We start from the raw sequence: 55592 nt of genomic DNA, 5'->3' as shown, positions 1-55592 counted from the left end.
CCCTCGCGGCGGCCGCCGCCGGCACCCTGCTCACCGCCTCGCCCGCACAGGCCGGGGACTACCTGAGCTCCTGCATCAGCACGGTCGGCTCGCGGACCTCGCCGAACGGCTGGAGCATCCCGGCGCGGAACTTCGCGTACGGGTCGTCGGGTGTCTGCGTCAAGGAGATCCAGTTCGACGTCTCCTCGATCATCGGCATCGACCCCGCTGACGCGAACAACTTCGTCGACGGCCAGTGGGGCCCGGTCACCGACAAGTACGTGCGCCGATTCCAGAGCGCGGCCGGCCTGGACGTCGACGGCGTCGTCGGCCCGCTGACCTGGCAGGCCCTGGTCGCCGGCACGACGGACTGACGGCCCTTCCCCGTCCGTCCCGAGCCCGCCCCTCCCAGTTCTTTCCCGCCTTTCAACCGGATACAGGTGACCCTCCGCATGAGAATTCCCGCCACCGCAGCCAAGATCCTCACCGTGGGTGCCGCTTCCGCGGCCCTGGTCGTCGGCCTCACGGGCAGCGCCAGCGCCGACACCTACGCCTACGACCACGAGGACCCGATCTCCTCCGGCTGTGCCGACACCGCCACCACCGCCCGATCGACCGCGATCTACGTCAACAGCACGCAGGTCGGCACCATCGAACTGCGCTACAGCACCGCCTGCCGGACGGTCTGGGCCCGCGTGCGGTCCACGGGGCCGTACGGCGACGCGACGGTGACGCGCACGAAGGACTGGGAGTGGGACAGGTGCACCTCCCTCTCGTACAACTCCTCCATGGGGCAGTACACCTGCTACACGCCCATGCTGAACGACGCGGACATGCAGTCGTACGCGGCGGGATCGGCTTCGATGTCCAACGGCTACCGCTCGAACGACTACAGCACCAGCGCGTACTGATCCGCCGAGCGATGCGGCGAACGCCATGGTCCACACCCACGGGGGCACGCCCGGGATCGCGGCCTCCGTCGCGCTGGATGCGCCGAGGCTGTAGGGGGACCGGGGCGGGTCCGTCACGGAATTTTCCTCCTGCCCCGGAGACTGATGCCAGCCGTCCAACATCCAACGCGCGGGCCGAAGCCGGGTCTTGGGCCCGGGGCGTGCCCTTCCGGGGCTGGCTGCGTTGGAGACGACGGCACGTGCTCCCTCCGGCCCCGGCGCCGGAACTCGTGTGGTGACGGCCCTGCCCCTGCCCGGCGTCAGGGCCGTCGCCATGTGCCGGAGCACCGCCGGTCAACCCTTGGGCGTGAACCGTTCGAGAAGGCGCTCCCGCTGCTGGATGCCCAGACCCTGGATGCGGCGGCTGTCGGAGATCCCTATCTCGGCGATGAGCTTCTGCGCCCGCACCTTGCCGATGTCGGGGAGCGATTCGAGCAGGGCGCGGACGGGCATCTTGCGGATGGCCTCGGAGTCGCTGGCCAGCACCTCGTGCAGCGACTTCCTGCCGTGCTTGAGGGCGTCCTTCACCTCGGCCCGCTCCTTGCGCGCGGCAGTGGCCTTGGCGAGCGCGGCCCGGCGCTGATCGGGACTGAGCGGAGGCAGAGGAGCCATGAGGGGGTCCTAACGGTTGTACGACGCCAACGATCCCATCATGTCCCCGGCCAGGGGCTTTGACCAGCACTTATGAGGGCTCAAGAGGTTCTCCTCGCTCCTTGGCCCAGGTCTTCAGGACGGTTTCCCGCCCGTCGCGGCTTCGCCGGACCGTAGGCACGCCTCGCCGCTGGCTCGGGCTCTGGTCCCGTCTGCACCGCGACTTCGACAGCACCGACCCCACCGCGAAGTGAACCGCCCGCACCAGCTGGGCACTGCTGACCGGGGCAACCTGCCTGGTGCTGGGCCGTGCAGCCACCTGGGCATCCCGGACTGCGGGCGCATCCCCGACGCTGACAGCGTGGCTTGCCGTGTGGCTCCTGGTCGCCGTGTTCACCGTCGCGCTGATCGCGGTCGGTGCCGGACCGGGCCGCACCCATCGGCCAGCACTGACCGCACTCATCATCGTGACCGGCGTCGTCCTGCTGGCGGCGCTGTCCTGGCCGTCCTGACACCGGCCCAGTACAACGCCGGCAGGCTCCGCACCTCAGGAAGCTCGGCCGGCACTCCTCAGTGCAGGATGTCGTTGGGGCCGGTGGTGGAGGTCGGCTCGCACACGGTGGAGATGCCGTTTCCAAATGGGCGCCTTTGACCCAGGAACCCAGCAGATCACGGTGCAAGGCCACGATGTCCTGGCGCAGCGCCAAACCCAGCGCGGCCTTCGTGAACGTGCGGGCGGTTGTGGCGAACAACGCGACATCAGCGCCGTGTTCGGGGCGGGCCGTGCCGACGAACTTCTGCATGTCCTGCGAGGACACACTCCGGTGCGGCGCATACCCGCGTTCCGGCTCGGCAGCTGGACCACCGGCAGCCTGCCCTGGCTGGCCTGAAGGCCCCCGTTGCCGGCAATATGTCGGCGCAGGACTCCGCTTTGGCCTCGGCTTCCCGGGGCCCTCCGTCCCGCACGGGCGCCAGAGCGCATCCTCGGCCTGAACTGCGGCTGGGCGTCGACGCCCAGGGGTCCTGATCTGGCTCCCGGGCGGCGCGCGGGGTGAAGTGCTACAGCGCGAAAGGCCGATAGGCGAGGGCCTGATCGACCACCTCCGCCGCGGTCGGCTCCGGCCCTCTCGGCCAGAAGATCAAGCCATTGACATATCCGGTCGGGCAGCCGAAAGCTCTGTCGAGCTTCTCCAGCAGAACTCGGTCATCCGCCTCGTCGGAGCAACCACCGTTCATGATCTCCTGCACCAGCGCGATGGCCGCATCCCGATCCATCACCAGCGCTCTGGACGGGCCACACGCACGAAGTCCCGGTACTCCTCCTGAGCCATACCCCGGTTGACCCAGCGATCTCGAACAGCTCCCCTTCGAGCCGCCGCGATGGCGATAGCGTCCGCGGACGTGTGGAGAACTACCCTGAACCCAGGGTGAGCCGGCACGACCTCAACCCAGCGGACACCGCGGGCCTCGGTATCACCCGCGGGGCCGAGGAACTGTTCGACGGCGGCCTGGCCGCGACCCAAGGCCCCGAGGGCGAAGGAGTCCTCCAGGAAGCGCACCTGGACAATCTAGTGGCTCGTCTCGGATGGTTAACCCGCTAATCGGTCGCGCCGGGGCAGCTTGCGCTGGTTACGCTGCCCGGCATGAATGCCGTGATCGAAGTTCTGGCGCCTTCTGACGTAGACCGCTTGGAACGCGTCTGGAAGCAGTTGCTGGTCCATCACAGCCGGACGGCGGGACACCTGACGAGTCTTGGCGCGGTTCGCCCACCCGAGGACTCATGGCGGTTGCGGCGTGAGCAGTATCTCGAATGGCTGCAAGAACCGCTCACTGCGGTGCTGGTCGCCCGGGACGGGGATCGCCTGCTTGGCTACGCGGTCGTGCGCGTCGTCGACGCTCCGGGATCGTGGAAGTGGGGGGACCAGGTCGGTGTGCTGGAAACCCTCGTGGTCGATGATGAGGCTCGCGGCGCCGGTGTTGGGCAGGCCCTCCTCGGTACCGTGCGCGAGCGTCTCGTGGAGTTGGGTATCCAGGTCATGAAGATCTCCGTCATCGCGGGCAACGAGGGCGCCGTTCGCTTCTACCAGCGCGAAGGCGCCGTCGACTTCGTGAGGACGCTGGTCATGCCCGTCTCGGGGTGACGGCGGACGGGGTCGGTGCGCGACAACGAAGCCGACTCATCGGCAGGGGACTGCTCACGCGGCTTTGGCCGGGTACTGGGTCCAGGAGCGGATGGGTGAGTCGGGTGCGAAGCCGGTCTTCGGTTCGGCGTGGCCGTTGCGCCAGCGCACGTAGGCGTTGATGGCCGCGTTCTGCTCGTCGTGGCTTTTATGGTCGGTGCCGTTAAGGGCGACCGCCGGCGTCGCCGGCCTGAGCCGTGCGGCCTGGGTTCGCCGTGCTGTCTCGCGTGCGCTGCCCGAGAGCTTCGAAGGCCCCGTCGGGCCCGACCAGATGCTGCGCTTCCTCCGCGGCTCCGAGACGGACAAGGGTGCCGACACCACCGGCCCCGAGGCCGCGGGTGTGTACGTAGACAACGAGACCGCACGGCTCCCTGAACGGGATTCCGCTGATTTCCGGCCGCTGGGACTTGGACCTCGGTTCCGTCCGCCCGCAGAACGACGCCCTCCGCCTCGGCATAGGCGAACAGATCCTCCATGGTCCGGATAAGGATTCCGGGCCGGTCGGGAACGGCGAACCCGCGGTCCGCGAGCAGGGCTCGCGCATCGCGGTGGAGACGGTGGAACGGTCCACCTGGTACAGCTCGGCCAGCGCCGTGTGCGGCCTGGTGCCGCAGGCAGATCAGCGTGAGCAGCAGCCGGTCGGTGAAGACGAGCTTCGGCTTGCGTCCCGCACCGGCCGCCCGCTTGCGGGCGCCAGCACGGCGTACGGCACGGCCGGACTCCTGGGCCGGCCTCCCACCGCGGAGCCAGCTCGAAGATGAGCTCCGCGAAATGTTGGCGAGAGATCCCGGTGAAGGAGGATGGGACAGGGCGGCACGATTCAGGACGTTCACACCGTCCGATCGTGCCGCCGGCCACTGACATCCTGTCAGTCCCGCAGCTTTGTCGGGCATCCCTCAGCGGGCAGCCAGCACCAGCGACAGACCGATCAGCGCCGGAACGGTCTGCACGAAGAGGATTTTCCGGCTGGCCGTGGCGGCGCCGTACGCACCGGCCACCGCCACGCACGCGAGGAAGAACACCTTCGCCTGGAAGCCCACCGGGTCGGACGCCACCACGCCCCACACCAACCCAGCAGCGAGGAAGCCGTTGTACAGCCCTTGGTTGGCCGCGAGCGCCTTCGTCTCGGAGGCGAACCCGACGCTGGTCCCAAAGGCGGCCCGGGCCCTTGGACCGGTCCACAGAAACATCTCCAGGACCAGGATATAGACGTGGAGCGCGGCGATGAGCAGTACCACGGCGGTTGCAATGATCGACATAGACAACAGCCTCACACACCAATCCGCATACCCCAGCTCAGCTGCGTACCGCGCACCAGCACGCCGACGCGCAGCACCCCCGCCCAATTCCCCCCAAAGTCGTCATCAGGATGCTCTCCAGGTGGCCGAGGGTCTGTCAAACGAACGGCCCTGTCGCACATTCGGTGATGACGGAGAGTCGTGAGGGTCGTTGATCTGAGACGCCCGCTGTTCGGTGACTGTGCGGGCCCGGTCACTGCTCTCGGTGGCCTGACGTGACAGATCCTGGTCATTGCGGCCATTCCAGCCCAGCGGAATGATCAGGGCATGCCCCAACCGCACCGCGTCGTGATCGTCGCCTTCCCCGGCATCGAACTGCTGGACGCCACCGGACCGGCCGAGGTGTTCTCCGTCGCCTCCAAGGTCGGAGGAGCTGACCGGCCCGGCTACCTCGTGCGGATCGCGACGCCCGACGGCGCCCCGGTGACCACCTCCAGCGGCGTGCGGCTGATGGCAGACCTGGCCCTCGACGACGTGGCCGGCCCGATCGACACCCTGCTGGTATCGGGGGCGATCGAGCTCGTCGAGGGCGGCGTGGAGCCGGTGATCGACCACGAGGTCACCGCGTGGCTGCGCCATGCGGCACCACGGGCCCGGCGGACCGGGTCAATCTGCGCGGGGGCGCACCTGCTGGCCGCCGCGGGGCTGCTGGACGGCCGACCCGCCACGACCCACTGGCTCACCGCGGGCCGGCTGGCCACCGAGCACCCAGGCGTCCGGGTCGATCCCGATCCGATCTTCATCCGGGACGGGCGGGTGTGGACCTGCGCCGGGGCCACCTCGGGGATGGACATGGCGCTGGCCATGGTCGCAGAGGACCACGGCCAGGACCTCGCCCTCGCGACTGCCCGGATGATAGTGATGTACGTCAAACGCTCCGGCGGGCAGAGCCAGTTCAGCGTGCCGCTGTCCGTCCGAAGCTCCTCGGACGACCGGATCGACGAGCTGCGCAGGTGGATCGCCGAACACCTCACCGAGGACCTGTCCCTCGAAGCCCTCGCGGCCCGCACCCACCTGAGCACGCGTCACTTCACCCGGCTGTTCCACCAGCGCACCTCCACGACACCGGCCGCCTACGTGGAGGCAGCCAGGCTGGAGGCCGCCCGGCGACTGCTGGAGGACAGCGACCGGAGCCTGCCGGAGGTCGCCGCCGCCAGCGGCCTGGGCTCCGTGGAAACGCTGCACCGCGTCTTCCGGCGGCGGCTGGGCATCACCCCGGCCGAGTACCGCCGCCGCTTCTGACCCCCCAACCCGCACCGCCTGCCGGGCGCCACCGCGCTCGCGCACGGCCGAGCTTCGCCATGCCCGCACGCGGCATCGACCATCACACTTCGGAGGAAAACCATGTCCCGCACGAAGGTCGTCCCGATCCCGGTCATGGGCCGGCACAACATCAACGCCTACCTGCTGCTCGGCCGCCGACCGGTCATCGTCGACGCCGGAACTCCCGGCAGCGGCCAGAAGATCCTCGCCCAGGTCACCGCCCACGGCGTCGACCCCACCGACGTCTCACTGATCGTCATCACCCACGGCCACATCGACCACTTCGGCTCCGCCGCGGAACTGCACCGGCTCACCGGCGCGCCCCTCGCCGGCCACATCGCCGACCTCGCACCATACAGCTCGGGCCTGGTCCGCGAACCCTACCTGCCCACCGGCCCGATGGGCCGCCTCATGGCCCCCAACCGCAGCCTCCACGTCCGGGCCGAGCCGTTCGAGCCCGCAGTGCTCATCCGCGGCGAGACGAGCCTGGAGGCCTTCGACCTCGCGGCACGCATCATGCCCACCCCCGGCCACACCGCCGGTTCGGTCTCCGTCCTCACCGACGCCGGCGACCTCGTCGCCGGCGACCTGATCGCAGGATCCTTCATGGGACTCGTCACTAGCAGGCCCGCCAACCCGCCCTTCCACGACGACCCCCGGCAGAACCTCGCCAGTCTCCGCGAGATGCTCGCCCTCAACCCCACCCGCCTCCACATCGGCCACGGCACCCCGCTGGATCCCGACCGGGTACGGCGGAGATCCGATCCGGCTCGGTGACCTGCCGGTCGACCGGTGCGGCATGGTCCTCGGGGACGCCCGGGCCCTTGACTCGTTCGTCGGACTGCCGGGCGAGTCGATCGACGGACCCGCCGACGTCACGTACTGGGGGAAGTACGAGGGCGACGCCCACGCCCGTTTCGGCGGCGAACGGGCACCCCAGTACGACGGGCAGGGGCCCTACGGGTGGCTCGGCCTGCCCCTGCACGAAGCCCACGAACTCGCCGGCCGGCTCCAGAACTGGCTGTCGGAAGGACCCCGCAGCGGCTTGGTGGTCTCCGTGGACGCACACACCCACTTCCACCTGCTCGACCGGGCCGGGCAGACCCACCCCCTGCTCGCCGGGCAGATCGAGATCGACGGAGGCCAGGTCCTGGGCCTGGGCTGGGACCAGGGCGACCACTCCACAGGCCGGATAGGCCGAAAGCACCGCCTCGCAAAGTGCGGTGCACCGCAACAGCGCTGACCAGCAAGCTCTAAGCGATCACTCGCACACTACGGCGCTCCGTCACAGATGCCGTGACTGGCAGCTGTGACTGAGCGCGACAGTTGGCCATTGCGGGCTTCGGTCGGCCAGTAACGTGCTCGGCAGCGTCCGTGGGCGCGCGGCAGCGAGCTGACCTGGTAGGAGAGGATCTGTGACGGAGGAGAGGGACCTGGGCGAGGCCCAGCGTGCGCACTGGCAGGACATGTACGCCGCTCATCCGGGGATGTACGGCGAGCATCCGTCTGCGCCCGCCGTCCACGCCGCCCGCGTGTTCCACACGGCCGAGGCAAGGGATGTACTGGAACTCGGTGCCGGCCATGGCCGCGATGCCCTCTTCCTCGCCCGCGAGGGCTTCACCGTGCAGGCCACCGACTTCAGCGCCACCGGCCTTGAGCAGCTGCGTGCCGCCGCTCGGGCCCAAGGCGTCGCCGAGCGGGTGACGACCCTCATGCACGATGTCCGTGACCCGCTGCCCCTGCCGGACGCCTCGGTGGACGCGGTCTTCGCGCACATGCTGCTGTGCATGGCGCTGTCCACCTCGGAGATCCACACCCTTGTCGGCGAGGTGCGCCGCGTCCTGCGACCGGGGGGAGTGTTCGTCTACACGGTGCGGCACACCGGCGACGCCCACTACGGCGCCGGCACCAATCACGGCGACGCCGTCTGGGAGCGCGGAGGCTTCGCCGTGCACTTCTTCCCTCGCGGCCTGGTCAACGGGCTCGCCGAAGGATGGGCCCTGCAAGACGTCTTCGCCTTCGAGGAGGGAGACCTCCCCCGCCGCCTGTGGCGCATCACCCAGACGCTCCCCCGGTGAGCTCGGGGCTGACCAACTGGTCTGCCCAGTCATAAGCATCTTGAGACTGAGCAGCTCAGCGTCAGAGTTGGCCTGCGGGTGCGCGCACCAGCCTTGGGCAGGTCCCGGTTGGCTGAATCCCTATCGGCGGGCGGCCGCGAGGCTGTCGGCGAGGCGGAGCAGGTCCGGGCCGAGGGGGCGTCGGCGCTCCAGACCGCTTCGAAGGAGATCTGGACTTCGCGACCCTCGTCCATCAGCGGCCGGTGGGGCACGTCGGGGGAGGTGAGCTTGGAGCGCGGGACCATGGCCGAGCCCAGGCCCAGCTTGGTCCAGTCCCCCAGGACTTGGTAGCCGGCAGCCTCTCCCGGATAGGTGCACAGGGGCATCTCGTGTGCCTGGAAGAGCTGCGTGGTGAAGGTGGTCAGGCCGCAGGTGTCCGGTACGGGGATGAACTGCTCCTTGCCGGCCTCTTCGAGTTCGAGCGGAGCCGCATCCGACGAATCGGGACTGACGACGAGACGATGGGTTCGACGTCGATGACTCGGTGCTCGAAGCGCGGCATCGCAGCCACCGCCGGGATCAGGATGATGTCGAGCTGCCCGGCCAGCAGGCATTCGCGCAGGTCCTGCATGTTCGCCTCGCGCAGCACGAGGTCGCGGGGCGCTGGAAGGTCCTGCACCTTGCCGAACGCCTGGGCGATCAGGTGGGCGCCGATCAGGGGTGAGACGCCCACGCGGATCTTCTGTTCGCCGGGTCCGGTCAGCCGTCTGGCCTCCGCCGCGACCGCGTCGAGCGCGATCAGAGCGCTCTCGATCAGGGGAAGGATCCGGGTCCCGAACGCCGTCTGGGTCACCCCGCGCGGCGACCGGTCGAAGAGCCTGCCGCCGAGGCGCTCTTCCAGCTTGGCGATGCCGTTGGACAGGGCGGGCTGGGTGACGCCGTAAGCGCGTGCGGCGGCACTGAACGACTTGGTCTCGGCGACCGCCTGCGCGTACCGGAGCCTCTTCGAGGTTCAGGCGATCGATCATAGCCATGCCTTATCGCTCCATTCACTGATGTCCCCTATCGTGCCGGTCTTGCCCTGCCTACGGTCGGGGTCCTGCTGATTCAGCATCCAGCGGCAAGGTAAGGGGCCCCTGGGCCAGCTCGTCGAGGGCAGCCGCGGACGACTGTCGGCGGCTCACATGTTGATCATGTGGCCGGCCAGGCCGTGCACGGCCTCCTTGACGGCCTCGCTCAGGGTCGGGTGGGCATGCACGTTGCGGGCGACCTCGTGGACGGTGAGGTCCCACTGCTGGGCCAGGGTCAGCTCCGGCAGCAGCTCCGTGACGTCCGGGCCGATCAGATGGCCGCCGATGAGCTCGCCGTACTTGGCGTCGCTGATCAGCTTGACGGAGCCGGTGGTGTCACCGAGGCCGTGGGCCTTGCCGTTCGCGGTGAAGGGGAACTTGGCTACCTTGACGTCGTAGCCGAGCTCGCGGGCCTGGGCCTCGGTGTAGCCGAAGCTGGCGATCTGCGGCTGGCAGAACGTGGCCCGCGGGATCATGGCGTAGTCAAGTTCCATGGTCTCGGCGTCGGCGATGGTCTCGGCGGCGATGATGCCCATGGCCTCGGCGGTGTGCGCGAGCATCAGCTTGGCGGTGACGTCGCCGATGGCGTACAGGTGCGGGACGGAGGTGCGGCAGCGGCCGTCGACGTCGATGGCGCCGCGGTCGGTGACCGTGACGCCGGTGTTCTCCAGGCCGTATCCGGTGACGTTCGGTGCGAAGCCGATGGCCTGGAGGACCTTGTCGGACTCCAGGGTCCGCGGGGCGCCGTCCTTGCCCGTGACGGTGACGCGGACCTGGGGCCCGGACTCGTCGATGGCGTCGACGCGTGTGGAGGTGAGGACGTCGATGCCCAGCTTGCGGTACTGGCGGGCGAGTTCGGCGGAGACCTCGGCGTCCTCCAGGGGCGCCATGCGGTCGAGGAACTCGACGATCGTGACCTTCACGCCGTAGTTGTGCAGGACGTAGGCGAACTCGATGCCGATGGCGCCGGCGCCCGCGATGACGATCGACTGCGGGAGGTCGTCGGCGAGGATCTGTTCTTCGAAGGTCACCACGCGCGCGCTGCGCTTGGTGCCGGGCAGCAGCTTGGGGGTGGCGCCGGTGGCGATGATGCAGTGCTCGAAGCCGATGGTCCGGGTGTTGCCGTCGTAGCCGGTGACCTGGAGGGTGTGCGGGTCGAGGAAGGTGCCACGGCCGTCCACCTCTGTGATCTTGTTCTTCTTCATCAGGTAGTGGACGCCCTTGACCCGGCCGTCGGCGACCTTGCGGCTGCGGCGGAATGCCTCACCGTAGTCGAAGGAGACCTGGCCGTCGACCTTGATGCCGAAGGTCTTCGCCTCGTGGGTGAAGATGTGCGCCAGTTCTGCGTTGCGCAGCAGGGCCTTGGTCGGGATGCAGCCCACGTTCAGGCAGACGCCGCCCCAGTACTTCTCCTCGACGACCGCGACGCGCTTGCCCAGCTGGGCGGCGCGGACGGCGGCGACATAGCCACCGGGGCCGGCTCCGAGTACGACAACATCGAATCGCTCGTCCTGCTCGACCATGGGTCGTTTCTCCTTCATCTCTGTGGTGTCCGATCAGTATCGACAAATGGCCCCGCCCACGCGCGATCTGTCCGATCGGCGTTCGGGCGGGGCGGTGGCTCGTGCCTGGCCGGCTGGCGCGATCAGGCGAGCGTGGTGACGACGTCGATCGGGCTGACCAGGGTGTCGCGGATGGGCGAGCGGTTCTCGACGAGGGCGACGGGTTCCTCCAGCTGCTCGCGCGAGGTGTCCCGGGCGTCGATGTGCAGGCGGAGACGCACCTGCTGCAGGCCCGGACGGACTGAGGGGTCGATGCCGAGGAACCCGCGAAGGTCGACGTCGCCTTCGAGCTCCAGGCGGAAGTCCTTGAGCTCGATGCCCCGGGCGGCGGCGTGCGCGGCGAGCGTGACGGTGTAACAGCCGGCGAGGGCCTGCGGACGGCCGCGGTCGGTCTTCGTGCCCAGGGACGCGATGGAACTGCTGGGCCCTTACCTGCTGTTGGAGCGGCCTGGGATCGTGGCGACAGCGCAGCGCACGCTGTGGCGCCAGGTGCGCGACCTCTTCGTGGTCCAGCGGATCGAAGGGAACGGCACCCGGGTCCGCGGGATTCTGGAGGGCGTCACGGTCACCCGGGTGATCAGGGACATGGAGCCGGGACTGCGGCGGATCACCGTGCTGGAGACGGGTGGCGGCCTGGATCCGCTGGCGCTGTTCATCGGCCAGGGCGGCCGGATGCTCACCGGCTCGGGCCGGGACCGCATCCGCTGGCGGGCGTGGAAGTGGATGAAGCAGTGGAGGGTGCACGAGGCGGCCCCGGTACTCCTGCGGCGCTGCTGGGTCTTCCACGACACGCGGCACAGGTTCGCCCTGCGGCTTCTGATTTGCTGACCCGCAAGGCTCTCGGTGACGTCGATGAGCAGACGCCGATGGCGACGCAGTTGGAGTACATCGTCGGCAACCCCCCTGCTGGTCGTCCAACCTGTCGTACACCGTCGGCGGTGACGGCCGGGTCACGATCAGCGGCATCGACCGCACCACCCACCCCCAGGACAGCGTCGTCGGTGTCACGCTGGACCGCTCCGTGCAGCCGGCCGACATCGCCGCCGGCAAGACAGCCACCGCCGACAGCGAGGAGACGCCAAGGGGCAACTACGCATCGAACGCCGTCGACGGGTCCACCTCCACCCGCTGGTGTGTCAACGACGGCAACACCGGCCACTGGCTCAAGGTCGACCTCGGCTCCACCCGCTCCCTGACCGGCACCCGCATCGCCTGGGAGAAGGACAGTGCCAACTGCCGCTGCAGGATCGAGGGCTCCACCGACAACAGCACCTGGACCACACTGGCCGACCTGACCGGCACCACCAGCACCAGCCAGGCCCAGGTCGCCCTCTTCAGAGCGCAGGCGCGCTACGTCCGGGTCACGGTCACCGGCCTGCCCTCCACCGTGTGGGCGTCCATCCGCAGCCTGGAGGTCTACGACCGGCCTTTCAGCGCGGACCTGGGCACGTACAAGCTGGTCAACCGCAACAGCGGCAAGGTCCTGGACAGCCCCGGCGGCTCCGCCCAGGGCACGAACCTCGACCAGTGGACCGACACCAGCAGCGACAACCAGTGGTGGAAGCTCGTCCCCTCCACCACCAGCGGCTACTACCGACTCGTCAACGTCCACACCGGCTGGTGCGCCGACGGCGCCAACGTCATCCAGTGGCCCACAACGGGCGGCGCCAACCAGGACTGGCAACTCGTCGCCCTCTGAACGTCGGCCCGCGGGGCCAGGCCGCCCGGCAGAACGGCCCCTCACCGCACCGAAGCGGCAGATTGTCGCCGTGCGAACCCTGCGGGGGCCGGTGAGCTGGGCGGCCTCGATATCAGCCGCCAGCCGTCCCGGCGGTCGCCCCCACCCGTCTCGTACGGCGTCTCGTCGCGGTCGGAGCCGACGTCCAGGTGCACGGTGATGTCCTCGGGCTGCGGCCCCAGATCCGCCAGTTGATCCAGGGTCGGGGCCAGCGGCGGGGAGTCGTGGCGGTTCGCTCCGGCGAGGAGCCTGCCGAGCGGGATCCCATTACCATCCGTCATGCCGAAGGGTTTCGGGCCCTGCTTTGCCGCGATCGGCCGGTGAGCGCCCAGTCACCTCTCCGCCCGCCGGGTGCCTTGGAGATGGAGCCGTCCACAGCGATCTGGTCGAGCACGAGCCCGACGATCCGGGTCGTAGAACTCAAGCGCGATCTGTTTGAGCCGGCGAAGACCCCGAGCCGGATCCACTCGTAGCGGCGGTTGCGGATGGTGGTCGCCGAGCAGGTCTTGTCGTAGATTGCCTGGTCTGACGGGTGCGGTCGTTGACCAGGTCGAGGCGGCGGGCGGTCAGGGTGCGCAGGTCGAGGGCTATCTCGTCGCCGGGCCGCAGCAGACCCAGGTCCTGGCGTATCCGTGCCTGGTCGGCCATGAGGTGTTTGGTGAGGGTTGTGGTGTCGGTGGAGTGCGGCCGCGCGGGCGCGGCGGGGTTTGCTACGGCCGGGCTTCAGCCCGCTGGGGCGGGGCGAGGGCCCCTGGCGGCTACCCCGTGGAAGAGCCGCGACCACGCCCGTCGCCGCCCTCGAAGCCGGCGGAATCGGTGCGGCCTGTGCCCTGACCATCGGCGGCATCGCGGAGTGGATCGCCACCCGCAAGAGCCGCGAGCTGATGTACGCGTGGGTCCACCCCTGCACGAGGTGCTCGCTCCCGCAGGCGGGAGCGGAGTCTGTTGCTGCTCTGAGTGCGGTCCCAGACCGCGTCCTGCTGGGCCCGGGCCAACACCGCGATTGCCTGAGCGAGTTCGCTGTCGCAGGGCAGCGTGCGACAGGCGGCTCGATCGGTCCGCAGGATGTTGGCCAGGACCAGGGCGTCGAGGTGGTCAGACTTCTTACGGGTCACTGCGTGACGTTCGCGGTAGCGGGCGGCGGCCATCGGGGTGATCGTACAGACAGGCCGTCCGCGGGTGGGGCATGATGGGCCGATGGACTTCGAGCCGTACCGGGGTGAGCTCCTGGCGTTCTGCTACCGGATGCTGGGCTCGTTCCACGAGGCCGAGGACCTGACCCAGGAGACGCTGCTGCGCGCCTGGAAGGCGCGGGAGCGGTACGACCCGTCGCGCGCGTCGGTGCGCACCTGGCTTTACCGGATCGCGACCAACGCCTGCCTGACCGCGCTGGAGGGGCGCGGGCGACGTCCTCTGCCGTCCGGGCTGGGCGCGCCCGGCGACGATCCCGGGGCGCCGTTGGCACCCGCGCTCGACATCCCGTGGCTGGAGCCGTTCCCGGACGCGCGGTTCGACGTGGAGGCGCGGGTCGACCTGCGGCTCGCGTGGGTCGCGGCGGTGCAAGTGCTGTCCGCGCGCCAGCGGGCCGTGCTGGTGCTGCGGGAGGTGCTGCAGTTCACCGCGGCCGAGGTCGCCGAACACCTCGACACCACGGTCCCCGCGGTCAACAGTGCGCTGCAGCGTGCCCGCGCCGCGCTCAGGGACGTACCGGCCGTCGGCAGGGGGATCGGGCTCCGCGAACCGGACGACCCGGAGGTGCGGGCGGTGGTGCAGCGGTACGTACTGGCCTTCGAGGCGGCCGACGTGCCGGCGCTGGTGCGGCTGCTGGCCGAGGACGCAGTCCTGGAGATGCCGCCGGTCCCGCTGTGGTATCGGGGCAGCGGCGACTACGGCCGGTTCATGGAACGGGTCTTCGCCATGCGCGGCACCAGTTGGACCGTGCGGCGGCTCACGGCCAACGGCCAGCCGGCGCTGGCCGCGTACGTCGCGGAGCCGGCGGTCGACGGGTACCGACTGCACAGCGTGCAGGTCCTCACCGTCGCCGACGGCCTGGTCGCCCACAACGTCGTCTTCGCGGACCCACGCATCCTCGACGTCTTCGCCCTGCCCCGGCAGCAGCCTCCCGCCGACAATTTCCCCGGGCAGCGATGAGCCGGGACGGTGCCGCCGGTACGTACCGGTGAACACCGAACCGAAGGGATCACCACCATGAGCGTCATCGTCATCGCCTTCACCACCCTGGACGGGGTCGTCGAGGACCCGGACGGTTCCGCCGGCACCCCACCGGGTGGCTGGATGTTCCGGTACGGCCGCGAGGTCGTCACCGGGGACAAGTTCCGCCTCGGCAGCGTCCTGGACGACGGGGTTCTGCTGCTCGGGCGCCGCACTTGGCAGCGCTTCGCGCAGCTGTGGCCCCACCGCGACGGCGAGTTCGCCGCACGCATGAACGCCGTGCCGAAGCTGGTCGCCTCCCGCACCCTGACCGGAGCGGACACCACCGCCTGGGCCAACTCACGCGTCCTGGAGGGCGATCTGATCGAGGCGGTGAAGCGGGAACGGCGTGACGTGGTCGTCGCCGGCAGCTTCGACGTCGTCGACCAGCTGGCGGCGGCCGATCTGGTCGACGAGTACCGACTGCTGACCTTCCCGATCCTGCTCGGCACCGGGCGGCGGCTCTTCCCGGAGGACGGTCCGCGTCTGGAACTGGAGTGCCTGGCAACCGAACTGGACGGTCCGATCGTCCGCACCCGCCACGGCAGGGCGGCCCGGTGACCGCCCGCTTCCTGGTCCTGTACGAGAAGCCCACCGATCCAGCGGCGTTCGAGCGGCACTACCACCAGGTCCACATGCCGCTCGCCCGCCGACTGCCGGGGCTACGCCGCTACACCCTCAGCCGCGAGCTCGCCGGCGTGCGCGGCGGCGAACCGTGCTATCTGGTCGCGGAGTTGGAGTGGGACACCATCGAGGAGCTGCGCGCGGCCTTCGTCTCTCCCGAGGGCCGCGCGGCCGCAGCCGACTCCGCGCTCCTGCAGGAGCTCGCGCCGGTCCGCAGCATGATCTGCGCCGCCGTCGAGATGCCGACCCGAGACGGAAGCGTACCCACACGGGCCTGAACGGTCCTGGTCTCTTCGAGCACGTCATCGACCAGCTCGATCGGTATGTGCTCAGTCAGCCCACCAAGGTGAGCAGGCGCGAAGGCGCCTGCGGCAACGGTCGTAGTGCGCGTCACGGTGCAGACGGAGGACTGGCTCGACAACGGGATCCTCTGATCAGGAAGGTCTTGGTCAACTTCCTCCTACCAGGGGATCCCGCTCTTCATCGTAATAACCGCATGCTTGACTGCCTCCAACACTGCCTCACCCGCTGTCTCCACTACAGCGAAGCGGTCGCTTGACAGTTCTTCCGCACCGGATGTCTCGATTCCGGGGGCCACGGTCAGGACCGCCGCCACGGCGAACACGCGCCCAAGGCCGGCAACCGGCAACTCAAACGCGTAATGTTCCTGTCCGCGTTGTTCGCGATGCTCCGCGACGGCACCTTCTACGCACCCAGAACCCCACGCCTCGCTTGACGAAAGACCTAGAGGCACCCTGGCAGAGCTGGCCCGTCCGGCGGGCGGGCTGTGGTAGGCAGGGCTGATGACCAGCCGACTCCCTCTCGACCAGCAACTTGAGTCCCTTCGCGTGATGCTGTCCCGTAACGACATGTTGACGGAGGTCCTGTCGCGGGCGGCGACGCTGGAGCTGCCCGGGTGGTATGTGACGGCCGGCTGCCTGTTCCAGACCGTGTGGAACGTCGTCACGGGCAGGCCGCCGACGAACGGCATCAAGGACTACGACCTCTTCTACTTCGACAGCGGCGACCTGTCCTGGGAGGCCGAAGACACGGTGATCAAGACCGGCCGCAAAGTCTTCGCCGGCCTGCCCGCGGAGGTAGAGATCCGCAACGAAGCGCGAGTTCACCTCTGGTATCAGGACAAGTTCGGTGTCCCGTGTCCGCCGTATGACTCCACTGAGACGGCGATCGACAGTTTCGCCGCGACGACCTGCTGCCTCGGAGTACGTGTGGAGGCGAACGGGCGGTGGCGCGTGTATGCGCCGCACGGCCTCTCGGACGTGTTCAACCTCGTTGTCCGGCCGAACCCGGTGCTCGCTCCACGGGCGGTCTATGAGACCAAGGCAGCGCGGTGGCGAGAGCAATGGCCCGAGCTGACTGTTCTGGACTGGCCCTCCACGAGTGTCATGTCGGCCTCGTCTGTCGACTGACGTCGGCAGCGTAGACGGCCCAGTCCATGTCAGCCCCTCGCCCGTCGACCGCGCCCGTCCCGGACTCCTGCCGCGGCTGGACGCGGTTCCGCCGATCCGGGGCTTCGAGGACACCCACGCCGCAAGCCCCGGCGCCTGTAGTGGGGCCGGCGGGCGCTACGCGTGGCACGCGCCGTGGTTGACCATCTGAGTGTGGCGTACGACCACAGGGCGCGCGCTCTTGGCCAGGGACTTCACGAGCGGGTTGGCGCCGGAGGCGATCTCCTTGTCGATAAGCGTGAGGGTCTGCACGTGGGCGGCGTACTGGGCCTTGAGCCACGCGGGATCGTACGCGGGTGTCCCGGCGAGGGACTTGAGGGCGGCGGTTTGCCTCAGTTGCGCGGCCGTTTGCCCGGACGGCAGTGCCACGCCGAGTTGTGCCGCGGTCTTGACAACACCGGCATCAAGGGCGCGGTGGTCGCGGATGAAGTCGGCGCCGACCCGCTTGACGCAGGCGGTGGTCGCGGCGCTCTGAGCCTGCTGACTGGTCGCGATCTCCCACAGGTTGCCCTGGTGGGCTGCGCTCAGGAGCTGCTTGTCCAGGGTGGAGACAGCTGACGGCGAGGGCAACCACGAAGCGAGAGCCGGGAGGGCCGTGGCACCCATGACGCACAGGGTGGCGGCGCAGACGGCGGCGGAACGGGCACGGGATCGAGTCGTGAACATGAGTCCTCCACAGGTCGCACGTGCAAGGCCCGACGAAAACCCCATCCTCATTACTCGAAGGGCGACAAAACCTACCCATGCCATGGTTCACCCGGTTGAGCGGCTCGGCAACCCAGGACCCCAGCGCCTCCATCAGTTGCGATGAGAGGTGTTTCTGGGCGTCGGAACTGTCTCCGCCTCGCCTCCGGGACGTTCGCCGAGCAGAGCAGGGCCCCTGCACCGGGCAAGCCACAGTTGCAGAGCCTCATGGGGCATCGAGCGCCCCCTCTCATCGCTCGGTCAGGCCGGCCATGAGGCGCCTGCGCATGCCGGGGGTCACGTGCGCGGCGCGCCAAGACCGAGCCGTCGATGTGGCCCATGCGCTCGTCCAAGAGAATCTCTGCTGTTCTCCTCGTGCAAGATGATGTGCGCCCCGATGCGTGGGCGGAAGAGCTGGATGAGGTGCTGACGGGACCCTCTGTCTCTCACGTGCCCCAGACTGACATCCACGCATGACATGAATGACGGCGCCCGGAGGGGGTCCCGGTGACCGTCCCCGGACTGAGGAAGCCAAGGATGCGCCCCGAAGCCCAAGAGCCCACCTAGCCCGCGAGGGGCGGGTCGTCTTGTGCACTCTGGTCACTTTGGGGCCATCGTTGGGCCGTCCTGGGCGTACCAAGGCTGACAGAGAACGACGGCCCGGCAGTCCCTCTGCCCGACCTGATGCCCTACCCGAGCCGAGCGGCATGGTCCTGCACGCACAGGGCTGCCGTCACCCAGCCGGAAGTTCTACGGCGACGACCTGAATCCGGTCACCGAATCCCGCGCTTGGCCCGCTCCAGGTCGCCGTTGACACCGACCTCCACGACCCCACGGGTGAATGCGAACTCATCCCCTCCGCTGCTGACTCTGACGATGCGGTAACCGGTGGTGTTTCCCACAAGTGACACCAGGCGGTCATGCGTGGCCCGCATCTCTTTCCTGGACCGCGGTGCGTTCTGGAGATCGACGTGTACCCCCAGCCCGAGCCCGGCCGGGGCAGCATCGAAGCGCGAGTCCGATATGCGGCAATGAGGCGGTCGTCGGCAGTGTCCACCTCCACCCCCGTATAGGTGTCCGGGAACGAACTACCCAGTTGTCCGATCGAGTTCGTGGCCCGATGCAGTCGCCTCGTCAGCCGTACCCATGGACGGGTGCGCGAGGAGGCTCGTCGAGCCAGTAGACGGGGTGCCGGCTCGCGGAAGTTCGGACGGTGCGGCGGACACCATGCCCGCGGGGGCGCCGACACCCACCTGGCCGACCGCGTCTACCTGCAAGCCAAGTACGACGAACCGGAGTTCATCGTGCGCAATCTGTGGCGGCGCTGTGCCGGGTGATACGACAGCAACCCCGCGCACCTCAAACCGGCTCGCGAGGGCCGGCTCGCCACCGCGTTGGCGGACCTCACAGGCGGTGCCCACGCCCTGTCGGATGCGGCCCGACGCCACGCCGACGCGGGTGAGCTGAGGGTCGCCGGCCATCTCGCGGAGTTCGCGCTACAGGCCGCTCCCGACGACGCCACGGTGCACGTGCACGCTGCACGCGCTGAGATCGACCAGGTACGTGCCGAGTCCCGAGTCCGAGTGCTCCCTGATGGCCCAGGGCATCTTCACCTGGGCCGCCGCCGAGTCACGAGAACGGTGCGATGGCAAGCCCTGACCCGTGCATCGCCGACGGCAGGCAGCACCTCATTGCCTTGTCGGGACGGCCGTCGTACGTCGGCCGAGCGGCGGGCGGCATGGCAGCCCCGACGAGCCGGGGTATGGCTCTGGACGCCGGCCGATCGTACGGGGCAGCACCGGCCGGAACCGCCGGGCCGGGCGCCGCCTGGGTCCGTCACCGCCGTGGGATCGGCCTCGAAGCGGTTCATCACCCGGCACGTCGCATGCGGGCGGGTCGTCTTCCCGGTCCACGTCTCGCGGCTACGGGCGCGGAGTGACGGAGCGGGCGGGCTCCAGCGCCGGGCACCGGTTGGCACCGCTGTGGCCAGGACCACGAGCAGCAGGACAACGGTCAGGCCGGTCGTGGAGCGTCCCCAGTGGGTCGACGGTCAGTGTTCCTGGGCTGTGGGGCGGACCATGATCTCGTTGACTGCGACATGCCGGGGCTGAGTGATCATGAAGGTGATGGCACGGGCGATGTCTTCGGCATCCAGCCAAGCGTTCTGCGGCATGCCCCGGGCGGCAGCGGCCCCGGGGCCGGTCGCCATCTCCGTCACCGTCATACCCGGCTCGATCAGCCCCACCCGGACGCGCCTTCCCGTCACCTCCTGACGCAGGGCCTCACTGAACGCGCCCACCGCGTGCTTGGTCGCCGAATAGACGGCGTTGTTCCTACGCACCACCCGGCCCCCGACCGAACTGACGTTCACGAGATCAGCGACCCCGCGTGGGCCGTTCGCCGCCGCGCGGAGCAAGTGGGGCAACGCTGCCTGTGACAGGTGCAGGACGGCGTTGAAGTTGAGATCGATCATCCGCTCCCACTCTGCGGGGTCGCCCTCCCCGATGGTGCCCATGGCTACGTAACCGGCGTTGTTCACCAGCACGTCCAACCGTGTGAAGCAATCCACGGCGTCCTCGATGACCCGACGTGCCTGCGCCGCGTCTCCAAGGTCAGCGGTGAGAACACTGCACGAACCACCCCGATCACGGATCACTGCGGCCAGTTCCTCCAGCCGCCCCGTACGGCGGGCGACCGCTGCCACAGCGGCGCCCTGCCGCGCCAGCGACAGGGCGGTGGCCGCCCCGATGCCGCTGGACGCGCCCGTCACCAGCGCCGCACAGCCCGCCAATGACGCATCGCCATCGGCGACGCCGGCGCCTGCCGTCGTAACGCTCTGAACCGCAGCTTCCGTGTGCCCGCCGTTCGGTTCCCTCACACTCATGATCACCCTTCACAGGTCACCCGCCCGGGGCAGGCTGAGGTGCCGCGAACCTCGCACCGCAGCCCACCGGCGAGGTGCCGCCTGCTCTTCGAAGCTTGCACCACGTAGTCCAAGACCGCCTCCGCGCATTCCTTCGACGGGTATCGTCGGCCGCCTCGAACCGGGCATCCGCCATGTGCCCGTCTTCGCCGCACCGAGACGCTCAGCCTCCTGGGCGCGCGCCCTGGCCGTGCCGAATCCAGCTGTCAGCCACGGTCAACACCGCCGAGCCCGCTCGTCGTCGGCGCTGTCCGCCCGCGACACCCGCGATGCGCACGCCCGGCGACCCGCACCCCTGCCGAGGGGCCTTACTTGGTGCACCCCTTCGTTCGCCCCGCCGGCTGGCGGGGTCGATCACCATCGCGTCAGCGCCTCTGAGTCGGCCGACCCGACCACGCCGAGACCTCCGGGAGCCGGCAGTGCGGCAGCACCGGCCGCCGTCAGGCCAGCCGTTGCTTCCCGACTGTGGCGCCGCGGACGTCCACCGTGATGTGGCCCGTCCGGCGCTCCGCACGGAGCACACCCCGGGCCGCCGCGAGGATCTCCTCATCCGTCTGCACCCTGGAGCACGCCACGGCCCGGAACAGCCAGGTCCGTCACGCGTCGGGCCCGACTCGTACGCGTCCAGCACCCGAACGCCGACGCCGCCCCGAACCGTGCGAAGAAGCCCGCCCTCTCGCCGGGCCGGGGTCAATCGCCTTGAGCGCAGGGCGAAGACGCCGGTGCCCGCGACGGCGGCCTTGAGCTGTGCGGGCTGTCGCCCGTGACCGGCACCACGCCCATCGCAGCGTTCCGTCATGGCCTGCAGCGGCGAGCGTAGATCGGCTACGCGCCATCCGGCCGTCGAGCAGAGCCTCGGCGACGCTCTGTGACGTGTGGAATTCGCCACAATTCATTCCCTTCAAGACGGATGAATGCGTAAAGCTGGCTCTTTAAGGCCGATTGCACCCCTCCGGTAGCAGCTCCAGGGATTCAACGATCAGTGGCATGGGAGAAGCGTTTGATCACGGTACGTAAGCGCCGCACCGGACTGATGGCTACGGCCGGCGTACTTGGCGGCGTACTCGCACTCACGGCCCTCGGCGGTACCAGCAACGCTGCCACCAGCGGCAATGGCACCGGAAACCATCCGAAATCGCAGGCGCGGGTAGAACGAGCGGCCACCCAGGACGCTTCCGACGCCCGAATAAGGATCACTCCCGGGCAAGGTGCCCACAACGTCGGGATCAACGGCCCCGTCAAAGTCACGGTGAGCAACGGCAGGCTCACCAAGGTGACGATGACCGCCGTCGCGACCGGTGCCGAGGTTCCGGGCACCCTGGCCGCGGACGGCACGTCATGGAAGCCGAACGGACTGCTGGAGCGGGCCACCGGATATCAGGTCGCCGCAGAGGCCGAGGACGCCAAGGGCCGCTCCGTCACCGGGAACGCCACGATCAGCACGGTCTCGCCGGCCAACGACTTCATCGGGCACCTCTCCCCCGAGGACGGCTCGACCGTCGGCGTGGGCATGCCAGTGACGGTCGACTTCGACAAGGCGATCAGCGACAAGGCCGCGGTGGAGTCGGAGATCCAGGTCAGCTCCAGCAGCGGCCAGCGAGTCGTCGGCCACTGGCTCAACGACGACCGCCTGGACTTCCGCCCCGAGAACTACTGGAAGCCCGGCTCCACCGTCACCGTCAAGCTCACCCTCCACGGCATCCAGAAGACGGTCACGTTCAAGATCGGCCGGAGCCAGATCAGCACCGTCGACGCCAGGACGAAGCAGATGACCGTCGTACGGGACGGCAAGACGATCAGGACCATCCCGATCTCGTCCGGCAGCCCCGAGCACCCGACGTACAACGGTCAGATGGTCATCTCCGAGAAGTTCAGGCAGATCCATATGAACGGTGCGAGCGTCGGCCTCATGAAGAAGGACGGCAAGCCCGCGTACGACATCAAGGACGTACCGCACGCCATGCGCCTTACCGACTCGGGCACGTTCATCCACGGCAACTACTGGGGTGCCGACTCGATCTTCGGCAAGGTCAACACCAGCCACGGCTGCGTGGGCCTGAAAGATGTCCAGGGTGGTGGCGACGGCAAGCAGCCCGCCGCGTGGTTCTTCGACAACTCGATGATCGGTGACATCGTGATCGTCGAGAACTCCGAAGACAAGACCACGTTGGCCCCGGACAACGGCCTCGGCGACTGGAACATGCCGTGGACCAGGTGGATCTCGGGCAGCGCGACCAGCTGACACCACGTCACTCCACGCATATGAACCTGAATCCCGTCCGCCAGGCGGTGTCAGGGCGCTCGAACAGCTCAACCATCGAGTCAGTCCGGACGCCGGTGGCGGGACGGCGAACCAACTCGGAACCAGCTCACCGGCCGGCCGCCGTCGCCCGACGCGCGGCCGGGGCCGCCCCATGGCTGCCGTTGGTGCCGAGCGCGCGCAGGATCTCCTCGACGCTCTGCTTGGCGTCGCCGAAGAGCATGCTGCTGTTCTCGCGGAAGAAGAGCGGGTTCTGCACGCCCGCGTAGCCGGAGGCCATGGAGCGCTTGAAGACGATGACCTGCTCCGCCTCCCAGACCCGCAGCACCGGCATGCCGGCGATCGGGCTGCCCGGGTCCTCGGTCGCGGCCGGGTTGACGGTGTCGTTCGCGCCGATGACCAGCACGATGGCGGTGTCGGCGAAGTCGTCGTTGATCTCGTCCATCTCCAGCACGATGTCGTACGGCACCTTTGCCTCGGCCAGCAGCACGTTCATGTGCCCGGGCAGGCGCCCGGCGACAGGATGGACGCCGAAGCGGACCTCGACGCCCCGCTCGCGCAGCCGGCGCGTCAGCTCCGCGACCGGATGCTGAGCCTGGGCGACGGCCATGCCGTAGCCGGGAGTGATGATCACCGAGCGGGCCCGCGCGAGCATCTCGGCCGCCTCCGCGGCCCGCACCTCACGGTGCTCGCCCTGCTCCTCGCCCCCGCCCGTGGGCGCTTCGATGCCGAAGCCGCCCGCGATCACGGAGATGAAGGACCGGTTCATCGCCTTGCACATGATGGAGGACAGGTAGGCGCCGGAGGAGCCCACCAGCGCGCCCGTGACGATGAGCAGGTTGTTGTCGAGCAGGAAGCCGGCCGCAGCCGCCGCCCAGCCCGAGTAGCTGTTCAGCATGGAGACGACGACGGGCATGTCGCCGCCGCCGATCGAGGCGACCAGGTGCCAGCCGAGGGCCAGCGCCAGCGCGGTGACCGCGATCATCAGCGGCAGGTCCGGGCTGATCGTGAACCAGACGGTCAGCGCGACGAAGGCGCCGAGCGCGCCGAGGTTCAGCGCGTTCTTGCCCCGCAGCATCAGCGGACGCGACTTGATGCGCGCTGAGAGCTTCAGGAACGCGACGATCGAGCCGGTGAAGGTGACTGCGCCGATGAAGATCCCGATGAACACCTCGGCATGGTGGATGCCCAGCAGGTCGGTGCCGATCCGGGTCTGCGCCGTGCCGTGCCCTTCCACCTCCAGGTAACTGTTCCAGCCCACCAGCACCGCGGCGAGGCCGACGAAGCTGTGCAGCACCGCGATCAGTTCCGGCATCTGCGTCATCTCGACGCGGCGGGCCCGCCACAGGCCGATCGCCGCGCCGAGTGCCATGGCCAGCACGATCAGGGCCACCACTCCGGCGGTGATGCCCTGCGCCGCCACGACGATGGTGGCTACGAGTGCGAGGGCCATGCCTGCGATGCCGTAGACGACGCCGGCGCGGGAGGTGCGGTGCTGGGACAGGCCGGCCAGGCTGAGGATGAACAACAGGGCGGCGACCAGGTCGGCAGCATGGGAGGCCGTCAGTGAGGTCATCTCGGCTCAGCCTTTCGAGAACATGGACAGCATGCGGCGGGTGACGGCGAAACCTCCGAAGATGTTCACGCTCGTCAGCAGGATCGCCACGATGGACAGCGCGGTGACGAGCCTGCTCTCGTGGCCGATCTGCAGCAGGGCGCCGATCACGACGATCCCGGAGATCGCGTTGGTCACCGACATCAGCGGCGTGTGCAGCGCATGGTGCACCTTGCCGATGACGTAGTAGCCGATCACCACCGCTAGGGCGAACACCGTGAAGTTTCCCGCGAGTTGGGCGGGAGCGAAGGCCATCAGCAGGAACATGGCGAGCATGCCGAGCCCGATCAGGCCGAAGCGCCGCGCAGGTGTCAGCTTCGGTTGCTTCGGCTCGGGCGCGGCGGGCGCCGCCGCGGGCTGCGCGGCGGGCGCGGCCGAGACCGCCACGGGCGGGGGCGGCCAGGTGACGTCGCCGTCGCGTACCACGGTCACCGCCCGCTGTACGACGTCGTCGAAGTCGATCGTCAGCCGCCCGTCCTTGCCGGGGGTGAGCAGCTTCAGCAGATTCACCAGGTTGGTGCCGAACAGCTGCGAGGCCTGGGCGGGCAGCCGGGAGGGGAGGTCGGTGTAGCCGATGATGGTGACGCCGTTGTCGGTGACGATCGCACGCCCGGGCACAGTGCCCTCGACGTTGCAGCCCTGGGCGGCGGCCATGTCGACGATGACGCTGCCCGGCTTCATGACCGCCACGTCCCGGGCCGTCAGCAGGCGCGGCGCCGGCCGGCCCGGGATCAGCGCAGTGGTGATCACGATGTCCACGTCCGCGGCCTGCTCGTGGTAGAGCTCGGCGGCGGCACGGTCGTAGTCGGCGGAGGTCGCCTTGGCGTAGCCGTCGGTGCTCGTCTCCTGGGCGACGTGCACCGGGAGGTACTCGCCGCCCAGCGACTTCACCTGATCCGCTGCCTCGGGCCGCGGGTCGGTGGCCCACACGAGCGCACCGAGGCTGGAGGCGGCACCGATCGCCGCCAGACCGGCCACACCCGCGCCGGCGACCAGCACCTTCGCCGGCGGCACCTTGCCCGCCGCGGTGACCTGGCCGGTGAAGAACCGGCCGAAGACGTGCGCGGCTTCGATCACCGCCCGGTACCCGGCGATGTTCGCCATCGACGACAGCACGTCCATCGACTGAGCGCGTGAGATGCGCGGCACCGCGTCCAGCGCCAGAGCGGTCATCCCGGCATCGGCGAGTGTCTGAATCAGTTCGGGCCTTTGTGCCGGCGCGAGCAGGGCGACCACGGTCGCGCCCTGCCGGAGCCGGGCGATCTCCGCGTCGGAGGGAGAGTTCACCTTCAGGACGACATCCGCGTCCCAGGCCTCGCCGATCTCGGCGCCGGTATCGAGGTAGGCCTGGTCACTGAAGCCGGACGCCGCGCCGGCCTCGGGCTCCACCACGACCTCGTAACCGAGACGCAGCAGCTGACGCACGGTCGCCGGCGTCGCCGCAACACGCGTCTCACCGGACAGGGACTCGGCCACCACGCCGACGCGCTGGGGTGGGTTGTGCGCGGGTTCTTGTGCAGACATTTCTCGTGTTCTCTCCTGGGAGGAGGTTTGACGGGCTGTCCGGGATCAAAGGGCGTCCGCGGCACTCGTTCCCGTGGACGCCGGCTGTGGGAACCTACCCGTCAGGGTCGCTCGTGCCTACGGGCATCGCCGCGGTGTGTTTCACTCGGCGGTCGCTGCGCCGTCGTTCGCCCGCAGCGCGTCCGAACGCGGGAAGGTAACGGAACCTGGCGAACCGTCGGTGACCTGGGCGACGGCGTGCCCTGTTCCAGGACGAGTCGCCCAAGAAGGCGTCCGCTTCCGGCTGGTTCATGTCCGAGAAGTAGCCCTCGGCGACATGAGTAGCGGAGAGGCTGCCGCTTCGGCGGCCTGCGACTGGGCGTTCTGCTCGGGGAGGCCGAGCATGGCGCGGTACGCCGCCTGCGTTGCGACGGGACGCCCCACGGCCTTGGAAATCGTCTGGCCGATCTGGAGGGTCCCACCCGGATGTGCAGACCCATCAGGGCGGCAGGCGTCGCCAGGTGGGTCGAGGGCCGCCCCACGGCGCACCGACGACGTCACCGTGACGGCCACCTGACAGCGCAGGCAGCCGTCGGGCATCCGGCGCTGGAACCGTCTTCCGGCGCACATATGTACGACTACTACCTCGGCGGCAAGGATCACTTCGAGGTCGACAGGCGAGCAGCCGAGACCGTCGCGGCAGCCTCGGCATCTTCGTGTGCGCTCGCGAGAACCGGGCCTTCACGCACCGGGCCATCCGGGTCCTCGCCCGCGAGCACGGCATCCGCCAGTGGCTGGACATCGGCACCGGCATCCCCACCGAGCCGAACCTCCACCAGGTGGCCCAGTCGGTGGTCCCCGACGCCCAAGTCGTCTACGCCGGCAACGACCCCCCTCGTCCTGAAGTACGCCGAACGCCTGATGCGCAGTACACCCCAGGGCCGCACCACGTACATCGAGGCAGACGTCAACCAGCCCGAGTCCCTGCTGAACGCCCCCGAACTCGTAGAAGTGCTGGGTCCAGGCCGACCGGTGACGCTGTCCCGTACGGGATCGTCAACCGCCTGCTCGATGCCCTGATCACCGACATCTACACCAGCGCCGGGACCCCGGTACAGTTCCCCTCCCGCGCCGACGTAGCCCGCTTCTTCGACGGCCTGGAACTCCTTGACCCCGGCATCGCAGTCGGCCACCACTCCTGGTAACGGCCTGACGGGAAGGAGCGTAGCGGGGGCACCGTGCTCGCGGGGCGGTCTCGCCGAGGACGGCACAGCCCTCCAGGGTGACGCGGCAGCGCGTGGGGTACGGGTGGATGAGGTTCGCCGCCGCCACGGATGACGGAGGCTGCACGTGCCGGTTGCTCCATCACTGCCGGAGGCAGTGCATGGCCCTCTTGTGAGTGGGCGCCGCAAGGCTCTGTCGCGCAGATGCCGTTCCGTCTGGGCGTGTCTGTCGCTCGCACAAGCCTCGGCACCGTGCGGTTGTCGTTCGCGGACTGGGAAGGACGGACGGCAGCCGTGGCCGGAGGCGGCGCCGGACGTGCTGCGTCGGGGCGGGAGAACAACGGCGGCGGCCCCCTGCGAAGCAGAGAGCACATTTGCCCGGGCCGCTCCTTGGAGCAGCCCGGGGTGTAATGGGTGAACGATCGGAACCTACGCCCGGACCGCTTTTCCAGTGCAATTAGAGGGCACGCTCGGCCGCCACCTCGAATCGCATGTCAGACCGTCGGGGATTTTCCTGTCAGTAGGCGCTGTTGACGTTGTCGATCGAGCCATAGCGGTGGTACGCATAGTTGCAGGCGGCAGTGACGTTGGCGACCGGGTCGTAGATGTTCGACGAGGTGCCCGGCACGTGGTACGCGTCGAACGTCGGCTGGATCACCTGGAGCAGGCCCTTGGACGGGGTGCCCTTGGCGGCGTTGGAGTCCCAGAGGTTGATCGCGTTCGGGTTGCCGGCGGACTCACGCATGACGTTGCGGTAGATGCCGTTGTAGGTCCCCGGAATGTGGTTCTGGGCCATGATCGCCAGCGAGTGCTTGATCCAGCCATCCAGGTTGTTGGCGTAGGTCTGGCCAGTGGAGGACGACGCACTGGACGGTGCCGCCGTGGACGAGGCCGACCCGCTGGGCAGGGTCAGGACCTGCCCCGGCTGGATGGCATAGGGGCTGGGGATGTGATTGGCCGATGCGATGGCCTGCCAGCCGCCCGGCACATGGTGGGATCGGGCGACCGAAGCCAGATGGTCGCCGGGCTGGACGGTATAGGTGGTCGTGCCGCTGGATGCGGGAGCAGCGGCGGCGGCCTGGGCGGCGCCCAGTACGGCCGCGCAGGCCAGGACCGACGCGCCGACGGTGACGGCGCCGCCGGCGAGGAACCGGCGTGCCCGGGACGAGCGCTTGTGGGCATGAAGGGGCATGGAGCGGTCCTTTTCCAGAAATTGGATCACCCCGCAGTTGCCGGTTTCCTTCGGCAAATAGCACTGCATTTCGTTTAGCAGTGCACTGCGGCGAGCACATTCTTGGCCCATCGGGAATAAATCGGCAATTACCCCGTTCACTAACAGGGCTAGTACTTCAACGAGTCGTGGCGGGGACGGGCGTTGCGAGATCTGGAAAGTAAGGGCACTCGGAGTCCTAGGAGGCTTCGTAAGTGAATTGAGTCACGCTCCTGCGGCAAAGCGACTTAATCACGCAAATGGTGAAATAGTGAGACTTGCTGAAGGATGGCATCAAATCGGACATCGGGGATTTTTTACCCTGGGTGCACGGATCACGACCGGGATCGTGGCGGCGTCCGCGACAGGGCCTGGCTTTGGGCCGTTGCGCTGGTGGTCTCATTCGCCGACGCCCGACGCGGATGGCCATTCGTGCCCTCGTGGCCTGCACTTCACCCATGACGCCCGCAACCTGGACACCCTCCCCGACAGACCGAGGCACGACCGGTAGCAAGCACCACCTGATCGTCGATGCCTACGGCATCCCCCTGGCTGCCACGCTCACCGGCGGCAACCGCAACGACGTCACCCAACTGATCCCTCTGCTCCAGGCCGTCCCGCCAGTCCGGGGCACACGCGGTCGCCCGCGCCGAACTCATGCAGGCATTCCGCCCAGGTGCGAAAGAACTGCACATCGGCTGGCTCCTGTCCAAGGACTGATCCGCCGAGCGCCCCGGCCCCGAGCAAAGTGCGGCGGGGCCGGGCCACCCCAGGCCTCGCCCGCATCCTCCGCCCCGCGACAGAGTGATGCGGTGACAAGTGGGCGTCCTGTCTCCTGGCAGGGCTGCTGTGCGGCGTCATCCGTGGCCGGCACATGGAATCCCACTGGACCCACCAGACCCGGCTACCGCTGCCGCCACGGCCACACCAGCGCCACCCGCCCCGAGCCCGGCCGCATCCCAAACGCCTGCCTGCGCGAAGGCCGAGCCCTGCCGCACCTGCCCGCCCTGCTCCTGCGCCTCACCGGTCACGTGAAGCCGCTTGCCTCGGCTTCGGCCAGCAGGCATCGGGTGTCGCCATACCCCCGCCCAGGCGATCTCCTGCCGCTGCCGTCGGAAGATCTCCCTGATCTACGACCCCGCGGCCAGAACCCTGACCGCGGGCACACCCGAGACAGAAAGGATCAGCATCAGCTGACCACAGACGACCGAACCGCCGGCGAAGGGACGAGCCAGGCCGAAGGCGCCGGAACGACGAACACCCGCCCCTGCCCAAGAACGGGGCGCCGTGGGGCAACTCTGTGTCCGAGAGTTGACCACTGACGATACGGTCGTGGTGGCGCAAGGAAAGCTCTACCTCTGATGAGGCGTGCCGGGAGACAGGGTGACCCGCAGGATGGCGTGACGTGGCACCTGACTGCCGGGCGAGGGTGTCTGCTCACAGACTCGGCCGACGGGCGTGCCGGGGCGAGGGCACACTCCGTGTCGGATGGGCTGGACGCGTACGCCGACTGCCTGGGCGCTCGATCGGGCTTCGTTCATCGTCTCGCCGATCAGCGAGGGTGCCGCGACCTGAGGACGAGCAGAGACGTGGGATCCGGTGATCACGCAGGTGCCCACGGCGCCCGCCAGCAGCACCGCCATCGCCTGGAGTGGCCGGCGGATGCGCCGTCGGCGCACGGGGCGTTCTTTCCGGGGATCCCGGGGCGGCGGTAGCTGGGTATGCCGAACCGTCGCAGGTGGGTCCGGCAGCGGCGAGGTGACCGCGGTGGCACGGCCTGCCAGTACCTTCCCGATGGCGTCGCGCATCTCTTCGGCGGTCTGGTACCGGTCCGCACGGTCCTTGGCCAGCGCGCGCAGCACCAGGGTGTCGTAGGTGGCAGGCAGCTGCGGGGCGTGAGCAGAGGGAGGCACCGGTGGTTCCGAGAGGTGCTTCATGGCCACGGCCAGCGGGGTGTCGCCGGTGAACGGGGGGTGGCGGGTGAGCAGTTCGTACAGCAGGCAGCCGGTCGAGTACAGGTCGGTGCGGAAGTCCACCTGCTCGCCCCGGGCCTGTTCCGGCGAGAGGTACTCGGCCGTGCCCACCACCACCGAGGTGCGGGTGAGCGTCGTACCCGCCCGATCCACCGAGCGGGCGATGCCGAAATCCGTCACCTTCACGGTGCCCTCGTGGGAGAGCATGACGTTCGCCGGTTTGATGTCCCGGTGGACGATGCCGTGGCGGTGGGCGTGATCGAGCGCCTCCAGCACGCCGGCGGTGAGTTCCAGGGCGTGCTCGGGTCCGGTGATCCGTGCCTCGCGCACGAATTGGAGCAGCGTGGTGCCCTTGACGTACTCCATCACGAGGTACGGGACGAGGTGGCCGTCGATCGTGTCCTCGCCCGCGTCGTAGACGGCGATGACGGACGGGTGGCCCAACAGGGCGGCCGAGACGACCTCACGGCGGAATCGCGCCCAGTGTTCGGCATCGGCCGCCAGTTCCGGCCGGAGCGTCTTCACGGCGACCGGGCGGAACAGCAGCAGATCGTACGCCAGCCATACCTCGGCCATCCCCCCTTGCCCCAGGATCCGTTCCAGACGGTAGCGTCCGCCCAGACGACGTGAACGATCCACGCTGCTCCCCTCGTTGCCGACTTCCGCCGAGGCACCGTAGGGGCGGTTCTTGTGGGATCTCTGTGATCCGGGGCAGACCCTGTGGCGGTGCCTCTGCCGCAAGTCGCATCCGCCCACGCGGGATGCGGCGGAGGGACTTCGCGGATCTTGACGGCACACGCTTACGACGGGACACCCGCATCGAAGCCGATCATCGAGAGAACCGCTGTGGGTGCTGTCGGTGCGGCAAGACGAAAGCATCCGGGAGCCTCCTCATCGGGAGGCTTGCCCTGCACCGTGCCGCACACGGCGCCGGACGCCCATCAGCCCAGTCCTACATAATGCAGGAGTTCATCGGGTGCCGCCCACCAGGTCCTGCGCTCCCCCAACGGCGCAGGGGTGCCTGTCACGACCGCACGAACGGGAGCAGAGTTGTCCAGCGCGAACGACGGGGCGGTTACGGTGGTGGTCATCGCCTACAACGACGTGCAGTACGTCGCGGAGGCGGTGGCCTCGGCTCTCGCACAGGGCGACGCGGTCGGCGAGGTCGTCGTCGTGGACGACGCTTCCACCGACGACACACCTCACGTACTGGGAGAGCTCGCAGCCACCGAGCCGCGCGTGCGCGTCGTACGCCGTGCGGTCAACAGCGGCGGCTGCGGCACCCCGCGCAACGACGGTATCGACGCGGCCCGCCACCCGTGGCTCGTATTCCTCGACAGCGACGATGTGCTTCCGCCGAAGGCTGTGGACACGCTCCTCGCCGTCGCACTCCGGCATAGCGCCGATGTGACGGCAGGCCTGTGCGTTCGGCGCGAGCTGCCCGGCGGACGTGAGATCCCCTGGCAGGAACAGTTGTTCACGACGGAGTCGGTGTACGACGGGGTGGCCGGGCGCCCGCAGACGCTGTGGGACACGCTGTCGGTGAACAAGATCTACCGCCGTGACTTCCTGCTGTCCCGCCGGATCCGTTTCCCCGACGGCGCGGCGCACTACGAGGACTTCGTGTTCAGCGCGCGTGTCTACGCGGCCGGGCCGCGCTTCGCCGTCACTCCCGAAACCGTCTACATCTGGCATGTGCGCTATGGCACCGGCCCGGCTTCGATCTCCCTGCGTCGAGACCGGATCCAGAACTGGCAGGACCGGGTCACCGCCCATCAGCAGGTGATGGAGATCATGCGGGACAGCGGCGACCAGGATCTGCTGATCGCCGCGCAGACGAAGTTCCTCGAGTTCGATCTCGCCGTTTACCTGAGCGAACTGCCGCAGCGCACGCCGGAGTACCAGGACGTCTGGTGGCGGATCGCCCGCGAGCACGTGGGCGCCTTCGAGGCGGAGGCCGTACGCCGTGCCACTCCCGCTGCCCGTTGGCGCGCTGAGGTGCTGCTCGGACGCGAGCGACATGCCGTGGACATCCGGCGGCTGGCCGAGTTGGCGGCCGACCCGCCGCGGCTGACGCCGCCGTACGCCGGCGACGCGCGGCGACCGCTGTGGGACGAGGCGGACTCCGCCCCCGGGGGAGCGGACGAGATCGTGCTCGACGGTCTTGACGACGCCCCTGTCGCACTGCTGCCCTTCTACGTCCTCGGGAACGTAGGCGCGGGTCGCCGGCTCGTGCTCGAACTACGACTGGCCGACCTCTACGGCAGGACCGCGCACGCCGGCCCGGAGCGGGCGACTGTCGAGTTGCGGCACCGGGTGACAGGGGCGGCACACCGGTACGAGGCCGAGTGGGAAGCCGAGCCAGGCGAACACGGCTGGCGTGCCGTCGTCTCTGCGGACGTGGCGGCGCTCAGTGAAGGCGGCACGATCACCACCTGGGATGCCTGGGTGACCCTGACCTTTCGGGGCGGCGTGTCGGCCACGAGGCCACTTCGTGCCGGATCCGGCCTCAGGCGGCTGGTGCGGATGGGCCGTCGGGGACGGGTGCTGTTGCTCCAGCCGTACGCCACCAACAGTGGCTGCCTCGCCGTTCGCGTCGCGGATGGCCTTTCCGGGATGCGCCGCGTTGTCGCGGGACGGGTCGCCCGCCGCGTGCGGAGCTGAGTGGCGACGAGGTCAACTGCCCGCCCGTGCTGATCCGTTCTTGTTGGCCGGCTCTCCCAGGAAGACACTGCGCACCACGCGTTCGGCCGCGTGCCCGTCGTCGTAGGGGCAGAAGCGTGCCCGAAATCCGGAGCGCCGCTTGGCCATGTGCGGCCCCGTGTACTCGCCGCTGAGGAAGATCTCGGCGAGTTGCTCCTGCGTGGTGGCGACGACTCCGGGCGCCTCGGTGAGAAGGTCGAAGTAGACGCCTCGTGCTCGGCGGTACGTCTCCCAGTCGGGGGCGTAGATCACGATCGGCCGGTCCAGGGCGGCGTAGTCGAACATCACTGAGGAGTAGTCGGTGATCAGGACGTCGGCAGCGATGCACAGGTCTTCGATCGACGGGTGGGACGAGACGTCCACGACGCCCCGCGGCAGGACGGTCTGAGGGGTGTCGAAGTAGTGCGCACGCACCAGCAGGACATGGTCGTCACCGAGCTGATCGGCGAACCGCTGCACGTCGAGCAGGGGCGCCGCCTGGTCCTGGTGGTCGCGGTGGGTGGGCGCATAGAGGACGGCGGTCTGCCCGGAGGTGATGCCCAGTTCGCCCCGCACACGGTTCGCCCGGTCGAGTGAGGCGTTGACCAGCCGGTCGACGCGCGGATAGCCCGTCTGGAGTACCTCGTAGCCGCCGGGGTAGACCCTGGTGAACACCTCGGTGGTGTGCGGGTTCGGCGAGACCAGGAAGTCCCATCGCCCGCACTGCTCCACCAGCCGGTCGAAGTTCATGCCGCGTGCGGCTGCGGGGTGGTCCCGCAGGTCGGTTCCCATCTTCTTCAGGGGGGTGCCGTGCTGTGTCTGCACCAGCACCGAGCCGCGCCGCTTGGGCAACTCATAAGGGAAGTTGACGTTGTTGACCAGATACTTGGCCCGCGCCATGGTGCGCAGGCATCGTGCCGATCCGTCCACCACGTACTCGACCCCCGGCGGGATGGATCCGGTCCTGTCCTTGGCGACCACCCACACCCCGCGGATGCCGGGCGCGAGCTCGCGGGCCTTCTCGAAGACGGCCGCGGGGTTGCAGGCGTAACCGCGGCTCCAGTAGGCGGCGTAGACGGCAAGGCTGTCGTCTACGGGGAGCAGCAGACACGCGCGGTAGTACGTTCGCCGCAGCGCCGTTGTCACGAGCCGGGGTGCCCGCCGTGCCGCACCGCGCGCCCGGCCGAGGGCGGTACGAAGTGCGAGACGAAGCCGGTTCACCGGTTCCAAGGCCGCGTACGCGGAGTAGGCGCCCCGCTCCACCAGCCGGTACTGCAGACCGCGCAGCCCGGACGGGTGGGAGTAGTCGCGTGGCCGGAATCTCCGGAAGTGTTCCGACGCCTGCCGGAAGAAATCGCGCCGCATGTTCTCCGGCACAAGTCCGGGGGTGGCGAGCACCGTCGTCGCATGTCGTACGGTCCGGTCGAACACCGCCGTGCGGAAGGGCTCGGCGGTCTCGGCCTCGCGGTCGATGAAGGCGAAGATGCGCTCGTACTGGCCGAAGAGATCGAGGTGTTTCGGGCTGGAGGTGTTGGTGATCGCTCCCTCACGCCCGCGCCGGTAGTGGTAGCAGACACGGTCGAGCATGCTGAGCCGGCGCGCTGCGAGCAGGACGGGGTAGGTGACGGAGATGTCCTCGTAGTACCCGTGCCCGAACTCCAGGTCCAGGCCCAGCAGGAAGTCGCGGCGCAGCACCCTGCTCCACGCGGTCATGATGAGGTCCAGGGTGCCCGGGCGCTCCGCGAGCGTGAACGTCTCGGGGGCGTCCCGGAACAGATGCGCACGGACATTGCGCTCCATGCCTCCCTCCGGGTCGACGAGGGCGTGGTCGACGAGAAGCACGTCAGGCTCGGTCCGCTTCAGCCGCTCCGCGATCACGGCGAGTGCCCCGTCGGCCAGCCGGTCGTCGCTGTCGACGAACCACACGTAGTCGCCACTGGCCCGAGCCAGTCCCTCGCTGCGCGCTCGGCCGAGGCCGACGTTCTGCGGCAGATGGACCACGCGCAGCCGCTGGTCCTGGGCCGCGTACTCGTCGAGAAGGACACCGCTGGCGTCAGGGGAACAGTCGTCCATGGCCACGACCTCAATGCCCTGGAAGGACTGCGCCGCCCCGAGGACCGAGTCGAGGCACTCCGGCAGATACTCCTGCACCTGGTAGACGGGCAGGACGATACTGATGAGTACCTCTTCGGACGGTTGCGCGGCCGGGGTGTCACTCGTCACCACATGACCTCCAGTCAGGTGTCGGTGTGTATGTGTTCCACGCTCGGACCGGGGTTTAGCGGATGCCAGGCTTCCTTCGGGGTTGCCGGGACCACGTCGTGCGCTTGTGCGCTGTGGATCGCTGTGCCGACTGATGCGGCACTGCCCCGCGGCCCGCACCACGATTCCGGTCGCGGGGCAGCGGCACCGATCCGATGACGGCGTTCCGCCGCATCCGCGAGGCGCCCCTTCGCAGGGGAACGCGGCAGCTCCTCAAGCACACAGTAGTCCTACATGATGTAGGACTACCAGTGCGTCGTTCCGGACCAGGCGAGCAGACGAGCAGGCGACTCGGACTTACTGAAAAGTAGTGCTATCACGCTTGAAATGCGACAAAAAGCACCACTCGAATGGGTGGATCAGTGCAGAATTAGCTGGCTCCGCGTGGGTATCGCCCACTAGCTCCCCAACTCACCCGCCATCCGCAATGTCGCCCGCACCGGGCGAGGCGCCACTGTGGCGGATCCAATCGTTGACGGTTTCGCGGAGCTTCTCAGCGCCGGTCCTGTGGTACCCGGCGGTCCACACCCCTCTCACGCCCCCGGTGGCCCGGATGCTCACTCTCGCGTGGCGAGGAGGTACCGGTCGACCAGGGGGTCACTGTCCGGTGTGAGATCAGACCGGGTTCGGTCACCTCCCTGCCCAGCCAGGCAAGGGCGCACACGTACGCCGGGCCGTACAGCTCGGCTGCCATGGCCACCGAGTCGGTTTCGTCGCCGCGCCCGCGGCTGTGGCCGTGCGCGTGGCCGTGATGTGCGTGATCCCCCTGGTGGGTCTGGCGGGAGGCGGGTCACAGTGGCCGGGCACGAAGTCCCCGGATGACAGGCCGTGCAGAGAGAGCAGGGGCACCTCGCTCATCTTCGGGGACTTGCGACACCGCGGCGGCAGGATCGCCGAGGAGAACCGCTTGCGCTCGCCGCTCGCCTCGTCGACCCGCTTGTCGTTGACGCGCGGGGCCTTCACCTCGACCGTCCCGGCCGCGGTGGCACCGAACGGGACTGGTGATAGCCGTTGCGGACCACCAGTCGACGGCCCGCCTCGTCCCGCCGGTCAGCCAACTCGGCTATGGAGGAACTGACTTCCGCCTCCAGCGCGGCGGCCGGCATCCGCCTCGCACCCTTCCCGACCGGTGTTCGCGGCACCGGCCTGCTCGATGACCACCAATCGATCACTCGGGAAGGTACGCCCTTCGCGTTCAGCCCGAGGCCGATCCACAGGCCTTGAGCATTGCCCAACCGCGCCTCAGCGCCGGACCGGGCGGACCGGGAGCGCTTCGACGCTGTTGCCGATGAAGCTGCGCTGGCGGGCCAGTTCGGCCTCGGGGACGGCGAGGTCGAGGTCCGGGAAGCGGGTGAAGAGCCGCTCCAGCGCGATCGTGGCCTCGAGGCGGGCGAGCGGGGCACCCACGCAGTAGTGCACGCCCTGACCGAAGGAGAGATGCCGGGCCGCGCCGGGCCGGGTGACGTCGAAGCGGTCGGCGTCCGGGCCGTGGAAGGCCTCGTCACGCCCGGCGGCGGTGTAGCCGGCGAGGACCGGGGTGCCCTGCGGGATCACGGCGCCGCCGAGGGTCAGGTCGCGGGTGGGGTAACGGAAGGGGAACCAGCTGACCGGGCCGTCCCAGCGCAGCGTCTCGTCCACCACGTCCGACCAGGTGGCCTTGCCCTCCAGGACCAGCGCCAGCTGGTCACGGTGGGTGCACAGTGCCCGTACGGCATTGCTGACCAAGTTGAGGGTGGTCTCGTGGCCGGCGACCAGCATCAGGCGCATCGTGCCAATGAGTTCGGCCTCGCCGAGTCGGTCGCCGTCGTCCTCGCGGACGGCTATCAGGGCGCTGGTCAGGTCGTCGCCGGGGGCGGCCCGGCGGGCGGCCGCGATCGTGCCGAGCAAATCGACGAGCTCACGTACGGCGGCCATCACCTCCGCCGGGGTGGTGTCGGTGGCGATGACCACCGTGTAGGTGAGGTCGTGCAGTCGGCCGCGGTGCTCGGGATCCACGCCGAGCAGCTCGCAGATGACGCTCATCGGAAGCGGAAGCGCGAAGTGGGTGCGCAGATCCGCGATGCCGTCCGGGTCCTCGGCGGCGGCCCGGCCCAGGCCGTCGAGGAGACCGACGGTCAGCTCTTCGATGCGCGGCCGCAGCCGCTCCACCTGGCGGGCGGTGAAGGCGTTGCCGACGAGGGAACGCAGCCGGCGGTGGTCGGCGCCGTCGGCCGTATGCATGCCCTGGGCGTTGGCAAAGACCCGCAGCGGCCAGTCCGCGGGGATCGTGCCGTCGTTCAGGGCCGGGCAGTGACGGGCATCCTTGGCCACGTCGGCGTGGGAGAGGAACTCCTTGAGCGCGTCGTGCCCCAGGACGACCGCTGCGGGCACCCCGCCCGGCAGGACGATGTCCGCAACGGGCCCCCGGGCTCGCAGGTCTGCGTTCAGGGCATGCGGGCAGCCGCCGACGGGGTCGACGACGTGGGCGGGCGCGGGAGCGGGGGTATGGGAGGACAAGCCGGGACTCCTGACCGTATGGACGAGTACCGGCCAACAGTGCGGTGTCGAAGGCCGGTTGTACAAGTCCGTCCCCCCGACGCCTCGGCCGAGGGTCCGGCCCGTCCAGCCCGGCTGACTTCCGAAGCCGGGGCCCGGCAACTCCAAGCCTCGCCTTCCGCTTTCAAAGCTGATGTCCAGCATATCCAGCCTCGTCGGCGTGTGAGGACGTGGGGGTGTTGTGCCTGAGCGCCGTAGTCAGAGCGTTCTCGTTGATCTGTGCGCGCTTCGGTCAGCAAACGCACTCGGAAGCGGATCGGCCCCTTCCGTTGGAGGCGGTCGCCTGGGAAGGACATCGCGCCCACCGATCCTGACTCTCGGTCAGCTTGGGCTGGGCGTTGGTGTCGGCGGATGGTTTCGGTGCGACATCCACAGGTGATCACACGTCACCGCGACGGGCGGATCTACGCCTACGTGATGGACTCCGCCGTTTCCGGGGCGCTGGAGCCCGTTGCGGTGTTCCAGCCGCGGCCTGGGGGCGAGGTCGTGGAATCGGTGGTCCGGCCTGATCCGACCGCCTTCCGGAACTTCCTGGACCAGCATGGGATCCCCCGGCCGAGTCGAGCTTAGGAACTCGGCAAGGGAAAGTGATTCAGTCCTTACCTTCCGCATTGAATGGCACATCTGCCGTCCCCGTATTCACAGGTGCCACGCAAGACCAAGTCGGCAACCAGCAAAGCTCATTGACGGACCATCAGGAGGGTGAACCGCCATGTCCTTCGCCATGATCACGCTGGCCAAGAAGGCCAAGAAGAACGAAGCCGGCGCCGGCAAGGCCAAGCACCACAAGAAGAAGCACCACCGCAAGCACAAGAAGGCCGCCGGTAAGTAACAGGCGCGAGGAACAGGTCCCCGGACAGGAACACCGCGTCGGGCGGGTGCCCGGAGAGTATCGGCCGGCCATGCGTACCGCCGTAGGTCAGCAACGTGCGACACGATCAGGCACCGGCCCAGCAGCCGGATGCACTCCAACCGCCGCCGCTCGTTACGCGACAGGTCACGCCCAGCCAGCCGCCGACGCACCTCGGCCTGCTGCTCGGGGTCAACTCCACCGTCAGGATCTTCGGCATCACCACTCCGGCCAAAACTCCTACCCCCACACGGAGTTGACTTCACCGAGACCGCTGAGCACCTCGGGCACCGAGGCCGGGTCAACTCACGGATGCAACAAGGGAGTTCAGGCCAAGCCGATAGAATCACGCCGCCCGCGTTCACGTGCCCACACAAAGAGGTCCGATGAGACACACCCGCATACTCCGACGTGCCACGGTGACGCTGGCCACAGCCGTCACCATGGGGCTCGGCACGACGATGGCCCACGCGGACCCCGGAATCCCGGCCGTCGGCTACGGCTACCCCAACTACGGCGCGTCGGTCCGCTGCGTGCAGTTCTTCGTGAACAACTACCTCAACCTGCATCTCCTGGAGGACGGCAAGTTCGGCCCCCAGACCGAGTACGGGGTCAGGAAGCTCCAGCGGTTCTCCAACTACCACTGGGCCACCCGCGAACTGGCGGTCGACGGGGTCTTCGGCCCGGCAACGGGCGAGGTCGTGCTCGAGCACGTCAAGCGGTACCCCTGGACGATCAACTACGCGAAGGCCTCCCACTGCGCCCACTACGTGCCCTCGTACAACGTCGTCCTCAACTGACGCCCACCGCCGGGACCGCCGCCAGCAACTCGTTCGGATCCCTCGACATCGCCGCGATCTCAATGTCTGGGCCGCCGTCCGCGGCCTCGCAGGTCACGATCCGCGAGTCGGAGTTGGTGGAGATCCCCTCCCCTGCAGAAGTGGCCTGGGCAGACTCGGGCCTGCCGCCGTGCCAGCGGTACGGCGGCACCCCGGCCGGGCTCCCAGCGGACGCCGTCCCACACGGGCAGGTGCGGCGACGCCCTTCTGGCCTCGACGGCCGCGACAAAGCGTGCCGAATGGAGGCCAAAACTCTCGGGCGAACGCCCTGCGGCCGCACGACAGGTCAACAGGCCATCGCTGACGAACCCGCCAAGCGACCGATCTCCGGGCCCAGCTGCACACAGCAGGCCAGGCATACGCGCGTCCGGCCGCCACCCGCTCGATGCCGCCCAGACGGACGAAGACACCTCGTCGTTTGACCGGAGAGTCCCCCTCGACCCCTGATGACGAGGTCTCGGCGGGCCGGTTCCCGGGCTCGCGCCCGGGAACCGGCCCGCTGTCGTGAATGCCTGCAGTGCCTTTTACTGACCGAAGCCGTAGGCGAACAGGTGGTCGGTGCCCGTCGAGCCCGTCACCGGCAGCGTGATGGACGCCACCTGCTTGGACGCGTCGAGCGGCACCTTCGTGGCGAAGACGTAGGTTTTGACGTTGTCCCGGCTCCCGCTCCCGGTGTTGCGGTAGGCCGTCGTCACGGCCGTCGTGTCACTCGCGAGCGGCTTGCTGGACCCGCCGTTGAGCGTCCAGTCGGAGAAGGCGACCGTCGCCTTCGAGGTGGTGCCGTCGGTGTAGGTGACGGTCACCGTGCCCGAGACCCCGCTGCCGTCGGTCGGTGCGTTCGTCGCCGTGCCCAGCAGGCCCAGCGACGCACCCGACGTGCCGGCCGGCATGAGGATGGTCTGGCCGGCCATTTCCAGGTTGTCCAGCTGGCCGGACGTCACGGTGGGCCAGCTGTAGGAGATGCCGTCGACCGTGAGAGGGGAGCCGCTGGTGACGCCCGCCGCTGACAGCGCGTTCTGCGAGAGAGCCCAACCCCCGTCGTCGAAGCCGCCCGAGAAACTGGTGCCGTCGGGGTAGATGCCCTCGTTGGTGTCGAACGGCCACAACGCACCGGCCTTGGCCACGGCCACGCGGAGGGTCGCCCCGCTCAGAGCCGCCCCGGTGCTGTGGTCGGTCAGTGCGAAGGTGACCGGGATCGTTCCTTCGCTCGCGCCCGCTGTCACGTGGACCTTGGCCTCCGCGCTGCCCGAGGCGGGCACCGTCAGCGAGCCGGACGCGGTGTCGAGCGTGACGCCGGAGGACGCCGTCGCCTTCCAGTCGACGGTGACGTCCTTGCTGCCGAGGTTGGTGAGGGCGAGGGTGGCGTCGCCGGACGTGCCCGGCTGGAGCACCAGGCCGTCGCTGGAGGGGCCGGTCGCGGCCAGCACCCGGCCGCCGCCCGTGGTGTCCGACGGCGGCGCCGCCGACAGGTCGGACGCCCAGGAGGTGTTGGGCTGGGTGCCGAGCGTGAAGTCGATCGTGCCCGCGCCCTTGAACTGCTGGTACGTCAGCCAGGAGGTCTTCCACTCCTTGCCCTTGACGTCGAGCGACTGCACGTATGGCGCGTCGGTCGCGGCCTGCGGCGCGTTGATCCGCACCGTCTTGCCACTTCCGAAGGTCACCTGGGCCACCGGGAAGACCGGACTGCCGAGCGCCAGGGTGTCCGTGCCCGGGGTCTCGGGGTACATGCCGAGCTCGGACCAGACGTACCAGGAGCTCATCGCGCCGAGGTCGTCGTTGCCGAACGAGCCGACCGGAGCGTTGAAGTACAGGCCCTGCTGGGCCTTGCGGACGGCCGCCTGGGTCTCCCACGGCCGGCCCGTGTAGTCGTACTCCCAGGGGATCTCCAGGCTGGGCTCGTTGCTCAAGTCGGCGTTGGTGTTGCCGGGATTGGTGATGTTGTCGAGCAGGCTGTCCAGGAACGACGAGTACGCCTTGTCACCGCCGCGTGCCTGGATGAGCTGCTTGAGGTTGAACGGGACCATCGGCGTGTACTGGGCGGAGGTGCCCTCCACGAAGCCGTTGGAGGTGCCGGGGGTGAAACCGCCCGCGAACTGGCCGTCCTTGTTCTTGGCCTGCAGGTAGCCGGTCTGCGGGTTGAAGACGTTCATCCAGTCCTGGGCGCGGGTGGCGAACTTCTCGTAGACAGCCGTCTTGCCCAGCGACTTCGCGAAGGCGGCGAGGGCGTAGTCGGCGGAGTCGTATTCCAACTGCGTGGAGACCGGGCCGTAGAAGTTGCAGCAGCCGTAGTCGTTCTCGTCCAGCGGGAGATAGCCCTTCGCGTCCCGCACTGCCGCGCCGGGGCGGTCGTTGTTCACGGCGGTGGCCTCGTGCTCCAGAGCGGCAAGTGCCTTGTCCGTATCGAAGCCCGTCGCTCCGAAGGCGTACGCGTCGGCGATGATGCCGGCAGCCGGGTCACCGACCATCACGTAGCTCTCACCGTTGTTCGAGGCCCACTTGGGCAGCAGGCCCGTCTGGTCGTAGCCGTTGAGCATCGAGGTGACGACGTCGCCGGCAACCTTGGGCTCGACCATCGCCATCAGCTGGGTCTGGGAGCGGTAGGTGTCCCAGCCGGAGTAGTTGGCGTACTGGGCCTTCTGCCCCTTGGTCAGCTTGTGGACCTGGTTGTCCATCCCCATGTACTGGCCGTTGTCGTCCGAGAAGACGTTCGGGTGCAACAGCGCGTGGTAGAGCGCAGTGTAGAACTGCACCCGCTGGTCCGGGGAGCCGCCGCCGATCTGGAGCTTGTGCAGTACCGCGTTCCAGGCGTCGTGGTTGGCCTGCTCGACGGCGTCGACGTTCCAGTTCCTGATCTCGGTGGCGAGGTTGTCCGCCGCGCCTGCGTCACTCGTGTACGAGATGCCGACCTTCGCGCGCACCGTCGGGCCGGAGGAGGTGTCGAACGTCAGGTACATGCCGTTCGCACCCGTCGTGGGAGGCTGCGCGGCCTTGCCCACGGTGGACGAGCGGGGCACGGCGCCGGCGCTCGGGGCCGCAGAAGGCGCGCCGAAGGCTTTGTCACCGCTTCCGTGGATCGTCGGGGCCGGCTTCGCCGGGACGGTGAAGTGCTTTTCCTTCAGCGGGGCCGACTTGGGAGCCTGCGGGGACTGCTGGACCGTGCCCGCCTTCAGCGACGTCGCACCGGGATTGATGGTGCCGCCGACCCAGGTGCCGCTCGCGGTGAACGGCTGGTCGAACTTGATGTCGAAGTGCAGCGTGTACCTGTTGCTCGCGCCGCAGAAGTGACCGCTGTCGATCGCGCCGCGGATCTCCTTGTCGTTCACCACCTGGACTCGGGTTCCGTCCACCTGTGTGGCGCCCCCGCTGAGCTTGAACAGCAGGTTCGCCTGGCGACCCGCCGGGAAGGTGAAACTGCCCAGGCCGGCACGGGTGGTGTCGGTCAGCTCGGTCTTGACCCCGGCGGCGTCGGTGACCTTGTAGTACCCGATACCGGCCCGCTCGTCGTCGTGACCGAAGCCGACAGACGCGCTGCCGAGGTCGCCCGAGAGCGCGCCGGTCACCGGCAGGATGGGCAGGTCGCCCGCGACGGGGCAGCCGGGTCCCGAAACGTGGGTGAGGCTGAAGCCGGAGATCTTTTTGTCGTTGTACTCGTAGCCGCCACCGTCAGCGCGGTCGGGCGTCGTGTCGGGACTCCATTGCACCATGCCGGCCGGCATGTCGGGGCCGGGGAAGGTGTCGACCGCACCGGAGGTGCCGATGAGGGGGTTGACGACGGAGGCGGGGTCCTTCACGAAGGCCGGCGTCGCGGTACTCGCGGCATGGGCGCTCCCGATCGCCGGAAGGGGGAGGGCTGCCATGCCCAGGACCGAGACCACGGCCAGGCGTTGGCGGAATCTCCTTCGCTTACGTGGCTCTGCTGAACGTCGGGGTCTCACCATCGGTTGCCTCCGCAGCGGTTCGTGCTTCGCACATCAGGTGTCGGCGCGCCGAAAGACGCAGGAACGCCGGCGACAGGCAACAGTTCCGGCCGCTCCCGCGGCCTGACAACGTTGCCATGCACGAGTGTTGAGTGAAACGCGAGTTCTTACGGCATGTCAACGAGGCCAACAAGACTTTCTGAGCGCCGAGTTCACAGACGGGCACGTTCGACGGCATATACCGAAAACCCCATCCATGGTCCGGGACCTGCAGATTGTCGCGAAACGGCCAGTGACCGTCGGATGGGCGTATCAAGTTGGCCGATCATGCCGTTGCGACTGCCCTACCTCGCCGTATCGAGCGTGTTCACCTTCACCCGACCGCTGCCGACGAGGGCTGCGGACAACGCAAGCTGCTGCGCGGCGTGTTCTACCAGGGCCTGACGGCGGGCGAACATCGCCGACGAGCCGGCCCGCGCGGTCGCCAACGACAGACTGGTCGAGGGCAGTCGCCGACGCGCCGTACGCCGGACCGTCGAATGCAGACCGCCGCTGACACGCTCAACGACCCCGATGAGCCTCCGCTGATCTCTACAGCCAGCACGAATCTGTTGCATCGGCTGTCCCAGCCGTGATCGACCCTGCCAGGACAGATCCAGGGAGCCGAGGCAATCACCCGGAAGCCCGGGCACGACAACATCGCCCTGCCCGGGCTGGCTTGATCTTTAACCTGTGCGGCGGGGTCGTGGGGTTGTTGATTTCATGGTTCGCTGCTTCTCGGTGTCTGGTTTGCGTACCGTGTGCACGTCGTAGCACGGGGTGGGCCGGGTGTTCTTGCCGCCAGGCGGCCGCGGCCGGCGCAGGTCAGCCGCCAGCGGTCGGGCCAGCCGCAGCTGGGTGTAGACGGCGAGGATCAGCCGGGTCCACCGGTCAACCGCCTCAGAGCCTGTCGGGTGGCCGGTTGATTACGCCGAGCACGGGCCGCTGACGGCCTCGGAGTTGTCGCACTGGCACACACCACGTGATCATTCCGGGGCCGCCGCCGTGTGTGGAGGGCAGAGCACAACCGTCACGCATCTCGCATGACCAGGCAGCCCGACACGCTTTCAGAGGAAGACGCGCGCCACCTCCAGCCACTTCTGAGCTTCCTCGCCGGTCGCGGTCATGTCGGTCTCGGACCAGGGGCGACGCTGGGTGACACACAGGCAGAAGTCGATGGCGCCGCCCTGTACCCGTTGCGCGGCAGCCTCGGGGCCCCACACCCAGGTCCGTCCGTCAGGTGCTGTCAGCTCGACGCGGAAGGGGTCCGCCGGCTCAGGCAGTCCGACGGCGGCGAAGGACAGCGCCCGTCCCAACACCCCCAGCGACGCCACGTGCTGCAGTCGATCCGTCGGGCGGTGCGCCACGCCCACAGCATCGAAGACGTCCTGCCCGTGTGCCCAGGTTTCCATCAGACGAAGGGGCGCCATCAGGGCCGGGGTCACCTCCGACATGTACCAGGGGAATGCATGGTCCCATGGCGTGTCGCGCAGTGCCGCCGCCAGTTCCGCTCGACCGGCCCGCCACTCGTCCAGGAGTACCGACCGCGGTTTGGCCGCTCCCGCGGCGGCGGCCTTGTCTGCGTACCCGCTGCCTTCGGCTTCCGCCCGCCCGAGCTCGGCGCCGAACGCGTCCGGAGTGCGTAAGGCGCTGAGTGCGTTCGCGTCCGCCCATGCGAGGTGGGCTATCTGGTGGGCGACCGTCCAGCCCGGTGCCGGTGTCGGTATGGACCAGTCGTCCACTGCCCTGACCAGGACGTCGAGCTCGTCGCCTTCAGCCACGAGCGCGGATAGGACACCGGCGTCATCTACACCGGGGACGGCGAGGTTGTAGTTCAACATGTGCGCCATGGTGCCACTCCTTCCTGACCAACAACCGATGGCCGAAAGCCCCGCCAAGGCCGCCCCGGCTCCCTCGGCCGAGGTGGCGCCCGCGCCGTCCTCGGCGGAGCCCGGCAGGGTTCCGACGTCCCCGCTGGCGCGGCGTATCGCCGACGTGGAGAAGGCCATCGCCCGGCACGAAACCGAACAGGCCCCGGCCACCGGCGCGCCGCGCCGTCAGCCGCACCCGAGCGCAACAACCCTCTGTGCGGCCTCCCTCGACCGCCGAGCACAGCGAGGCGATCCCGCTCAGCACGGTGCGCCGCCTGACCGCCCAGCGCCTGACCCAAAGCGCCCAGCAGGCCCCGCACTTCTACCTCACCGCCACCATCGACGCACAGCCGCTGCTCGCCTTCCGCACCGACCTCAACGCAACGCTCGGCGAACAGGGCCCCGTGTGAGCGTGAACGACCAGATCATCAAGGCGTGCGCCACCGCACTGCGCACCCACCCGGAGATGAACGCCTCCTGGGACGAGACCCGCATCCTGCGCCACCACCGGATCCACATCGGCATCGCAGTCGCCCTCGACGACGGCCTGACCGTCCCCGTCGAGATCGCTCGCGAAGCCCGCACCCTCGCCGACAAGGCCCGCGCCGGACACCTCACCCTCGACGACCTCGCCGACGGCACCTTCACCATCAGCAACCTCGGCCCCTACGGCATCGACCACTTCACCGCCGTCATCAACCCCCGCAGGCAGCCATCCTCGCCGCCGGCACCGTGATGACCCTGACCCTGTCCATCGACCACCGCGCCCTCGACGGGGCCACCGGCGCCGTCTTCCTCACCGACCCGATACGCATCGTTGTGTAATGGAGGCACTTATGACCGAGTCCGTCTACCATCCGGCCACACCGGAGATCGGCCCCCGCCGCGCCCAACTCGCCCCAGCCGTCAACGAAGCGTTCGACAACTTCAGCCGGGCTGTGTTCGCCGAGGGAGCGCTCCCGGAGCCCGGCTACGCCCATTCCACGCTCGCCCTGCATGCGATGGGAGAGACCGCACCCCGCTGATGACGCACAGTGGGCAGGGACGCGGAGCCGGGCACACCAGGCAGCCCCATACCTCCGCGGTTCATGACGGGTCATGCTCATCCTGCCCGGCATGACCGACAGGGGCTTCGACGCGGGTGACGGTCACACGCGGTCGTACACCAGGAGTCCGTCAACGCGCAGCCGGGCTCCCGCTGTCGGACGGTGCTCGGTGAGCCGACCGTCGTGGGCCAGGTGCAGTACTCGGGCGTGGCGCGCGAGGACGGCGAAGTCGGCGATGATCCGCCGGTGGCAGCGCCACCACACGGACTCACTGCACATCACGGCGGTGCGGACGTCGGCCGCCTGCCGCAGCAACTCATCCATGGCCGCCAGGAAGTCCGGGGTGCGGGTGTGGCCCGCGTATCCGCGGAAGGAGGCGTTCTCCCAGAAGACATCGGGGGAATCGGGGGCCACTTTCCCAAAGCCTCCAAGCCGCTGCTCCCACCGGTAGTCGATCCCCTCCTCCGGCAGCCACCACCGGAGCACTTCCCGGCCCACGTCGGGGTTGTGCCGACTGCCGGGCGCGGTCCGTACGTCGACAACGGCCCGTATGCTGGCGCCGTGCAGCAGGGCGGCCAACTGCTCGTGTCCCGCAGTGCCATGCCCGAACGTCAGCAGCAGCATGGGGGCCATCCCTGACGATGTGTGGTGCGTCACGCGTGTGGGGCGCGCTTGGTTGCCGCCGAGACGGCGAGGGTGAACGCCTCGCGGCTGTGTTCGATGTCCTTCAGCAAGACGATCTCGCGCGGGAACGGGGCCAGCCAGTAGGCCGCCGTTCAGTGGCGCGCGAGGTTGTCGGCCACTGTGCGGGCCTGTCGCACGGCGTGCAGGTCGTTCCCCTGAGCGTTCCTCAGCTTGACGGGTGGGGCCAGTGTGTCAGGCTGCCGGGCGAGGGCGCGGATTGCGTCGCTTCCGCTGCTGAGGGGTAGATCTCGTAGCTCTCGCGCATGCCGCTCAGGTCGAAGATCCTCAGCATCCGGCCGGAGATGGACGCGATACGCAGTGAGTCCTCGTGTTCACGGATGCGTTTGGTGATCGCCACGATCACGCCCAGCCCCATCGAATCCATGAAGGTGACGAACCCCAGGTCCAGGACGAAGTGTCGGTGTCCCTCGTCGATGAGCTTGATCACTCCTTCCCGGATCATGGGGGCGGTGTGGGCGTCCACCTCACCGTCGACCTCGACAACACTCCAGCCGTTGACCACGTCGTAGCTCAGCATCATGCTCTCGTGCCGGACGATGTTCGTTCGCATTGCCATCCCTCTTCACATGTGCGCCCGCCGAAGAGAACAGCGCACGATGCCCGGCACGGTGCGGCCAAGATGGCCGGCCCGTACCCGATCGCGTCCTGTGCGAGGACGAGTTCGCGTGAACGGCGGTGCCCGTCACCGCCCGTGTCTCACGTGCTGATCAGCGTTTCTTGGTCAGCCACTCGGCGAGGACAGCGGCCTGGCTGTGGTCCACGTCCTTGGTGGCGGTCAGCAGCATGAGCCTGTCGTGCAACGCAAGGTCACGCAGATGTTCGGCCGCCTCGCGGTGCCGGGCGTCGCGCAGCTCTGCCAGGTAGCGGCGGCGGAATTCGGTGAAGCGGCCGGGCTCGTGGCCGTACCACTTGCGCAGTTCGCTGGAGGGGGCGACATCACGCAGCCACTCGTCCAGATGCGCGTCCTCTTTGCGCATGCCCCGGGGCCAGACCCGGTCGACCAGCACACGCTTGCCGTCCTTCGGCGCAGTCTCCTCGTAGACTCTGCGATAGGTGATCTGTTTGGCCATGATGGTGCCCTTCCAGATCGGTCGGCCGCCCCGGCCTTGAGCCGGTGAACAACGTGCCCTGCTGCGCAGCGGATGGTCCCGACTCGCCCATTCTATCGGGGGCAGCTCATGCGAACCCGTCGGGATCCTGCCGGGTCGGCCACCACCGGCGCCCCGGTGCGGAGCGACGGCGTCCCGTACGGCGTATTGACGAGGAACACGAGGTGACCAGCAGACATCCCCCGGCCGAGTCACCAGTTTTTCCCGCAAGGACGGCTCCCTGGGTGAGTTCTGCGAGCGAACTGGACGCGGTGGTGGGTCACCTGCCGGGCGTGCCCGCGCCTCGTGACCTGCCGGGAGGAGGCCGCCAGGGTCAAGCGCAGACCGTTTCGGGACTGGGAGTACTGGGCGCGTCCCGTACCCGGTTTCGGCCCGCCGGACGCGGCGCCGGCCATCGTCGGTCTGGCCCCGGCCACGCACGGCGGCAACCGCGCCGGGCGGATCTTCACCGACGACCCGTCCGGAGACGCGCTGTATGCCGCCCTGTACGACCTCGGGCTGGACTCCCAGCCCACCGCCCCCCACCGGGACGACGGGCTGGAACTGTACGGGGTGCGGATCACCGTGCCGGTGCACTGCGCCCCGCCCGACAACCGGACCACCACCGGTGAGCGCGACACCTGCCGGCCATGGCTCGCCCGCGAGCTGGAACTGCTGCGGTCCACACTGCGGACGATCGTGGTGCTCGGCGCGTTCGCCTGGCAGGCACTGATGCCGGTCCTCGCCGAAGCGGGGTGGCGACTGCCCCGCCCGCGCCCGGCCTTCGGACACGGCACCGAGGTTCTGCCCGCCCCTCCGGGCGGCGGACGGCCGCTACACCTGGTCGGCGGATACCACCCCAGCCAGCGCAACATGTCCACCCACACCCTGGCCCCCGCCATGCTCCGCGACGTGCTGCACCGCGGGGCCGAACTCGCCGGGCTCCCGGCCCGGCCGCACCACGGCGGACCGGACGTCTGAACGCCGCCAGCCAGGAACGAGTGGGGGACCATCCGGCGGTTGAGCTGGTCGGTCCGGACCAGGAGAACGCGTTTCCGGCGGGCGATCAGATGTCGACGGTTCGCTCGAGGACCGCGGTCTTGCCGGCGGAGGCGGCCCCCCGCACCAGCCACTGGACCGATCACCTGACATGGCGCTCGGGAGCGCCGATCTGGGCATCAACCGGGCCACCCTGCGCGAGTGGGTCCTGCGGGACCGCGAACGCCGCGGCGTCACCGTCTGCCCGGCGCCGACCGGGCAGACGCCGACCCGGACCGGGACGTCACCGTCCGCCGATCCGGACGAGCGGATCCGCCGGCTCGAGGCCAGGGTGGCAGAGCTCGAGGCGAGCGAGCGGAAGCCGGCCACCGAGCGGGGAGATACTCCGCAAGGCGGCCAAGTATTTCGCCGGGGAGACGAACTGGTGAGGAGCCGCGTCCAGTTCGTCGACGACCACCGAGCCACCTACGAGGTGAAGCGGCCCTACGAGGTCCTGGAGCTCAACAGGTCCAGCTCCTACAAGTGGCTCTCCGGCTGGCAGGCCAGGACGGCCCGGCAGCACAGGGACCGGGTCCTGGCCGAGCGGATCCGCGAGGTCCACGGCGAGTCCGGCGGCACCTACGGCTCACCGCGGGTGGCCGCCGAGCTGAGGGAGAAGGGCCTGCGGGTCAACGAGAAGCGCGTCGCCCGGGCGATGCGGGCGTTCTCCTCCACGGGCATCCGTCTGCGCAGACGCGTGCGCACCACCGTCTCCGTCCCGGCCGCCGCGCTGGTCTTTGACCTGTTCCAGCGGGACTTCACGGCTGCCGGACCCGGCCTGAAATACATGGGCGACATCACCTGCCTCCCCTCGCTGGCGGTGAGTTCCTCTACCTCGCGACCGTCCTGGACTGCTTCAGCCGCAGGGTCGTCGGCTGGTCCATCGCCGACCACATGCGCACCAGCCTGGTGTCGGACGCCTTGCGGATGGCCACTCGGACCCGCGGCGGCCTGGACGGCTCGACGTTCCATTCCGACCACGGGCGCAATACGGTTCCAGGGCCTTCGCCTGCGAAAGCTTCCACGCATCCCTGAAACGCGAGACCCTCCGGGGCGCAGACGACTACGGCGACTCCGCCACCTGCAGAAGGACGGTCTTCGCCTGGCTGACCCGCTACAACACCCGCCGTCGGCACTCCGCCAACGGCCAACTCAGCCCCGACGAATACGAACGCCGACACCACGCGGCCAAGCTCACGCTCGCCGCGTGATCAAAGAATGCGTGTCCACCATCACGGGCGAAGGCCCGCTGTCCGTCGTCACGGGAACGGACATCTGTGCCACTGGCGCTGTGCTGAGTACCTCAGAGAGCACGAGGGCCGTGCAGCCTGCTCTCGCCTCCTTCGTTGAGCCGTTCGACGAGGAGCATCGCCGCATCGTCCGCCAGGTAGCCGTGGGTGTGCCGGATCAGTTCCTGGTGCAGCTGCTCCAGGAACTCTGACGGGGCACAGGGGTGCACCGATTCTGTGGTCTTGGGCAGGGGAAAGAAATCGCCGTCGGGGCTGCGGGCTTCGATCACGCCGTCGGTGTGCAGCAGGAGACGGTCACCGGGTGTGAATGGGTAGCTGTCCGCTTTGGCAGGCGGAACGGTGATGAAATCCTCCAGGCCCAGCGGCGGCAGTGGGCAGGCGGGGAGGAGGGCCTTTACCTTGCCCTGGCGAAGCACCAGCGGTGGCGGATGGCCGCGGTTGACGACCTGGACCACGAAGGCGTCTGATACCTGAGCCACGAGCGCGGTGACGAAATCCTCGGTGAGATTGTCTTCCTCGGCCTGATCCACCGCGTTGAGCGCCGCGCGCTCGCGTTCGAGCGCTGCCGCGCAGTGATTCACCACCTCCTGCAGATCCTCGTCGTAGTGCGCGGCCTCCCGGAACGCACCCAGTACGGCTGCGGCCAGGCGCACGGCGGGCAGCCCTTTGCCGCGGACGTCTCCCACGATCATCCGGACCCCGTACCGGGTGTGCACTGCCTCGTACAGGTCGCCGCCGATCTGTGCGCCCGTCTCTGCCGCGAGGTACTTGCTCGCCATCTGGACGGGACCGAGCCGGGGCGGCACAGGCCGCAGCAGAACCCGTTGTGCCGCCTCGGCGACCCGGCGGACCTGGTTGAGCTCGCTCTGCCTGCGCGTGCGCATTGCATTACTCATGGTGACACTTGCTGCCGTCACTACGAGGAGGGAGACGAGGTTGCTGTAGACCTGGCCTCCCCAGCTGTGGTGGAGGGTGGCCGTGATGACGTTGACGGTGAAGGCTCCGGCCGCTGCTGACAGGGGGCCTTGGGGGCCCATCGTCAGCGCGGCCAATGCCGGCATGGCGGCGAGGAGAGGACCGGTGACCACCGCGTGTGCAGGGGAAAGCTCGATCCCCAGCGCGAGCAGTATGATCATGAATGGCACACACTGCGCGAGTCTGAAGAGGAACCGGCTATGACCGTCCGCCGCTGATGGGCCGGACGGGCGGATGAGCGACCGCATGAATACAGCCTGCCTCCCCGATGTGGGGTGTTCCACCCGGCGCCCTTGTGAGCGTTCGGGAACGCCATGCAGCCGCTGAGGCCGGTCAGGTCGTTGGCTCGAGTCTCTTTCCCGTGCGAGCAATGCGCGGTGTGATGCCGCGGTCGTCCGGATAGCCGTCGTACGGAGCCAGGTGTGAGCACCTCGCGCAGTTCTGCCCAGCCCATCCTGGCCTCCTGGCCGACGGCTGGGTGGACCGGCGATGGACACCGGCGAGGATCAAGACGCGATTCGTCGACTTCCACGCCTCCTACAGCGTCGAGCGCACCTGGCGGCTGCTGAAGCGGCACGGCTGAAGCCGGCAGCAACCCTTCCGGCGGACCGGTGTGTGTGGTGCGCGGCGAAGCGGGAGTGGTCGGGCGGTCACGGGGCCGGGTGCTGATGTGCCGGGGTTGCTGGGGCGGCAGCAGGCTGTGGCCTGTCTGCTGGTGTTGGACGGGCGTGGGGAGTTGAGACCACGGAGCATGTCCGGCTGGTGGGGGTGTCGCTCAGGTCGGTGTGGCGGTGGCTTGAGGTTGCTCGCGGGGAAGGGCGTACTGGCCCGCGAGAGCGGGTGCGGTACACCGTCACGCGTCAAGTTGCATGCGTGTCTGGTGAGCTGGTGTGGGAACGCGGCCGCGGTTGGCCCTCCCCGTAGGCCAGAACGGCAGTTGAACGCGCGCAGCTCGCTGACCGCGAAGGTCCGACTGGCCTGTGCCGTTTCGGCGGCTGACCGTTTCCAAGGGGGGAAGGGGGCGGTAGTGCCTTTGGGGAGCTTCTGCGTGACTGTCGGCTCTCGGTCGGCTGGACGCAGGACGAATGAGCCGACCGGTCGGGGTGTCGGCCCACTCGATCAGCGTGTTGGAGGCGGGGCGGCGACAGCCGAGGCTCTCCTCGGTGAGCCGGCTCGCCGAGGCCCTCGCACTCGATCCGGGCCGCCGCGAACAGTTGCTCGCGGCGGCGCGCACCATTTCCGCTCCGGCCCGCTCGGCCGTCGTCCCCGATACGGGGCGGCCGCGCCCGGGCGCGCCCTGTCAGCTCCCCTACGACACCCGGCTGTTCACTGGCCGTGCCCGGGAGCTGGACCAACTGCTGGCGCCTGCCCGGTCGGCGCCCGCGGGCAGCGCCTCCGACATGATGGTGATCTCGGCGATCGACGGCATGGGCGGTGTGGGCACGTCCGCGCTGGCCATTCGCGCCGGGCACCGGGTGCGTGCGCAGTTCGCTGACGGGCAGCTCTTCGTGGACCTCCACGGCCACACGGCCGGGATTGCCCCGGTCACCCCCGCCGACGCCCTGGACCGGCTGCTGCGTTCGCTGGGCGTAGCGCCACACCGCGCGCACCACACCCTCATCTCCGCCGGCCTTATCGTCCCTGAGGTTGGCGGCGTGTTATGGACAAGGGGAGGCCAGCCGGAGCCGTGTGGTCACCCACGGCCTTGTCTCGGTGGATGCCGCTTCATCGAACGATCTTTTCTTGGGAGGTTCAACCTGCACGAGAGCGCCTGGCGCGAGATCAGGCCTGCAGTGCGCGACTGTCTGCCGCCAGGCGGGTGAGCCATTCGCGCAGCAGGTGCTGCTCGGCGTTGCTCAGGACATCGGCGTGGTCAGGGAGGGCGGCGCGCAGTGCGCGGGCCGCCGGAGCGGGTCCGGTCTCGGTGGTGGAGACTGCCGGTTCGGCGCGGGTGACGGCGGTGATCATGGACTCGCGCAGGATGGTCAGCAGCGCCGGATTGCGGCGTTCTGCGGGGGTGGAGTGCCAGGTGGTGACTGCGCCTTGGCCGGTGGCCTGGATGATCTGGGCGGCCAGCTCTTCGTCGACCCGTAGCCATCCCCCGGCCGCCAGCCGGCGCACGCGCCCGTGGAGGATCTCCAGGCCCGCGCGGTGTGCCGCATCCGCCCCCCGGCCGGTGGCCCGGTTCATCACCGCGAACAGCTCTGGGCGCGAGACCCCGAACTCCACCACCAAGTCCCAACCGCGGCGCAGCTCCTCCACCGGGTCCTCCGGGGCGGGGTCGAGCTGAGCGCGCTTGCTCTCCAGGAACTGCGCATAGCCATGCTCGGCGACCGCCTCCAGCAGCCCCTCCTTGTCGCCGAAGAGGCGGTAGATCGCCGGCGGCTGCATCCCGGCCGCGGCGGCGACCGCGCGGGTGCTCACCGCGTCCGGCCCGCCGTTCTCCAGCAGCTCGACGGCCGCCACGACGATGCGACGGCGAGAGGTGTCGGTGGTGTCGCGCATAGGCATGAATCGATGATATCGGAAGCTTGCTTCCATCGTTAGTTTCGATGTTACCGTTGAAGTGATTCCACTGGAAACAGCGTTGGGAGAACTTCCGTGATCATCGTGACCGGAGCCAGCGGAAAGCTCGGCCGCCGCACCGTCGAGCGCCTCCTGGACCGCTTCCCCGCCGACCGCGTCGGCGTCAGCGTCCGCGATCCCCGCATGGCTCAGGACCTCGCCGACCGTGGTGTCCGCGTCCGGCAGGGCAGCTTCGACAACCCCGCTTCGCTTGTGCACTCCTTCGAGGGCGCCGAGCAACTGCTCCTCGTCTCCCTCGACCGCACGGGCGATGAGTGCGTCACCGGCCACCGCGCCGCCATCGACGCCGCCGTGAAAGCCGGCGTCGGCCGCATTCTCTACACCAGCCAGATGGGCGCCGCCCACGACTCCCGCTTCCAGGCATGCCGCGACCACGCCCGAACCGAGGACCTGCTGCGCGCCACCGGCCTGCCCTGGACCGCGCTGCGCAACGGCTTCTACGCCGCCAGCGCCCTGCAGTTCCTGGAGTCCGCCCGCCACACCGGCGGCATCGCCCTCCCCGCCGACGGCCCCGTCGCCTGGACCGGCCACGACGACCTCGCCGAGGCAGCCGCGGCGATCCTCGCCGACGAGGGCCGCTTCGAGGGGCCCACCCCGTCGCTCACCGGCCCGGCGGCGCTCGACTTCGACGCCGTCGCCGAGATCGCGGCCCAGGCCACCGGACGGTCCTTCACCCGCACCGTCGTCCCCGACGACGCCTTCCGCGAGCAGGCCCTGGCGCACGGTGCCCCGGCCCCGATCGCCGACCTGATGCTGAGCATCTTCGCGGCAGCGCGGAATGGCGAGTTCACCGCCGCCGACTCGACGCTGGCCGAACTGATCGGCCGAGAGCCCGTCACCTTCCGCACCCTGCTGGAGCACGCCTGGGCCGAATAGATCCGGTGGGGCGCGCACCCGCCGCCATGTGCGTCGTCCTCGGCGCTCGCCACCCAGCACACACCCGCCTGCTCGACTGGGTGCAGATCGACGGTATGGGTGGCGACGCGTTCATCCTGTCGGCTGCCGCCCTCGCCCTGCTGCAGCGCTTCGGCTCACCCACGCGGATCCGAAAGGCCGGACGCCGGCGCCTGCCGATGCAGTGTGATCTGTGGCTGCCGGTCGAACTGGGGGCCGTCGGCGCGGCCCTGACCGACGTTCGTGCGGTCCGCTGTCGTCCGACGGCTCGGAGGCGTTCAAGGAGTTCACCGACGGCTGGGGTGTGCGCGTACGGCGACAGCTCCGGCGGCGCAGGGGCGCGGACCATCGTCACGTACCTGGGCGCGTTGATGCGGCCGGCCAGGTCCAGGGAGCGGGTGGCGGTCGCCGTGGCGATTTTTCCGGTTCTGCGTGGCGGCGGCAGGTCTCGGCCTGGTGGGCCGGGGTGGCGGGTGGTCGGCGGGGGCACCGGGGTGGTTGCGTGTGCCCTGGATCCGGGCCGGCTTCCTGGCGGGCGGGTTCCGTGTTTTCTCACCCGTTCGGGGGCGGTGGAAACGCCCGGAGGGAAACGGGTGGCGACGGCGCGGTCCGATGTGCCCGTGGGAGGCGTT

The 55592-nt window shown here is 69.0% G+C and carries 46 protein-coding genes and 13 pseudogenes (1 of these 59 running past the window's edge); 30 read left to right on the top strand and 29 right to left on the bottom strand.

From position 1 onward, the window contains the following. Together ACH47Z_RS39145 and ACH47Z_RS39140 are read left to right on the top strand one after the other, a co-directional pair. Positions 1-353, top strand: the 3' portion of a protein-coding gene (locus ACH47Z_RS39145; protein WP_399082739.1) for a peptidoglycan-binding protein. Its footprint begins 40 nt before the window's first position; the window shows 353 of its 393 coding nt (coding positions 41-393); its start codon lies off the left edge, out of view; its stop codon occupies positions 351-353. A gap of 78 nt (positions 354-431) precedes the next feature. Continuing rightward, complete coding sequence (locus ACH47Z_RS39140; RefSeq protein WP_399082737.1) at positions 432-890, top strand: DUF2690 domain-containing protein; 459 nt, start codon at positions 432-434, stop codon at positions 888-890. A gap of 333 nt (positions 891-1223) precedes the next feature. Here the strand turns inward: ACH47Z_RS39140 and mihF are convergent, their stop codons facing one another. Next, positions 1224-1541 carry an integration host factor, actinobacterial type gene (gene mihF, locus ACH47Z_RS39135; protein WP_399082734.1) on the bottom strand — a complete coding sequence of 106 codons (318 nt, stop codon included), beginning with the start codon at positions 1539-1541 and terminating at the stop codon, positions 1224-1226. Between the two features lie 350 nt (positions 1542-1891). On the opposite strand from mihF, the gene ACH47Z_RS39130 reads away from it, so the two are divergent. Continuing rightward, positions 1892-2032, top strand: coding sequence for a hypothetical protein (locus tag ACH47Z_RS39130; RefSeq protein WP_399082732.1), 141 nt, complete (start codon positions 1892-1894; stop codon positions 2030-2032). Between the two features lie 126 nt (positions 2033-2158). Then, positions 2159-2410 (top strand): hypothetical protein, encoded by a 252-nt coding sequence (locus ACH47Z_RS39125; RefSeq protein ID WP_399082729.1) that lies wholly within the window; start codon positions 2159-2161, stop codon positions 2408-2410. Positions 2411-2579: 169 nt separating this feature from the next. Here ACH47Z_RS39125 and ACH47Z_RS39120 read toward each other — a convergent pair whose 3' ends face one another. Next, positions 2580-2795: an e9imm peptide gene (locus ACH47Z_RS39120; protein WP_399082727.1), complete on the bottom strand. Its 216-nt coding sequence runs from the start codon at positions 2793-2795 to the stop codon at positions 2580-2582. Positions 2796-3163: 368 nt separating this feature from the next. Here ACH47Z_RS39120 and ACH47Z_RS39115 point away from each other — a divergent pair, with 368 nt between their 5' ends. Beyond that, on the top strand, positions 3164-3661 hold the full coding sequence (locus tag ACH47Z_RS39115; RefSeq protein WP_399082724.1) for a GNAT family N-acetyltransferase: 498 nt from the start codon (positions 3164-3166) through the stop codon (positions 3659-3661). A 54-nt stretch (positions 3662-3715) separates the two neighbouring features. Here ACH47Z_RS39115 and ACH47Z_RS39110 read toward each other — a convergent pair whose 3' ends face one another. Both ACH47Z_RS39110 and ACH47Z_RS39105 read right to left on the bottom strand, forming a co-directional pair. After that, positions 3716-4006 (bottom strand): hypothetical protein, encoded by a 291-nt coding sequence (locus ACH47Z_RS39110; RefSeq protein ID WP_399082721.1) that lies wholly within the window; start codon positions 4004-4006, stop codon positions 3716-3718. Positions 4007-4596: 590 nt separating this feature from the next. Beyond that, entirely contained in the window at positions 4597-4959 is a 363-nt protein-coding gene (locus tag ACH47Z_RS39105; RefSeq protein WP_399082718.1) for a DUF1304 domain-containing protein, read from the bottom strand. 306 nt (positions 4960-5265) lie between these two features. Here ACH47Z_RS39105 and ACH47Z_RS39100 point away from each other — a divergent pair, with 306 nt between their 5' ends. The 4 genes from ACH47Z_RS39100 (at position 5266) to ACH47Z_RS39085 (ending at position 8339) form a co-directional block, all read left to right on the top strand. After that, complete coding sequence (locus ACH47Z_RS39100) at positions 5266-6240, top strand: GlxA family transcriptional regulator (protein ID WP_399082715.1); 975 nt, start codon at positions 5266-5268, stop codon at positions 6238-6240. Between the two features lie 102 nt (positions 6241-6342). Then, positions 6343-7038, top strand: coding sequence for an MBL fold metallo-hydrolase (locus ACH47Z_RS39095; RefSeq protein WP_399082712.1), 696 nt, complete (start codon positions 6343-6345; stop codon positions 7036-7038). Between the two features lie 22 nt (positions 7039-7060). Beyond that, entirely contained in the window at positions 7061-7504 is a 444-nt protein-coding gene (locus ACH47Z_RS39090; RefSeq protein WP_399082710.1) for a hypothetical protein, read from the top strand. Between the two features lie 172 nt (positions 7505-7676). Beyond that, positions 7677-8339: a class I SAM-dependent methyltransferase gene (locus ACH47Z_RS39085; protein ID WP_399082707.1), complete on the top strand. Its 663-nt coding sequence runs from the start codon at positions 7677-7679 to the stop codon at positions 8337-8339. Positions 8340-8739: 400 nt separating this feature from the next. Here the strand turns inward: ACH47Z_RS39085 and ACH47Z_RS39080 are convergent, their stop codons facing one another. From ACH47Z_RS39080 to ACH47Z_RS39065, 4 genes and pseudogenes are all read right to left on the bottom strand, one after another. Beyond that, positions 8740-9171, bottom strand: a complete 432-nt coding sequence (locus tag ACH47Z_RS39080; protein WP_399082704.1) for a hypothetical protein — start codon at positions 9169-9171, stop codon at positions 8740-8742. Positions 9172-9210: 39 nt separating this feature from the next. Next, positions 9211-9264 (bottom strand): annotated as a pseudogene (locus ACH47Z_RS39075) (hypothetical protein); the annotation flags it as partial. Positions 9265-9498: 234 nt separating this feature from the next. Then, a complete protein-coding gene (lpdA, locus tag ACH47Z_RS39070) occupies positions 9499-10911 on the bottom strand; it encodes a dihydrolipoyl dehydrogenase (protein ID WP_399082701.1) in 1413 nt (470 codons plus the stop codon). Between the two features lie 122 nt (positions 10912-11033). Beyond that, on the bottom strand, positions 11034-11354 hold the full coding sequence (locus ACH47Z_RS39065) for an OsmC family protein (RefSeq protein WP_399082810.1): 321 nt from the start codon (positions 11352-11354) through the stop codon (positions 11034-11036). Between ACH47Z_RS39065 and ACH47Z_RS39060 the strand changes: the two genes are divergently transcribed. Together ACH47Z_RS39060 and ACH47Z_RS39055 are read left to right on the top strand one after the other, a co-directional pair. Beyond that, entirely contained in the window at positions 11347-11778 is a 432-nt protein-coding gene (locus ACH47Z_RS39060) for a hypothetical protein (protein WP_399082698.1), read from the top strand. The genes ACH47Z_RS39065 and ACH47Z_RS39060 overlap by 8 nt on opposite strands. 193 nt (positions 11779-11971) lie before the next feature. Then, on the top strand, positions 11972-12649 hold the full coding sequence (locus ACH47Z_RS39055; RefSeq protein ID WP_399082695.1) for a discoidin domain-containing protein: 678 nt from the start codon (positions 11972-11974) through the stop codon (positions 12647-12649). 158 nt (positions 12650-12807) lie between these two features. Here ACH47Z_RS39055 and ACH47Z_RS39050 read toward each other — a convergent pair. From ACH47Z_RS39050 to ACH47Z_RS39040, 3 genes and pseudogenes are all read right to left on the bottom strand, one after another. Then, positions 12808-13217: pseudogene (locus ACH47Z_RS39050) on the bottom strand (IS5/IS1182 family transposase); the annotation flags it as partial. Beyond that, complete coding sequence (locus tag ACH47Z_RS39045) at positions 13109-13336, bottom strand: hypothetical protein (protein ID WP_399082692.1); 228 nt, start codon at positions 13334-13336, stop codon at positions 13109-13111. The gene ACH47Z_RS39045 and the pseudogene ACH47Z_RS39050, both read right to left, overlap by 109 nt. A gap of 194 nt (positions 13337-13530) precedes the next feature. Further along, positions 13531-13869, bottom strand: a pseudogene (locus tag ACH47Z_RS39040) (transposase); the annotation flags it as partial. A gap of 16 nt (positions 13870-13885) precedes the next feature. Here ACH47Z_RS39040 and ACH47Z_RS39035 point away from each other — a divergent pair. From ACH47Z_RS39035 to ACH47Z_RS39025, 3 genes and pseudogenes are all read left to right on the top strand, one after another. Then, positions 13886-14839, top strand: a complete 954-nt coding sequence (locus ACH47Z_RS39035; protein ID WP_399082689.1) for a sigma-70 family RNA polymerase sigma factor — start codon at positions 13886-13888, stop codon at positions 14837-14839. A gap of 57 nt (positions 14840-14896) precedes the next feature. Next, positions 14897-15460, top strand: a complete 564-nt coding sequence (locus tag ACH47Z_RS39030) for a dihydrofolate reductase family protein (protein ID WP_399082686.1) — start codon at positions 14897-14899, stop codon at positions 15458-15460. Continuing rightward, a pseudogene (locus ACH47Z_RS39025) lies at positions 15397-15714 on the top strand (EthD family reductase); the annotation flags it as partial. The gene ACH47Z_RS39030 and the pseudogene ACH47Z_RS39025, both read left to right, overlap by 64 nt. Here ACH47Z_RS39025 and ACH47Z_RS39020 read toward each other — a convergent pair. Continuing rightward, positions 15618-15824, bottom strand: a complete 207-nt coding sequence (locus tag ACH47Z_RS39020) for a hypothetical protein (protein ID WP_399082807.1) — start codon at positions 15822-15824, stop codon at positions 15618-15620. The pseudogene ACH47Z_RS39025 and the gene ACH47Z_RS39020 sit on opposite strands and share 97 nt — an antisense overlap. A gap of 312 nt (positions 15825-16136) precedes the next feature. On the opposite strand from ACH47Z_RS39020, the pseudogene ACH47Z_RS39015 reads away from it, so the two are divergent. Both ACH47Z_RS39015 and ACH47Z_RS39010 read left to right on the top strand, forming a co-directional pair. Then, positions 16137-16259 (top strand): annotated as a pseudogene (locus ACH47Z_RS39015) (IS110 family transposase); the annotation flags it as partial. 67 nt (positions 16260-16326) lie between these two features. Beyond that, positions 16327-16953, top strand: a complete 627-nt coding sequence (locus ACH47Z_RS39010; RefSeq protein WP_399082683.1) for a nucleotidyltransferase family protein — start codon at positions 16327-16329, stop codon at positions 16951-16953. Between the two features lie 156 nt (positions 16954-17109). Here ACH47Z_RS39010 and ACH47Z_RS39005 read toward each other — a convergent pair whose 3' ends face one another. Further along, positions 17110-17658: a DUF4142 domain-containing protein gene (locus ACH47Z_RS39005; protein WP_399082680.1), complete on the bottom strand. Its 549-nt coding sequence runs from the start codon at positions 17656-17658 to the stop codon at positions 17110-17112. Positions 17659-19025: 1367 nt separating this feature from the next. Between ACH47Z_RS39005 and ACH47Z_RS39000 the strand changes: the two are divergent. Then, a pseudogene (locus tag ACH47Z_RS39000) lies at positions 19026-19787 on the top strand (alkyl sulfatase dimerization domain-containing protein); the annotation flags it as partial. On the opposite strand, the gene ACH47Z_RS38995 reads toward ACH47Z_RS39000, so the two are convergent. Next, positions 19727-20560, bottom strand: coding sequence for an SDR family oxidoreductase (locus tag ACH47Z_RS38995; protein ID WP_399082677.1), 834 nt, complete (start codon positions 20558-20560; stop codon positions 19727-19729). The pseudogene ACH47Z_RS39000 and the gene ACH47Z_RS38995 sit on opposite strands and share 61 nt — an antisense overlap. A gap of 1072 nt (positions 20561-21632) precedes the next feature. Here ACH47Z_RS38995 and ACH47Z_RS38990 point away from each other — a divergent pair. Further along, entirely contained in the window at positions 21633-22841 is a 1209-nt protein-coding gene (locus ACH47Z_RS38990; RefSeq protein ID WP_399082804.1) for an Ig-like domain-containing protein, read from the top strand. Positions 22842-22968: 127 nt separating this feature from the next. Here ACH47Z_RS38990 and pntB read toward each other — a convergent pair whose 3' ends face one another. Both pntB and ACH47Z_RS38980 read right to left on the bottom strand, forming a co-directional pair. Next, positions 22969-24435, bottom strand: a complete 1467-nt coding sequence (gene pntB, locus ACH47Z_RS38985; RefSeq protein WP_399082674.1) for a Re/Si-specific NAD(P)(+) transhydrogenase subunit beta — start codon at positions 24433-24435, stop codon at positions 22969-22971. A gap of 6 nt (positions 24436-24441) precedes the next feature. Beyond that, on the bottom strand, positions 24442-25998 hold the full coding sequence (locus tag ACH47Z_RS38980; RefSeq protein WP_399082671.1) for a Re/Si-specific NAD(P)(+) transhydrogenase subunit alpha: 1557 nt from the start codon (positions 25996-25998) through the stop codon (positions 24442-24444). A 465-nt stretch (positions 25999-26463) separates the two neighbouring features. Here ACH47Z_RS38980 and ACH47Z_RS38975 point away from each other — a divergent pair. Then, positions 26464-26810, top strand: a pseudogene (locus ACH47Z_RS38975) (SAM-dependent methyltransferase); the annotation flags it as partial. An 88-nt stretch (positions 26811-26898) separates the two neighbouring features. Continuing rightward, positions 26899-27057: an SAM-dependent methyltransferase gene (locus ACH47Z_RS38970; RefSeq protein WP_399082801.1), complete on the top strand. Its 159-nt coding sequence runs from the start codon at positions 26899-26901 to the stop codon at positions 27055-27057. Positions 27058-27717: 660 nt separating this feature from the next. On the opposite strand, the gene ACH47Z_RS38965 is transcribed toward ACH47Z_RS38970, so the two are convergent. Beyond that, the gene (locus tag ACH47Z_RS38965; RefSeq protein ID WP_399082668.1) at positions 27718-28392 is read right to left on the bottom strand and encodes a LysM peptidoglycan-binding domain-containing protein; all 675 of its coding nucleotides are present in this window, start codon (positions 28390-28392) and stop codon (positions 27718-27720) included. A gap of 497 nt (positions 28393-28889) precedes the next feature. On the opposite strand from ACH47Z_RS38965, the pseudogene ACH47Z_RS38960 reads away from it, so the two are divergent. Beyond that, positions 28890-29063 (top strand): annotated as a pseudogene (locus ACH47Z_RS38960) (transposase); the annotation flags it as partial. Positions 29064-29762: 699 nt separating this feature from the next. On the opposite strand, the gene ACH47Z_RS38955 reads toward ACH47Z_RS38960, so the two are convergent. Then, the gene (locus ACH47Z_RS38955) at positions 29763-31262 is read right to left on the bottom strand and encodes a protein kinase (RefSeq protein ID WP_399082665.1); all 1500 of its coding nucleotides are present in this window, start codon (positions 31260-31262) and stop codon (positions 29763-29765) included. A gap of 171 nt (positions 31263-31433) precedes the next feature. Here ACH47Z_RS38955 and ACH47Z_RS38950 point away from each other — a divergent pair, with 171 nt between their 5' ends. Continuing rightward, positions 31434-33047: a glycosyltransferase family 2 protein gene (locus tag ACH47Z_RS38950; RefSeq protein WP_399082662.1), complete on the top strand. Its 1614-nt coding sequence runs from the start codon at positions 31434-31436 to the stop codon at positions 33045-33047. 12 nt (positions 33048-33059) lie between these two features. On the opposite strand, the gene ACH47Z_RS38945 is transcribed toward ACH47Z_RS38950, so the two are convergent. The 3 genes and pseudogenes from ACH47Z_RS38945 to ACH47Z_RS38935 form a co-directional block, all read right to left on the bottom strand. Further along, positions 33060-35288, bottom strand: a complete 2229-nt coding sequence (locus ACH47Z_RS38945) for a CDP-glycerol glycerophosphotransferase family protein (protein ID WP_399082659.1) — start codon at positions 35286-35288, stop codon at positions 33060-33062. Between the two features lie 840 nt (positions 35289-36128). Next, positions 36129-36499 (bottom strand): annotated as a pseudogene (locus ACH47Z_RS38940) (transposase); the annotation flags it as partial. A 70-nt stretch (positions 36500-36569) separates the two neighbouring features. After that, positions 36570-37823 (bottom strand): cytochrome P450, encoded by a 1254-nt coding sequence (locus ACH47Z_RS38935; RefSeq protein ID WP_399082656.1) that lies wholly within the window; start codon positions 37821-37823, stop codon positions 36570-36572. Between the two features lie 1275 nt (positions 37824-39098). Between ACH47Z_RS38935 and ACH47Z_RS38930 the strand changes: the two genes are divergently transcribed. After that, on the top strand, positions 39099-39512 hold the full coding sequence (locus ACH47Z_RS38930) for a peptidoglycan-binding protein (protein WP_399082653.1): 414 nt from the start codon (positions 39099-39101) through the stop codon (positions 39510-39512). Positions 39513-40075: 563 nt separating this feature from the next. On the opposite strand, the gene ACH47Z_RS38925 is transcribed toward ACH47Z_RS38930, so the two are convergent. The 3 genes and pseudogenes from ACH47Z_RS38925 to ACH47Z_RS38915 all read right to left on the bottom strand — a co-directional run bounded on the left by ACH47Z_RS38925 (position 40076) and on the right by ACH47Z_RS38915 (position 45348). Continuing rightward, positions 40076-43408: a GH92 family glycosyl hydrolase gene (locus tag ACH47Z_RS38925; RefSeq protein ID WP_399082650.1), complete on the bottom strand. Its 3333-nt coding sequence runs from the start codon at positions 43406-43408 to the stop codon at positions 40076-40078. A 785-nt stretch (positions 43409-44193) separates the two neighbouring features. Next, positions 44194-44409, bottom strand: a pseudogene (locus ACH47Z_RS38920) (transposase); the annotation flags it as partial. Between the two features lie 165 nt (positions 44410-44574). Next, positions 44575-45348 (bottom strand): TIGR03084 family metal-binding protein, encoded by a 774-nt coding sequence (locus tag ACH47Z_RS38915; RefSeq protein ID WP_399082798.1) that lies wholly within the window; start codon positions 45346-45348, stop codon positions 44575-44577. A 245-nt stretch (positions 45349-45593) separates the two neighbouring features. Between ACH47Z_RS38915 and ACH47Z_RS38910 the strand changes: the two are divergent. From ACH47Z_RS38910 to ACH47Z_RS38900, 3 genes and pseudogenes are all read left to right on the top strand, one after another. Next, a pseudogene (locus ACH47Z_RS38910) lies at positions 45594-46114 on the top strand (2-oxo acid dehydrogenase subunit E2). Then, positions 46114-46203 carry a 2-oxo acid dehydrogenase subunit E2 gene (locus tag ACH47Z_RS38905; RefSeq protein WP_399082797.1) on the top strand — a complete coding sequence of 30 codons (90 nt, stop codon included), beginning with the start codon at positions 46114-46116 and terminating at the stop codon, positions 46201-46203. The pseudogene ACH47Z_RS38910 and the gene ACH47Z_RS38905 overlap by 1 nt, the downstream one beginning before the upstream one ends. 11 nt (positions 46204-46214) lie before the next feature. Continuing rightward, positions 46215-46403 (top strand): hypothetical protein, encoded by a 189-nt coding sequence (locus ACH47Z_RS38900; protein ID WP_399082647.1) that lies wholly within the window; start codon positions 46215-46217, stop codon positions 46401-46403. A gap of 123 nt (positions 46404-46526) precedes the next feature. Here the strand turns inward: ACH47Z_RS38900 and ACH47Z_RS38895 are convergent, their stop codons facing one another. From ACH47Z_RS38895 to ACH47Z_RS38885, 3 genes are all read right to left on the bottom strand, one after another. After that, on the bottom strand, positions 46527-47057 hold the full coding sequence (locus ACH47Z_RS38895) for a DUF488 family protein (RefSeq protein ID WP_399082644.1): 531 nt from the start codon (positions 47055-47057) through the stop codon (positions 46527-46529). 217 nt (positions 47058-47274) lie between these two features. Further along, a complete protein-coding gene (locus ACH47Z_RS38890; RefSeq protein WP_399082641.1) occupies positions 47275-47679 on the bottom strand; it encodes an STAS domain-containing protein in 405 nt (134 codons plus the stop codon). Between the two features lie 157 nt (positions 47680-47836). Continuing rightward, positions 47837-48199, bottom strand: a complete 363-nt coding sequence (locus ACH47Z_RS38885) for a DUF488 domain-containing protein (protein WP_399082638.1) — start codon at positions 48197-48199, stop codon at positions 47837-47839. Between the two features lie 263 nt (positions 48200-48462). On the opposite strand from ACH47Z_RS38885, the pseudogene ACH47Z_RS38880 reads away from it, so the two are divergent. After that, positions 48463-49198: pseudogene (locus ACH47Z_RS38880) on the top strand (uracil-DNA glycosylase). A 151-nt stretch (positions 49199-49349) separates the two neighbouring features. Next, positions 49350-50466 (top strand): annotated as a pseudogene (locus ACH47Z_RS38875) (IS3 family transposase). A gap of 92 nt (positions 50467-50558) precedes the next feature. Here ACH47Z_RS38875 and ACH47Z_RS38870 read toward each other — a convergent pair. Further along, positions 50559-51641 (bottom strand): PP2C family protein-serine/threonine phosphatase, encoded by a 1083-nt coding sequence (locus ACH47Z_RS38870; protein ID WP_399082636.1) that lies wholly within the window; start codon positions 51639-51641, stop codon positions 50559-50561. A 1002-nt stretch (positions 51642-52643) separates the two neighbouring features. On the opposite strand from ACH47Z_RS38870, the gene ACH47Z_RS38865 reads away from it, so the two are divergent. Beyond that, positions 52644-53303 (top strand): hypothetical protein, encoded by a 660-nt coding sequence (locus tag ACH47Z_RS38865; RefSeq protein ID WP_399082633.1) that lies wholly within the window; start codon positions 52644-52646, stop codon positions 53301-53303. Here ACH47Z_RS38865 and ACH47Z_RS38860 read toward each other — a convergent pair. Further along, entirely contained in the window at positions 53263-53991 is a 729-nt protein-coding gene (locus tag ACH47Z_RS38860; protein WP_399082630.1) for a TetR/AcrR family transcriptional regulator, read from the bottom strand. The two genes, ACH47Z_RS38865 and ACH47Z_RS38860, sit on opposite strands and share 41 nt — an antisense overlap. Before the next feature lie 90 nt (positions 53992-54081). Between ACH47Z_RS38860 and ACH47Z_RS38855 the strand changes: the two genes are divergently transcribed. Continuing rightward, positions 54082-54942, top strand: coding sequence for an SDR family oxidoreductase (locus tag ACH47Z_RS38855; protein WP_399082628.1), 861 nt, complete (start codon positions 54082-54084; stop codon positions 54940-54942). Positions 54943-55592 lie beyond the last annotated feature (650 nt).

Origin of the sequence: Streptomyces sp. NPDC020192, from assembly GCF_044388685.1 — a bacterium.
GTDB lineage: Bacteria > Actinomycetota > Actinomycetes > Streptomycetales > Streptomycetaceae > Streptomyces.
This window is presented reverse-complemented; position numbering and strand designations above follow the sequence as displayed.

Excerpts from the sequence above, each read along its gene's own strand:
- ACH47Z_RS39090 (WP_399082710.1), top strand. The coding sequence starts at position 7,061 with ATGGTCCTCGGGGACGCCCGGGCCCTTGACTCGTTCGTCGGACTGCCG.
- ACH47Z_RS39010 (WP_399082683.1), top strand. The coding sequence starts at position 16,327 with ATGACCAGCCGACTCCCTCTCGACCAGCAACTTGAGTCCCTTCGCGTG.
- ACH47Z_RS38970 (WP_399082801.1), top strand. The coding sequence starts at position 26,899 with ATGCGCAGTACACCCCAGGGCCGCACCACGTACATCGAGGCAGACGTC.
- ACH47Z_RS38860 (WP_399082630.1), bottom strand. The coding sequence starts at position 53,991 with ATGCCTATGCGCGACACCACCGACACCTCTCGCCGTCGCATCGTCGTG.
- ACH47Z_RS39035 (WP_399082689.1), top strand. The coding sequence starts at position 13,886 with ATGGACTTCGAGCCGTACCGGGGTGAGCTCCTGGCGTTCTGCTACCGG.
- ACH47Z_RS38990 (WP_399082804.1), top strand. The coding sequence starts at position 21,633 with ATGGCTACGGCCGGCGTACTTGGCGGCGTACTCGCACTCACGGCCCTC.
- lpdA (WP_399082701.1), bottom strand. The coding sequence starts at position 10,911 with ATGGTCGAGCAGGACGAGCGATTCGATGTTGTCGTACTCGGAGCCGGC.
- ACH47Z_RS38905 (WP_399082797.1), top strand. The coding sequence starts at position 46,114 with ATGACCCTGACCCTGTCCATCGACCACCGCGCCCTCGACGGGGCCACC.
- ACH47Z_RS39140 (WP_399082737.1), top strand. The coding sequence starts at position 432 with ATGAGAATTCCCGCCACCGCAGCCAAGATCCTCACCGTGGGTGCCGCT.
- ACH47Z_RS38955 (WP_399082665.1), bottom strand. The coding sequence starts at position 31,262 with ATGCTTTCGTCTTGCCGCACCGACAGCACCCACAGCGGTTCTCTCGAT.
- ACH47Z_RS38895 (WP_399082644.1), bottom strand. The coding sequence starts at position 47,057 with ATGGCCCCCATGCTGCTGCTGACGTTCGGGCATGGCACTGCGGGACAC.
- ACH47Z_RS38980 (WP_399082671.1), bottom strand. The coding sequence starts at position 25,998 with ATGTCTGCACAAGAACCCGCGCACAACCCACCCCAGCGCGTCGGCGTG.
- ACH47Z_RS39105 (WP_399082718.1), bottom strand. The coding sequence starts at position 4,959 with ATGTCGATCATTGCAACCGCCGTGGTACTGCTCATCGCCGCGCTCCAC.
- ACH47Z_RS38890 (WP_399082641.1), bottom strand. The coding sequence starts at position 47,679 with ATGCGAACGAACATCGTCCGGCACGAGAGCATGATGCTGAGCTACGAC.
- ACH47Z_RS38900 (WP_399082647.1), top strand. The coding sequence starts at position 46,215 with ATGACCGAGTCCGTCTACCATCCGGCCACACCGGAGATCGGCCCCCGC.
- ACH47Z_RS39045 (WP_399082692.1), bottom strand. The coding sequence starts at position 13,336 with ATGGCCGACCAGGCACGGATACGCCAGGACCTGGGTCTGCTGCGGCCC.
- ACH47Z_RS39100 (WP_399082715.1), top strand. The coding sequence starts at position 5,266 with ATGCCCCAACCGCACCGCGTCGTGATCGTCGCCTTCCCCGGCATCGAA.
- ACH47Z_RS38915 (WP_399082798.1), bottom strand. The coding sequence starts at position 45,348 with ATGTTGAACTACAACCTCGCCGTCCCCGGTGTAGATGACGCCGGTGTC.
- ACH47Z_RS39125 (WP_399082729.1), top strand. The coding sequence starts at position 2,159 with ATGGGCGCCTTTGACCCAGGAACCCAGCAGATCACGGTGCAAGGCCAC.
- mihF (WP_399082734.1), bottom strand. The coding sequence starts at position 1,541 with ATGGCTCCTCTGCCTCCGCTCAGTCCCGATCAGCGCCGGGCCGCGCTC.
- ACH47Z_RS38930 (WP_399082653.1), top strand. The coding sequence starts at position 39,099 with ATGAGACACACCCGCATACTCCGACGTGCCACGGTGACGCTGGCCACA.
- ACH47Z_RS38925 (WP_399082650.1), bottom strand. The coding sequence starts at position 43,408 with ATGGCAGCCCTCCCCCTTCCGGCGATCGGGAGCGCCCATGCCGCGAGT.
- ACH47Z_RS38965 (WP_399082668.1), bottom strand. The coding sequence starts at position 28,392 with ATGCCCCTTCATGCCCACAAGCGCTCGTCCCGGGCACGCCGGTTCCTC.
- pntB (WP_399082674.1), bottom strand. The coding sequence starts at position 24,435 with ATGACCTCACTGACGGCCTCCCATGCTGCCGACCTGGTCGCCGCCCTG.
- ACH47Z_RS39115 (WP_399082724.1), top strand. The coding sequence starts at position 3,164 with ATGAATGCCGTGATCGAAGTTCTGGCGCCTTCTGACGTAGACCGCTTG.
- ACH47Z_RS38885 (WP_399082638.1), bottom strand. The coding sequence starts at position 48,199 with ATGGCCAAACAGATCACCTATCGCAGAGTCTACGAGGAGACTGCGCCG.
- ACH47Z_RS38870 (WP_399082636.1), bottom strand. The coding sequence starts at position 51,641 with ATGATCATACTGCTCGCGCTGGGGATCGAGCTTTCCCCTGCACACGCG.
- ACH47Z_RS39095 (WP_399082712.1), top strand. The coding sequence starts at position 6,343 with ATGTCCCGCACGAAGGTCGTCCCGATCCCGGTCATGGGCCGGCACAAC.
- ACH47Z_RS39120 (WP_399082727.1), bottom strand. The coding sequence starts at position 2,795 with ATGGATCGGGATGCGGCCATCGCGCTGGTGCAGGAGATCATGAACGGT.
- ACH47Z_RS39005 (WP_399082680.1), bottom strand. The coding sequence starts at position 17,658 with ATGTTCACGACTCGATCCCGTGCCCGTTCCGCCGCCGTCTGCGCCGCC.
- ACH47Z_RS39030 (WP_399082686.1), top strand. The coding sequence starts at position 14,897 with ATGAGCGTCATCGTCATCGCCTTCACCACCCTGGACGGGGTCGTCGAG.
- ACH47Z_RS38995 (WP_399082677.1), bottom strand. The coding sequence starts at position 20,560 with ATGAGTGTGAGGGAACCGAACGGCGGGCACACGGAAGCTGCGGTTCAG.